The organism is Geodermatophilus sp. SYSU D00965 (genome assembly GCF_054050075.1).
Genome location: NZ_JBJGYQ010000030.1, coordinates 1 through 48,086 on the forward strand (window position 1 = coordinate 1; position 48,086 = coordinate 48,086).

Sequence of the window (48,086 nt, forward strand, 5' to 3'; positions counted from 1 at the left end):
GCACGCGGCCACCGTGCGCGCCACCTCGGCGGCCAGCCGGTTCTGCGCGCACAACAGCCCGCGCAGCCGCACCAGCAGCGCCGGCCCGAACAACGGCGCCAGCTCCTCCCCGCCCAGGGCGTCGAGGGCTGCGGTCAGCGCCCGCAGCGCCTCCGGCAGCTCGTCCACGACACCTCCCCAGCGGTTCGATCAGGCGTTCGAAGCCTACCGCCGCAAGGACCCCGCCGCAGACTGAATCCCCAGGTCAGACGGGTGTCCACAGATCCGCGGGCGCGCTTGACAGGGCACGGCCTCCGCCGCTGTGCGAGTTCGCCAGGGCAGAGGGCCACCTCCCCTCACGGTTCACAGCCCCTCACAGTCCACAGCGCGAGCGAGGCTCGTGCCCCGGTTGATGACGTGGATCCCGACGAGGACCCGGGTCAGTGGTGGCCGATCTCCACCGCGAACTGGACGGCCGGATGGATCGTGTGCGTGGCCTGGACGGCCATCGCGTGCAGGCCGAGCGAGACGTCCCGACGGCCGTCGGACCAGGTCGTCCACACCGGGTCGGTCTCGCGACGTGGTGCAGCTGGCCGCGGACGACCCGCGCCTCGATCCGCTCGGTGACCTGCTTCAGCAGCACGTGCGCCGCGGTGTCCGTCGCGACGTTCGCGATCAGGCCGATGAAGGCTCCGCCTCCCGATGTGCCGGTGTGGACCCGGCTCATGCCCTGACCGTCCTCGTGCTCCCACTGGGAGTCGAGGACGCTGCCGTCTCCGTCAACGGGGGTACTGAGCCAACCGCCGTCTCGAAGCGCCCGGGCGACGGAGTCCATGTCGTCGATCGACGGCTCGTGCAGGGCGAGGTCGACGACCGCGAGGAGCGTGCCCGGGTCCACGGGGGCGGCCTGACATCTCCGGAGGGAACACGTCAGCCGACCGGACCCACCTCGGTCCCGAGCCTGTGGACGGTGACTCCGCGGCACCGACCTCGCCGTGTGGTCGCCGGACCCGCGCCACACCGCGCGGTCGGCGGCCACACCGCGCGCTCGGCGCCCACCGCGAGCCCCGCGCCCCACGCCGCACCGCGCGATCCCGGCGCCCCGACGGGTCCGGCGCCGACGGCTCAGTCGGTCCCGGCGGTGCGGTCGATCAGCGGGGCCATCCGGTGGTCGACCAGCCGGCGCAGGGCCAGGGCGGTGTCGGTCCGCTGGACGCCGGGGATGGTCAGCACGTGCTCGGTGATCCGCCACAGGTCGTCGGCGTCGGTGGCCACGACGCGGACCAGCAGGTCGGCGACGCCGGACAGCGCGGTGACCTCGAGCACCTCGGGGATCTGCGCCAGCGCCTCGCCGACGTCGGCCAGGCTCCGCTGCACCACCTGCACGGTCACGTAGGCCCCGAGCCGGTAGCCGAGCGCCTCCGGCTGCACCCGCGCGTCGAAGGGCGCCAGCACCCCGCTGCTCTCCAGCCGGGCCAGCCGCGCCTGCACGGTGTTGCGCGCCAGGCCGAGCCGCTGCGACAGCGCCATGACCGTCGCGCGGGGGTCCTCGGTCAGGGCCCGGAGCAGGCGGGCGTCGGTGGCATCGAGGGCCGGCACGTTGCTCAGTCTGACATGCGAGGACGTCCTACTACCGAGCATTCTGCGCACCAGGTGGGACAGGGCTTGCGCAGACCGGCGGAGCGGTGATCTTCTCGCCGGGGCCCGGGACGTGTCACGATGTGTGAGTGGCGCCACACCCCGGTGCCGCGAGACGTCCAGCTCCGCCAGCGCCGGCGACCCCGGCCGCTGCGGCCGACGGCGAGGAGATGCCCGTGAGCCTGTCGAGCGCGGCCACCGAGGTGGTCGACCCGGTACCCGGGGCCGGGGCGCCCCACCTGCCGCAGCAGCCGGACCTGGTGCAGCTGCTGACCCCGGAGGGCGAGCGGGTCGAGCACCCCGACTACTCCATCGACGTCTCCGACGAGGAGCTCCGCGGCCTCTACCGCGACCTGGTGCTGGTCCGCCGGTGGGACGTCGAGGCGACCGCCCTGCAGCGCCAGGGCGAGCTGGGCATCTGGGCCTCGCTGCTGGGTCAGGAGGCAGCCCAGATCGGCGCCGGCCGCGCGCTGCACCCGGAGGACATGGCCTTCCCGACCTACCGCGAGCACGGGGTGGCGTGGACGCGCGACGTCGACCCGCTGCACGTCATCAGCCTGTTCCGCGGCGTCGACAACGGCGGCTGGGACCCCGTCGCCACCCGCTTCAACCTCTACACCGTCGTCATCGGCGCGCAGTGCCTGCACGCCACCGGCTACGCGATGGGCCTGCAGCGCGACGGCGCGGAGGCCGCCGCGCTGGCCTTCCTCGGCGACGGCGCGACCAGCCAGGGCGAGGTCAACGAGGCGATGATCTGGGCGGCGAGCTTCTCCGCGCCGGTCGTCTTCTTCTGCCAGAACAACCAGTACGCGATCAGCGTCCCGCTGGAGCGCCAGTCGCGGGTGCCGCTCTACCAGCGGGCCGCGGGCTTCGGCTTCCCGGGCGTCCGGGTCGACGGCAACGACGTCCTCGCCGTCCTGGCGGTCACCCGCGCGGCGCTGCAGGCCGCTCGCGAGGGGCAGGGGCCGACGTTCATCGAGGCGTTCACCTACCGGATGGGCGCGCACACCACCTCCGACGACCCGACGCGCTACCGGCTGGCCAGCGAGCTGGAGGAGTGGAAGCTGCGCGACCCCATCGCCCGGCTCAAGGCGCACCTCTCCCGCAGCGGCGTCGCCGACCACGACTTCTTCGAGGCCGTCGAGGCCGAGGCCGACGAGCTGGCCAAGCGCATTCGCAGCGGGACCGTCGAGATGCCCGACCCGCCGGGCACGGCGATGTTCGACCAGGTCTACGCCGAGCAGACGCCGCACCTGGCCGCGCAGCAGGCGGAGTTCGAGGCGTACCAGGCCTCGTTCGAGGGAGGCGAGCACTGATGGGCGTGCAGACCCTCACCATCGGCAAGGCGCTCAACCTGGGCCTGCGCCGGGCCATGGAGGACGACGCCAAGGTCGTGCTCATGGGCGAGGACATCGGCCGGCTCGGCGGCGTCTTCCGGATCACCGACGGCCTGCAGAAAGACTTCGGCGAGGACCGCGTCGTCGACACGCCGCTGGCCGAGGCCGGCATCCTCGGCACCGCCGTCGGCCTGGCCATGCGCGGCTACCGGCCGGTCTGCGAGATCCAGTTCGACGGGTTCGTCTTCCCCGCCTACAACCAGATCGTCACCCAGGTCGCCAAGATCCACGCGCGCTCCCGCGGGAAGCTGGCGATGCCGATCGTCATCCGCATCCCCTTCGGCGGCGGCATCGGCGCGGTCGAGCACCACAGCGAGAGCCCCGAGGCCTACTTCGCGCACACCCCCGGCCTCAAGGTCGTGGCGGTCAGCAACCCGGTCGACGCCTACTGGGGCATCCAGCAGGCCATCGCGCACCCCGACCCGGTCGTCTTCCTCGAGCCCAAGCGCCGGTACTGGGAGAAGGCCGAGGTGGACACCGACGCGACCCCCGAGCCGCTGTTCGCCTCCCGTGTCGTCCGCGGCGGTGACGACGTCACCGTCTGCGCCTACGGCCCGATGGTGAAGACGGCGCTGCAGGCGGCCGAGGCGGCGGCGGAGGAGGGCCGCTCGCTCGAGGTGGTCGACCTGCGCACGCTGTCCCCGCTCGACCTCGACCCGGTGTTCGACTCGGTGCGGCGGACCGGCCGCTGCGTCGTCGTCCACGAGGCGCCGGTGACCCTCGGCCTGGGCGCGGAGATCGCCGCCCGGGTGACCGAGACCTGCTTCCACTCGCTGGAGGCGCCGGTGCTGCGGGTCGGCGGCTACGACACCCCGTACCCGCCGTCGAAGCTGGAGGAGGAGTACCTCCCCGACCTCGACCGGGTGCTCGACGCCGTCGACCGCGCGATGGGGTTCTGAGGCCATGGCGCTGCGTCAGTTCAAGCTCCCCGACGTCGGCGAGGGGCTCACCGAGGGCGAGATCCTGCAGTGGCTGGTCGCCGTCGGCGACACGGTCACGATCAACCAGCCGCTGTGCGAGGTGGAGACGGCCAAGGCCGCCGTCGAGCTGCCCTCGCCGTACGCCGGCACGGTGACCCAGCTGCTGCACGAGGCCGGGACGACGGTCGACGTCGGCACGCCGATCATCACCATCGACACCGGTGGGGACGCCGAGCCGGGGCCGGCACCCGCCGCGCCGGCCACCGAGCAGCCGGCCACCGGGCAGCCGGCCACCGGGCAGCCGGCCACCGGGCAGCCGGCCTCCGGCCAGCCCGCGGCGGACCAGCCCGCCGCCGGGCTCATCGGCGGTGCGGCCCCCGGTGGGCGGACCGCCGTCCTGGTCGGCTACGGCCCGCGCACCACCGAGGCGCGCCGGCGGCCGCGTCGCGCCGTCCACCACCACGGGGCGCCGACGCCGCTGGCCGGGTCCGCCGACGACGACTCCCGGTCGACACCGTTGCTGACCACCGCGCCCGACGCCCGCACCAAGCCCGTCCGGCACGGCGGGCTGGAGGTCGGCCGGGCCGCCGAGGCGCACGCCGCCGTCGAGGAGGCGGCGACCGCGCTGGTCGCCGCGCCGGGGCACGGGCGGCCGCGGCCGCTGGCCAAGCCGCCGGTGCGCAAACTGGCCAAGGACCTCGGGGTCGACCTGACCACGCTGACCGGCACCGGCGACGGCGGCGTGATCACCCGCGCCGACGTGCAGGCCGCCGCGTCGACGGGACAGGCACCGACGCCGGCACCGGTCCCGGCGGCCACGGCCGGGGACCAGCGGATCCCGATCAAGGGGGTGCGCAAGCACACCGCCGCCGCGATGGTGGCCAGCGCGTTCACAGCGCCGCACGTCACCGAGTTCCTCACCGTCGACGTCACCCGGATGATGAAGCTGCGCACCCGGCTGGCGGCGCGCCCGGAGTTCGCCGGGGTCAAGGTCAGCCCGCTGCTGTTCGTCGCCAAAGCGCTGCTGCTGGCCGCGCGCCGGCACCCGATGGTCAACAGCTCCTGGGACGAGGCGGCGCAGGAGATCGTCGTCCACGGCCAGGTGAACCTCGGGATCGCGGCGGCCACGCCGCGGGGACTGGTCGTGCCCAACATCAAGGACGCCGGCCGGCTCTCCCTGACCGAGCTGGCCGCCGCCCTGGGCGAGCTGACCGAGACCGCGCGGGCCGGGCGCACCGCCCCCGCGGACATGACCGGCGGCACGATCACGATCACCAACGTCGGGGTGTTCGGCGTCGACACCGGGACGCCGATCCTCAACCCCGGCGAGTCGGCGATCCTGGCCTTCGGCGCCGTCCGCGAGATGCCGTGGGTGCACAAGGGGAAGGTCCGGCCGCGGCAGGTGACCCAGCTGGCGCTGTCGTTCGACCACCGGATCATCGACGGGGAGCTGGGCAGCCGGTTCCTCGCCGACGTGGGGGCGCTGCTGTCCGACCCCGGCACGGCGCTGGCCTTCTGACCGGGGAACGGCCGAGACTGCACCCGTGGAACGCCTTCGTCTCGCGCTGCCGCTGCTCGGGCTGTTCGTCGCGCTGACCGTGCTGGCCACGCTGTTCTCCGGCAGCCGCCCGGCCACCGAGCCGGGGGTCCTGCCGTCGGCGCTGCAGATCGCCGGCTACCTGGGCGCGGTCACCGGGGGCGTGCTGCTGCTCACCGTCCCGGGGCCGGGCGTCCACCGACGGGCCGGCCTCGTGGTGCTGGGCGCGGTGGTCGTGCTGGCGCTGCTCGACGCGTGGACGCAGGACGACGCCGGCGCGAACATCGGTGGCGGGCTCGTGCGGCTGGTGTGCCTGGTCGCCGTCGTCGTGGCGACGGTGCGCGTCGGTGCGGAGGCCGTCTCCCGTGGCCGCCTGTCCTGAGGCGCCGTGCCACGCTCTCGTCCCGTGACCGACCTGCAGCGGCTCCTGGACCTCGCCGAGCGCTCCGCGGTCGACAGCGGCTTCGGCTACCTGGGCAGTGACGGCGCGGTCCTCGCCGACCGGCCGCTGGAGACGTGGATCGTCGCGCGGATGACGCACGTGTTCGGGCTCGCCTCCCTGCTGGGCCGGCCCGGGGCGGCCGACCTGCTCGCCCACGGCGTCCGGGCGCTGACCTCCGGGCCGTTGCGCGACAGCGAGCGCGGGGGCTGGTCCGCGGCGGTCGGCGACGACGCGAAGACCGCCTACGTGCACGCCTTCGTCGTCCTGGCCGGGGCGACGGCGACCGGAGCCGGGAACCCCGGCGGGCCGGCGCTGCTCGACGACGCGCTCGAGGTCTGGCAGGCCCGCTTCTGGGACGACGCCGCGGGGCTCGCGGTCGAGGAGTGGGACGCCGCCTGGACGACGCTGTCGGACTACCGCGGCGCCAACGCCAACATGCACGGCGTCGAGGCGTCGCTGGCCGCCGCCGACGCGCTGGGCGAGGACCCGCGGGCGACCCGGCTGCGGCGGCAGGCGCTGCGCGCGACGGAGCGGATCGTGCACGGGTTCGCGCGCGAGCGGGAGTGGCGGCTGCCGGAGCACTTCACCCCCGGCTGGACGCCGCTGCCCGACTACAACCGCGACCAGCCGGCGCACCCGTTCCGGCCCTACGGCGTGACGATCGGGCACCAGTTCGAGTGGGCCCGCCTGTGCCTGCACCTGCGCGCGGCGCTGCCGGACGCGCCCGCGTGGCTCCTGGACGACGCGGTCGGGCTGTTCGACGCCGCCGCGGACCGCGGGTGGGCCGCCGACGGGCACGACGGCTTCCCGTACACGCTGGACTGGGACGACCGGCCGGTCGTGGGCGCCCGCATGCACTGGGTGCTGTGCGAGGCGATCGCCGCGGCGAGCGTGCTGGGCGAGGTCACCGGCGAGGACCGCTACGGCGCGCTGGCCGACCGGTGGCGGGCGCACGGCGAGGCCCGGTTCGCCGACCCGGTGACCGGCAGCTGGCGCCACGAGCTGACGCCGTCCGGCGAGGTGGCCTCCGGGACGTGGGCGGGACAGCCCGACGCCTACCACCTGGCCCAGATGCTGCTGCTCTCCGAGGGCCGGCCGGTGCGGGGGAGCGTGGCGGCGAGCCTGGCTTGAGCGCGGGATCCGGACGTGTCCCGTCCGATCCCGAGGGGTACGTCGTGCACGACGGAGTCCCCGAGCAGAGGAGCAGGCAGTGGCCAGCGTGCAGGAAGCCATCGACGTCGACGTCCCCATCCGGGTCGCCTACGACCAGTGGACGCAGTTCGAGTCCTTCCCGCAGTTCATGGGCGGGGTGGAGCGGATCACCCAGCTCGACGACACGCACACCCACTGGGTCACCAGCATCGACGGCGTCAAGCGGGAGTTCGACGCCGAGATCACCGAGCAGCGCCCCGAGGAGCGGGTGGCGTGGACCAGCACCAGCGGTGAGGCCAAGCACGCCGGTGTCGTCACCTTCCACCGGCTGGACGACGCCAGGACCCGCGTGATGATCCAGATCGACTGGGAGCCCGAGGGCCTGGTGGAGAAGGCCGGCGCGGCGCTGGGCTTCGACGACCGGCAGGTCAAGGCCGACGCCAAGCGGTTCAAGGAGTTCATCGAGAGCCGCGGCACCGAGACCGGTGCCTGGCGCGGTGAGGTCTCCCGGCCCGACCAGCCGTAGGAGGACGCCCTCGCCCCCACCCTCACACGTTCGGGGCGGGACCCTGCGAGGGCGCCGTTCCAGCCAGCACCGCACGTGACGGCGCCCGCCCCCTTCTGCAGGGGACGGGCGCCGTCGTTCTAGGGGAGGGCCGGGCTCACTCGGCGTCGAGGTCCTGGGCGACCAGGCCGGCGATCTGCTCGAGCACGGCCGGGTCGTCGCTGGTGACGACGACCTCCGTCCCTTGCTTGGCCCCGAGCGTCATGATCATCAGCGGCGACCCGGCGTCCACCGCGTTGCCGCCCGCGGTGGCCAGCGTGACCGGGACCCCGGCCTTGCCGACGGCCTCGGCGATCAGGGCCGCCGGGCGGGCGTGCAGCCCGACGCGGGAACCGACGGTGACGACTTGACTGGGCATGGGGAGTCTCCCTGTGTGCTCGGGGCTGGGTGTCGGGGTTACAGCCTGGCGGCTCAGGCGCGAGCCGGCTGGGTGGCGGGGGCGACGGTGTGGGCGTGCTCGAGGTCGACGGCGTCCTCCGGCGCCTCCTCGGCGTCGGACCTGCCGATGCTCTTCGCGATCGTCACCGCGGCCGCGCCGACGACCGTGCCGACGATCAGGGCGACGACGAACATCAGCACGTTGCTCATCGCGAAGAACACGAAGATGCCGCCGTGCGGGGCGCGCAGTTCCACGCCGCTGGCCGCGATGATCGCGCCCGTCGTGGCACCGCCCAGCATCATCGAGGGGATGACCCGCAGCGGGTCGGCCGCGGCGAACGGGATGGCGCCCTCGGAGATGAACGAGGCGCCCAGCAGCCAGGCCGCCTTGCCGTTGTCCCGCTCGGCCGGGGTGTAGAGCTTCGGCCGCACGGCGGTGCTCAGCGCCATCGCCAGCGGCGGCACCATGCCGGCGCCCATGACCGTGGCCATGATGATCAGCGAGCCGCTGGTCTGCGAGGCGAGGCCCGCGGTGGCGAACAGGTAGGCCGCCTTGTTGACCGGACCGCCCAGGTCGAAGCACATCATCAGGCCGAGGATGATCCCGAGCAGCGCCGCCGAGGTGCCGGTCAGGCTGTTGAGCCAGTTGCCCAGGCCCTCGAGGGCGGCGGCCAGCGGTCGGCCGAGCACCGCGACCATGATCCCGCTGGAGATCAGCGTCGCGAGCAGCGGGATGATGACCACCGGCTGCAGCCCGCGGACGCCGGTCGGGAGCTTCCACCTGCTGATCCACAGCGCCACCAGGCCGGCGAGGATGCCGCCCACCAGGCCGCCGATGAAGCCGGCGCCGACGGTGAGGGAGACCGCGCCGATGACGAAGCCGGGGGCGATGCCCGGGCGGTCGGCGATGGCGTAGGCGATGTACCCGGCCAGTGCCGGCACCAGGAAGCCGAACGCCGCCTGGCCGAGGACGGTGCAGATCGCGCCGAGGTAGCCGAAGAAGCCGTCGTTGAGGCCCTCGAGCGGCGGCGCCGACGGCAGGTTGAGGAACGTGCTGTTGAGGACCCAGTTCAGCGCGAAGCTGTCGCCGCTCGCCGACGCCGGGTCGGGGTTGACGATCTGGTAGCCGCCGAAGAGGAAGCCCAGCGCGATGAGCAGGCCGCCCGCGGCGACGAACGGGATCATGTAGCTCACGCCGGTGAGCAGCCAGCGGCGGATCTCCGCGCCGGTGCTCGGCTTGCCGGCCGCCGCGGTGCCGGCGTCCGCGCCGGCCGCGGCGCCACCGGGCACCCGGCGGGCGTTCGGGTCGTCGGCGGCGGCCAGCGCCTCGCGGATCATCACCTCGGGCTCGTTGATGGCCCGCTTGGTGCCGGACTGCACCAGCGGCTTGCCGGCGAACCGGTCCCGGTCCTTCACGCCGACGTCGACGGCGAAGATGACCGCGTCGGCGCCGCGGATCACGTCCGAGGCGAGCGGCGTGGAGCCCGAGGAGCCCTGCGTCTCCACGTGGACGTCGACCCCGGCGGCCTGCCCCGCGGCGGTGAGCTTGTCGGCGGCCATGTAGGTGTGCGCGATGCCGGTCGGGCAGGCGCTGACCACCACGACACTGCGCCGGGCGCCGTCGGCGGGCGCAGCCGGCGCGGACGTCCCCGTGGCGGGAGCGGCGGCCGTGGGGGGCGCACCGGGGGCCGGCACGGCCGCCGCGGGGGACGCGGCGGGCGCGGGCTCGGGGGAGACGACCTCCTCCACCAACCGGACGATCTCGGCGTCGGAGCCTGCGGACCGCAGGGAGGCGACGAACTCCGGCCGCACCAGGGCCCGGGCCAGCGCGGTGAGCAGGGTGAGGTGGTCGGCGTCCCCGTGCGCCGGCGCGGCGATGAGGAAGGCCAGGTCGGCCGGGCCGTCGGGCGCGCCGAAGTCGACCTTCGGCGACAGCCGGGCGAAGGCCAGCGACGCCTCGGTCACCGCCTCGGACCGGCAGTGCGGGATGGCGATCCCGCCAGGCAGGCCGGTGGCGGCCTGCGCCTCGCGGGCCAGGGCGTCCTCGGCGAGCCCGTCGGCGCTGGAGGCCCGGCCGGCGCCGGCGACCAGCGCCGCGAGCCGGCGGACGACCGAGCTCTTGTCGGAACCCAGGTCGGCGTCGAGTGCGACCAGGTCGGGAGTGATCAGGGCGGGCATGGCTACCTCTCCGAGAGGCGTCAGCGGACGTCGCGGCCGGCGGCCGGGACGGTGGTGGTGCCGGGTGCGGTGGTGCCGGGTGCGGTGGTGCTGGCGGGAACGGACTCGGTGGCGACCTCGGCCGCGAGCCGGGCGGCCTGGCCGGGCGTGGGGACGGCGGACCCCGGCAGGGACGCGCTGGCCGCGCCGTGGGCGACCGCGCTGCGCAGCCGCTCGGCCGGGGCGGCCCCGGCGAGGTCGGCGAGGACCAGCCCGGCGAGGCTGCAGTCGCCGGCGCCCACCGTGCTGCGGACCGTGATCGGCGGCGGGGTCGCCGACCACACGCCGTCGGCGGCGGAGAGCAGCGCGCCGTCGGCGCCGAGGGTCAGCAGCACCTCGGCCACGCCGCGCTCGTGCAGCGTGGCGACGGCGGCCAGCAGCGCGCCGCGGTCGGCGGTCAGCTCCGCCTCCGGCACCCCGGTCAGCTGCGCGAGCTCCTCGGAGTTGGGCTTGAGCACGTCCGGGGCGGCGTCCGGCCCGGCGGCGAGCAGCGCGAGCAGCGGGGCCTCGGAGGTGTCGACGGCGATCCGCGCGCCGGTGTCGCGCAGCCCGCGGACCAGCTCGGCGTACCAGTCGGCCGGGGTGCCCGGCGGCAGGGAACCGGAGAGCACGACCCAGCGGGCACCCTCGGCGTGCCGGTGCAGCGCGGCGGCCAGGGCGGCGCGCGTGGCGTCGTCGAGGGAGGCGCCGGGCTCATTGAGCTTGGTCGTGGTGCCGTCGGGCTCGGCCAGCGTGTAGTTGGTGCGGACCGGCGCCGCGACGGGCACGGTGGCCATCGGCAGGCCGATCCGCCGCAGGGCCCCCACGATCGGGTCGTCGTCCCCGGCCGGGAGCACCGTCACGACGTCCCCGCCGGCGGCGGCGATCGCACGGGCCACGTTGACCCCCTTGCCGCCGGGCTCGGTGGAGCTCGGCGCGAGGCGGGCCACGCTCCCGCGCTGCAGGGGGCCGGGGAGGGAGAGCGTGCGGTCCAGGCTCGGGTTGGCGGTGAGGGTCACCACGCGACCGACGGGAGCGGCCGGCCCGGCGCTCACGCGACCACGACCTCGACGCCGGCGTCCTCGAGCCGGGCCACGTCGGCGGGGTCGGCGTCGGAGTCGGTGACCAGGACGTCGACGTCGGCCGGGGCGGCGAACCGGACCAGGTGCTCGCGGCCGAGCTTGCTGCTGTCGGCGAGCACGACCACCTTCTGGCCGGCCCGGGCCATGGCGCGCTTCACGGCGGCCTCCGCGTCGTCGGGGGTGGTGAACCCGTGGTCGGGGGTGACGCCGTTGGCGCCGAGGAAGGTGACGTCGACGCGGAGGTCGGCCAGCGTGGCCAGGACCGGGGAGCCGACCGCGCACTGGGTGATGCCGCGGACCCGCCCGCCCAGCACCTGCAGGTCGATGCCGGGGGCCCCGGCGAGCCGGGCGGCGATCGGCACGGAGTTGGTGGCGACGAACAGGCGGCGGTCGCCCGGCAGGAGCTCGGCGAGGGCGGCGGTGGAGCTGCCGCCGTCGAGCACCAGGCTGCCGTCGGCGCCGGGCACGAGGTCGAGCGCGGCGGCGGCGACCTTGCGCTTCTGCTCGCTGCGGGTGCCGTGCCGCTCGCCCAGCGCCGTCTCCACGTAGGTGAGGGCGCCGGCGGGGACCGCGCCGCCGTGCACCCGCCGCACCGTGCCGGACCGCTCGAGGACGGCGAGGTCGCGCCGCACGGTCTCGGTGGTGACGCCGAACTGCTCGGCCAGGGCGGTCACCGACACCCGCCCCCGGTCGGCCACCAGCCCGGCGATCGCGTGCTGCCGCTCTTCGGGGTACACGGGCGCCACCCCCTTCCATGCCCGGTCATGTTGGTTTGGCGTTGTGATGGTGTTGTTCTACGTCCGATCCGTTGACAAGTCAACACTTTTTCGTGACGCTGGTCACCGACGGCGTCCCGCTCCCCCTATCCGAGGCGAGGTACCCATGTCCACCACCGCACCCGGAACCACCGCCCTGCCGCAGACCGGTGGGCCCGTGGTCCTGCCCGGCACCCCGGTCGTCCCCGGCGTGGTGCTGGGCCCGGTGGTCCGCCCGTCCGGCGCGGTGCAGCTGCCCGCCGACGAGGGGGCCGTCGTGCCGGAGGACCGCCGCGCAGGGGAGAAGGAGCGCTTCGTCGCCGCGGCGGGCGCCGTCGCCGACCGGCTCACCGAGCGGGCCGCCGGCGCGACAGGGGTCAGCGCCGAGGTGCTGGCCACCACCGCGGGGCTGGCCCGCGACCGCGGCCTGCTCTCGGCCGTGGAGCAGCGGATCGACGCCGGCACGCCGGCCGCCGTCGCCACCGTGGGCGCCGCGCAGCAGTTCGTGGACCTGTTCACCTCGCTCGGCGGGCTGATGGCCGAGCGGGTCACCGACGTGCGCGACGTCCGCGACCGGATCGTCGCCGAGCTCACCGGGCAGGGGGAGCCCGGCGTGCCCCGGCCCGAGGTGCCGTCGGTACTGCTGGCCGAGGACCTCGCGCCGGCCGACACCGCCGGTCTCGACCCGGCCCGCGTGATCGGCCTGGCCACCCGGCTGGGCGGGACCACCAGCCACACCGCGATCATCGCCCGCCAGCTCGGGCTGCCCTGCGTCGTCGCTGTGGGCGGCCTCGACGACGTCCCGGTGGGCGCGACGGTGCTCCTGGACGGCGAGCGGGGCAGCGTCACCGTCGACCCCGACCTCGCCGAGGCCGCCGCCCGCGTGGAGAGCTCCCGCGCCGCCGCCGCGGCGCTGGCCGGCTACCGCGGACCGGGGCGCACCAGGGACGGCGTCGAGGTGAAGGTCCTGGCCAACGTGCAGGACGGCGCGGGCGCACGGGGCGCGGCAGCGAAGTACGCCGAGGGGGTCGGCCTGCTGCGCACCGAGCTGGCCTTCCTCAGCCGGGCGGAGGAGCCCTCGGTGGAGGAGCAGGCCGCGGGCTACGCCGAGGTGTTCGAGGCGTTCCCGGGACGCCGCGTCGTCGTCCGCACGCTGGACGCCGGGTCGGACAAGCCGCTGGCGTTCGCCACGATGCCGGACGAGGAGAACCCGGCGCTCGGCGTCCGCGGCCTCCGTGTCGCCCGCCGGGACCCCGGGCTGCTGGAGCGGCAGCTGGACGCCATCGCGGAGGCCGCCCGGCGGACCGGTGAGGAGCCGTGGGTGATGGCGCCGATGGTGGCGACCGTCCCGGAGGCGGCCGAGTTCGGTCGGCTGGTGCGCGACCGCGGCCTCGTCCCCGGCGTGATGATCGAGGTGCCATCCGCGGCGCTGCACGCCGACCGGCTGCTCCAGCACGTCGACTTCCTGTCGATCGGCACCAACGACCTGTCGCAGTACACCCTCGCCGCCGACCGGCTCTCCGCCGACCTCGCCGACCTCACCGACCCGTGGCAGCCGGCGCTGCTGGCCCTGGTGCGGCTGACCGCCGAGGCCGGCCTCCGTGCGGGCAAGCCGGTCGGCGTCTGCGGGGAGGCCGCCGCCGACCCGCTGCTCGCCTGCGTGCTCGTGGGCCTGGGGGTGACCTCGCTGTCGTGCGCGGCCTCGTCCATCGCCGGGGTCGGCGCGCGGCTGGCCACGGTGGACACCGACACCTGCCGCCGGGCCGCCGAGGCCGCCCTGGCCGCCGACGACCCGCGCAGCGCCCGTGCGGCGGTGCGGGCCGTGCTCGGCGTCGACTGAGGCCGAACTCACCCCGCTGGGTGAACAACCATCGCCGTGTCGCGCTGTTGACCTCTCTTCCTTCGGAATTATCGAGCTCGCACCTTGCTTGCTACGGATGCACCCCTCGACGACACCGGAAGAAGGCATCGAACGATGAACAGCGTGACCTCCAGCTGGCGGCAGCGTCGGCAGGCGGCGCGGACGCGCCGGGCGATCGACCGCGCCCTCGCGCGCACCAGCAGCCCGGCGATGCGTGACGAGCTGCTGACGATGGCGAACGGCAGCGGCCCGCTCTTCCGCTGAGGCGCCGACGCGCCGAGAACACTGCACGACCCCGGCCTCCCTGCGGGAGACCGGGGTCGTCTGCTGTCCGCGGCCCTCGGTGCAGGCCGTGGACGACGGGGTCCTCTCAGTGCAGGCCGTGGACGACGGCGTGGCCCCGGCCGCGGCTGATCATCCAGCGGTTCACCGGCAGGGTGACGACGAAGGCGACGGCGAGCGAGCCGGCCAGCGCCAGCCAGAAGAGCGCGCTGCCGATGCCGGTCTCCATGGCGCCGGGCACCGAGAGCATCACGGCGTTGTCGACCACCTCCATGACCGCGATCGACACGGTGTCCGCCGCCAGGGCCACCGTCAGCGCCCGCCGGAACGGCAGGCCGGCGCGCAGCACCCCGCGCATGGTGAGGGCGTAGCCGAAGACGAAGGCCAGCGCGACGGCCAGGGCGACGGTGGCCCAGTCGTGCAGCCCCAGCGAGGTGCCGATGACCATGCCGAGGACCTCGCCGATGGCGCAGCCGGTCAGGCAGTGCAGCGTCGCCGAGGCGGCCGTCGCCCACGGGACCCGGCCGGCCCCAGGGGCGTGGCCCGCGTGCCCGGCGTCCTGGTGGTGGTTCACGGCTGTGTCCACGGTGGCTCCTCCGTCCGTTGTACCTATACCCCCTAGGGGTACAACGCCGTTCTACTCCGCGGCGGGCCCCGGCGCAAGGGGCGGACCGCCGGGAGGCCGACGTCCCCCCTTCGGGGCGTTTCCCTCAACCCGGTCGCCAGGAGCGCCGATCGAGCAGTCGTGAGGACACCGGGCCGGACCTGCCCACCACGACGTCGCCGGACACGAGGGCACGCGCGGTGACCGCGTCCGTGCCCGAGCCGCGGGAGACCTCCGGGGCCACCACCGGCCTCGTCCTCGGCTACGTGCGTCGCCAGGCCGGGGACGCCGCCGTCGCGGAGGTCCTGCGCCGCGCCGGGGTGACCGCCCCCGCAGAGGAACTGAGCAGCCCCTCGCACTGGTCGAGCTACGACACCCGCATCCGGCTGTTCGCGGCCGCCACCGACGTGCTCGGCGACCCGGGGACGATGCTCCGCGTCGGCAGCGAGGCGCTGGCCCACGGGCTGAACCCGGGGCTGGTCCTGCTGATCCGGGCGATGGGGTCGCCGGCCCAGGTGTACCGGCAGCTGCCGCGGGCGGTGGCCAAGTTCTCGACCACCTCCACGATGGAGGTCCTGGAGGCAGGCGCCCGTCACGCGACCATCCGGTTCACGCTCCACCCCGGTTACCCGCACTCCCGCCTGGACTGCGACTACGCCCGGGGCCTGATCGGCATGGTGCCGGTCGTCTTCGGGCTGCCCCCGGCCGAGGTCCTGCACAGCGAGTGCGAGTCCGACGGGCACCCGGCCTGCGTCTACCACCTCACCTGGGAGCACCGCCGCCGCTGGCGCCGCTCCCGGGCCGCCGCGGACGACGCCCGACCGGAGCTGGCGGCGCTGCGGGAGCAGCTGCGGGTCCTGCAGTCCGCGGCCACCGACCTGGTGGCCAGCGACGACCTGGACACCGTGCTGCGGCGGATCGTGGCGCGGGCCGCCGAGGCGGTGCTGGCCCCGGCGTACGTCCTCGCCGTAGCCGCCCCCGACGGCGGGCGGCCACTGGTGCACGGGGCCGGACTGCCTGCCGAGACCGTCGACGCGCTGGCGGCGACGCTGCTCGCCGGCGCCGACCCCGGCCCCCACGTCGTGGCCGTCGACGTCGCCTCGGCCCGCCGCGCGTACGGCCGGCTCGCGGCGGTCTACCGGCCCGGCGACGGCGCGCTGGGACACGAACGCGAGATGCTCGCCGCGTACGCCGGGCACGCCGCGGCGACGCTGGACCTCCTCATGGCCCTCGACAGTGCCCGGCAGGAGGCCCACCGGGCCGGTGCGCTCCTCACGCTGGCGCACGAGCTGGCGCAGGCGGCGGACGCCGCGGCGGTCTGCTCGGTGGTGGCCGACGCACTGCCGCGGATCGTCGGGTCCGACAGCGGGACGATGCTGCTCTGGGAGCCCGCCGACGGCTCCCTGGTCACTGCAGCCGTCGCCGGGTACACCGGGCCCCGGCGCGACCTGATGCTCACCACCTCCCTGCGGGCCGAGGACACCCCCGAGCTGGTCGGCATGCTGACCGATCGCGAGCCCCGCCTCCTCGACGCGGGGACCTGCAGTGCCGGCCTGGCGCGGCTGCTCGCCAGTCTGGGCGTCACCCACGCGGTCGCCGTCCCGCTGCTGGCCGGCCGGACGTTCCTCGGCGTCGCGACGGCGAGCTGGACGGTCGGCCGGTCGCCCGCCCGGCTGGACGGCGAGGTGCTCGAACGCCTGCGCGGTCTGAGCGACCAGGCCTCGACGGCGCTGCAGAAGGCCCGGCTGCTGGAGACCGTCCGCCACCAGGCGACCCACGACGCGCTCACCGGGCTGCCCAACCGGGTGCTGTTCCTCGAGCGGCTCGCCGGTGCGCTGGCCGCTACCGGCCCGGAGCAGCACGTGGGCGTGCTGTTCTGCGACCTCGACCGGTTCAAGGCGGTCAACGACTCCCTCGGGCACGCCGCCGGGGACGAGCTGCTCCGCCAGGTCGCGGCCCGGTTGCGGGCGGCGGTGCGTCCCGGCGACACGGTGGGCCGGCTCAGCGGCGACGAGTTCGCCGTCCTGCTCCCCGCCCTGGCCCGCGCCGACGACGCCGACCGCGTCGTCGCCCGCGTCCTCGGCTGCTTCGACGAGACCTTCCGGCTCGAGGGCACCGCGGTGGCCGTCGGGACCAGCATCGGGGTCGCCGTCCACAGCGGGGAGTGGGGCGCCGCCGACGACCTGCTGCGCGCTGCCGACTCGGCCATGTACCGGCACAAGCACGCCGGTCGGGCCGGCGCGGACGCCCCCGAGGAGGGTTAGCCGCGCAGGCGGGCGCGCAGGGCCGCCTGCTCCTCGGCGCCGAAGCCGTGCTCGGTCAGCCAGCCCACCGGGCCGTCGTGCCGCTCGTCGAGCAGGGCCAGCAGGCGGTCCATCGTCTCCGCGCGCGGGGTGTGGCTGGCCACGCCGCGGGTGGTCATGTCCTCCGCGTAGGTGGGAGAGGCGGCGAGCTTGGCCACCAGCGCGTCGATCACCTCGGCGGTCAGCGCGTAGTCAGCGACGATCTCCTCGTGCGGGACGCCCGCGACCGCCAGGGAGAACATGACGACCACCCCGGTCCGGTCCTTCCCGGCCGCGCAGTGCACCACGGCCGCGCCGTCCGAGCCGGCGGCCAGGGCGCGCAGCGCACCGAGCACGTTGTCCGGGCGGTGGGCCAGGTAGCCCAGGTAGGAGCGCACCGCCGGCGGCTCCTCCTGGTCGCTCGCGGCCACCTGCCGCGGCAGGATCGACTCGGCCCAGTCGGCGGGCAGCTCCGGCAGGTCGGCCTCCTCGACGGCGAAGACGTCGGTGTGGTGGCCCCGCTCGGGCAGCAGGCTGAAGTGCCGGTGGGTCACCGCGGGCACCGCCCGCAGCGGGCCGCGGCCCTCCAGCAGCACCTCCGCCGTCGTGCGCAGGTCGATGACCTCGCGCAGCCCGACCTCGTCGACCAGCCGCCGGACGTCTGTGTCGCTGAGCGTCTGCAGGTTGTCGCTGCGCAGGATCCGGCCGGGCAGCGTCGTCCCGCCGTCGGCGGTGGGCAGCCCCCCGAGGTCGCGGGTGTTCGTCGTCCCGTCGAGCAGCAGCCAGCGGTCGGTGCGGGTGGAGGTCACCCTCCGACGGTACGTCCGGCCGGCGACGGGACGGGGTCGGCCGGGGGAGTGCCGAGCAACGCGCCGGTGACGGCGAGCAGGCGGGTGCGCAGGGCGGCGCCGCGGCCGGCGAACCCGCGCTGCAGCGCGGCGTACTCGGCCCGGCCCTCGGCGGTCTCGATGCGCACCGGCTCGCGCCCGGAGCTGCGCAGGTCGTAGGGGGAGGCGCGCATGTCCAGCTCGCGGACGTCCCGGGCCAGCTCGAAGCAGTCCAGCAGCAGCTCACCGGGCACGGCGGGACCGAGCTTGGTCGCCCACTTGTAGAGGTCCATGGTCGCGTGCAGGCAGCCGGGCTGCTCCAGGTCGGGCTGGCGGGCGCGGGTCGGCTGCAGGCTGTTCCGGCCGACCGCCGCGGGGGTGAAGAACCGGAAGGCGTCGAAGTGGCTGCACCGGATCGGGTGCGCCTCGACGACGGCGTCCGTGCCGGCCTGCCCCAACCGCAGCGGGAGCGGGTGCCGGCGCTCGTCGGCCCGGTAGACCATCGCCCACTCGTGCAGCCCGAAGCAGCCGGTGAAGGCCGGCCGGGCGGCGGTGGCGGCCATCAGCCGGTGCACGAAGCCGACGGTGTCGCCGCGGTCGGCGAGGAAGGCGGCGGGATCCAGCGCCACGGTGTCCCCGTCGTCCCGGTACCACCGCCACGCGGCGTGCGGTGCGGGGGACGCCAGGGCCGTGCCGGCGCCGGGGTGCCAGCGCCGCAGCACCGACGGGCGGGTCGAGTAGTACTCGTAGAGGAAGTCCTCGACCGGGTGCCGCTCGCCGGTGGCCCGGCGGGCCCGGTGCCCGGCGGTCAGCGCGTCGGCCCGCTCCGCGTGCGCCGCCGACCGCGCCGTCCAGACCTCGCGGGGGAGTCGGTCGGGCTGCACCGGTCCAGCGTAGGAGGGGCGCCGGGGACCTCCGTCCCGCGCTCGGCGGACCGGTGGTGTGCGGGCGTGGCACGTCCGGCCGCGGGAACGCGCCGGGGGTGCACACCGCCTCAGGGCCGGCCGGTCGGCGGCGCGGCGGTGCTCAGTGGGCGCTCCACCCGCCGTCCATGACCAGCGAGCTGCCGGTGACCGAGGCCGCCGCCGGCGAGCACAGGTAGGCCACCGCCTCGGCGACCTCCTCCGGCTCGATCAGCCGCTTGACCGCCGCGGGTGCCAGCATCACCTGCTCCACGACCTGGTCCTCCGACAGGCCGTGCGCCTTCGCCTGGTCGGCGATCTGCCCCTCGACCAGCGGCGTGCGCACGTAGGCGGGGTTGACGCAGTTGGAGGTGACCCCGTGCGGCGCCCCCTCCAGGGCGACCACCTTGGACAGCCCCTCGAGGCCGTGCTTGGCGGTGACGTAGGCGCTCTTGTAGGCCGAGGCGCGCAGCCCGTGGATGGAGCTGATGTTCACGATCCGCCCCCAGCCGCGCCCGTACATGTGCGGCAGCGCGCCCCGGATCAGGCGGAACGGGGCCTCCAGCATCAGCCGGAGGATCAGCGAGAACCGGTCCACGGGGAACTCGTGCACCGGTGCCACGTGCTGCAGCCCGGCGTTGTTGACCAGGACGTCGACGTCGAGGTCGAGGGCGTCGAGGCCGTCGAGGTCGGTGAGGTCGACCGCCAGCGCGGTGCCGCCCACCTCCGCGGCGACGGCCTTCGCCGCCTCGCCGTCCCGGTCGAGCACCACCACGGAGGCGCCGGCCGCCGCCAGCCGGGCCGCGCAGGCCCGCCCGATCCCCGAGGCGCCGCCGGTCACCAGCGCCCGCCGTCCCGCCAGCCCGCCTGCTGCGTCCATGGCCGTCACCGTAGGCCGGGAGCTCGCGGTGCTGCACGTCGTGCGGCCCACGCCCCCGGCCCTGCGCCGGGGAGGCCGCCGACACCGGACGGCAGAGGGCGATCGGGGCCCAACGACCGCCTCCTGAGGTGACGGCCTCCTTCGCCGGCCTTCCTCTCCTCATGGCCGGCGCCGGTCACCGGATCGAGAACGCCCGCAACTCGCCGATCCGCCGCAACCCCGGGATGCTGTGGCCGGAACCACGGCAGCGAGGGGGTGATCGTGGATCTGCGCAGTCGTCCCTGGGCCCTGCCGGCTGCAGCGCGGCGCCGAGCCGCGTACCGCCGACGGCCACCCGCACGCGGCCTCCTCGGGGGTCGCGCCCCGTGTCCTGGGGAGGGCCGCTGGCCTGTCGTCCGGTCGCCTCCCGCGCCGCCGCTGCACCAGTTGCGAACGCTGAGCCGGCCGCCCATGAGCTGCCGGCCTCTCGATCGCCGGGGGGCTCGCGCCCCCCGGCCGGAGACATCCAGAACCTGACCAGATCCTGCACGCGCAGAGGGGATGAGCATTGTCCAGGTCTCACCAGGAAGCCGCTGTCCCGCCGGGGTCACGCACGTCCATCGTCAAGGTCGTCGGCGCCAGCCTCGTCGGGACGACCGTGGAGTGGTACGACTTCTTCCTCTACGGCTCGGCTGCCGCGCTGGTCTTCAACAAGCTGTTCTTCCCCGACTTCGACCCGCTCGTCGGCACGCTGCTCGCGTTCGCGACGTACGCGGTGGGCTTCGCGGCCCGGCCGATCGGTGGGGTGATCTTCGGGCACTTCGGCGACAAGGTCGGGCGCAAGAAGATGCTGGTCATCACGCTGATGCTGATGGGCGGCGCGACCTTCCTCATCGGCCTGCTGCCGACCTACGGGGCGATCGGCGTCTGGGCGCCGATCCTGTTGATCCTGCTCCGACTGGTGCAGGGCTTCGCTCTGGGTGGGGAGTGGGGCGGGGCGGTGCTGATGGCCGCCGAGTACGGCACGCCGGAGCGACGCGGGTACTGGGCCTCCTGGCCGCAGGCCGGTGCGCCGGCGGGCAACCTCCTCGCCGTCGCCGTCCTCGCGCTGGTCTCGGCGGTGACCGACGCCCAGCAGTTCGAGTCCTGGGGCTGGCGCATCCCGTTCCTGCTCAGCGCCGTGCTGGTGGCCGTGGGCCTGTGGATCCGGGTCTCGATCGAGGAGTCGCCGGTCTTCCAGGCCGCCCGGGAGCAGACCGCCAAAGCGGAGGAAGCTCCCAAGCTGCCCGTGGTCCAGGTGCTGCGCCAGTACCCCCGGGAGATCATCCTGGCGATCGGCGCCCGCCTGGCGGAGAACATCGGCTACTACATCTTCACCGCGTTCGCGCTGGCCTATGCCACCGGTGAGGCGGGCGTACCGCGCGGCACGGCGCTGAACGCGGCGCTCGTCGCCTCCGCGATCCACTTCGGTGCCATCCCCGTGATGGGTGCGTTGTCCGACCGGTTCGGCCGCCGGCCGGTCTACCTGGCCGGCGCCGTGGGCGTCGGGGTGTGGGGCTTCGTCTTCTTCACCCTGTACGACTCGCAGTCGTTCCTGCTGCTCGCGATGGCCGGCACGATCGGCCTCGTCTTCCACGCAGCGATGTACGGGCCGCAGGCGTCCTTCTTCTCCGAGCTGTTCTCCACCCAGGTGCGCTACAGCGGCCTGTCGGTGGCGGGACAGGTGTCCTCGATCGTGGCCGGGAGCCTGGCGCCGATCATCGCGACCGCGCTGCTCATCGAGTACGGCAGGTCCCTCCCGATCTCGCTGTACCTCGCCGGTGCCGCGGTACTCACCGCGATCGCCGTCCTGCTCAGCCGGGAGACCGCGCGCAGCGACCTGACGCGGGATCCCGCCGCCGACCGGGCGGCGGTCGGCGCCGGCCGGCGCTGAGCCCCGCACACACACGGGCCGCCCACGACACGTCGTGGGCGGCCCGTCGTGGTGCTGGTCCGGGTCGTGCGCCTCCCTCAGTCGGGGACGTTGCCGGGGCGCACGATGCCGTCGTCGGTCTGGGCGTCGTCGTCGGTGGTGAGGGTGACGTCGCGCTCGCTGCCGTCCGAGCGGTCCTCGCCCGGGACGCCGTCGACCATGTTGGTGTTCGTGGGCCCGTTCGTGGTGTCGGGCGACTCGCGGTAGCCGGTGGGGTCGGACTCGCTCATCAGGTGTCTCAGCCTCCCGATCGTGGGGTGGGGTCCTGGACCTCGCCGGACGGGCCGGAGGTCCGGGCGCGGGCGACGTCGCTGTCGGCGCGGGCAGGCAGGTCGTCGTCGGAGGCGGCGTCCCGCTCGACCGCCTCGTCCCGGGTCAGCGGGACGTCCTCGAACGAGGACCCCGTGTCGCTGTTGTCACCGGTGCCGGACGCGGTGGGCACGCCCTGCTGGATGCGGTCGCTGCCCTGGGGGTCGGTCACGGGGGCCTCCTGTCGACGGCGCTGTCCTCCCGCCCATGCCCGGTGACCCGCCCCTGAAACGGCCGACGGCCGCCGCGGTGACGGATCAGAAGGCGGCCTCGTCGACCGCCATCAGCGCGTTGTCGGTGTGCTCGACGACGACCCGCTCGGCGGACAGGCGCGGCAGCACCTGGGTGCAGAAGAAGCGGGTGGCGGCCAGCTTGCCCTCGTAGAAGTGCCGGTCCCGCTCGCCGACCTCGCCGGCCAGCGCGGTGAGCGCGACCTCGGACTGGCGGACCAGCAGCCACGCGGTGACCAGGTCGCCGACGGCCAGCAGCAGCCGCGAGGTGTTCTGGCCGACCTTGTAGAGGCTGCTCGGGTCCTGCTGGGCGGCGGTGAGGTGGCCGAACATCGCCGTCAGCATCGCCTGGACCTCGCCGAGGGCGGTCCCGAGCAGGGCCCGCTCCTCCTTGAGCCGGCCGTTGCCGGCCTCGGCCTCGACCGTGGCCCGGATCTGCGTGGCCAGCCAGGTGAGCGCGACGCCGCCGTCCTTGACGACCTTCCGGAAGAAGAGGTCCTGACCCTGGATCGCGGTGGTGCCCTCGTAGAGGGTGTCGATCTTGGAGTCGCGGATGTACTGCTCGATCGGGTAGTCCTGCAGGTAGCCCGACCCGCCGAGGGTCTGCAGCGACTCGCTCGTGAGCAGCTGGGTGGCGCGCTCGGAGCCGAAGCCCTTCACGACCGGTAGCAGCAGGTCGTTGACCCGGGCGGCCAGTCGCGCGGTCTCGGTATCGCCCTCGGCCGCGGCCTGGATCGCCCGGTCGCGGGTGCTCGCGGTGTACAGGTACAGCGCGCGCATGCCCTCGACGTAGGACTTCTGCAGCATCAGCGAGCGGCGCACGTCGGGGTGGTGCGTGATGGTCACCCGCGGGGCGTCCTTGCTGGTGGCGGTCAGGTCCGCACCCTGGACGCGGGTCTTCGCGTAGTCCAGCGCCACCTGGTAGCCGGCCGAGAGGGTGGCGATGGCCTTGGTGCCGACGAACATCCGCGCGTACTCGATGATCCGGAACATCTGCGCGATGCCGTCGTGCACGTCGCCGACCAGCCAGCCCCTCGCCGGCACCGGGCCGTCGCCGAAGGTCAGCTCGCAGGTCGTGGAGACCTTCAGGCCCATCTTCTTCTCGACGTTGGTGACGTACACGCCGTTGCGCTCGCCGAGCGCGCCGGTCGCGAGGTCGACGTGGAACTTGGGGACGACGAACAGCGACAGCCCCTTGGTCCCCGGCCCGGCGCCCTCGGGGCGGGCCAGCACCAGGTGGACGATGTTGTCCGACAGGTCGTGCTCGGCCGAGGTGATGAACCGCTTCACGCCGGTGATGTGCCAGGAGCCGTCGGGCTGCGGCACGGCCCGGGTGCGCCCGGCGCCGACGTCGGAGCCGGCGTCGGGCTCGGTGAGCACCATCGTGGCGCCCCAGCGCTTCTCGACCACCAGCTCGGCCAGGCGCTTCTGGTCCGGGGTGCCCAGCTCGTACAGCGTCGCGCCGAACGTCGGGCCCGAGCCGTACATGAAGACGGCGGGGTTGGCCCCCAGGATCATCTCGTAGGCCGCCCAGCGCAGGGCGACGGGAGCGCCGAAGCCGCCGAGCTCGTCGGGCAGGTCCAGGCGGAACCACTCGCCGTCCTGCAGGGCCCGGAACGACCGCCGGAAGCTCTCCGGCAGGGTCACCGAGGAGGTGGCGGGGTCGAACACCGGCGGGTTGCGGTCGGCGTCCTCGAAGGAGGCGGCCAGCGGCCCCTCGGCCAGCCGGCGGATCTCGGCCAGCACGCCGCGCGCGGTCTCGGCGTCCATCTGCTCGAACGGGCCGGTGCCGAAGCGGTGCCTGGTGTCCAGGAACTCGAAGAGGTTGAACTCCAGGTCCCGCAGGTTCGCGGTGTAGTGGCTCATGGCGGATGGCTCCCGTGCTCCGTGCCGGCGCGTTCGTACTGGCTGGTAACAAACGCTATTACCGGCCGGTAACCGCGAGCAAGATCCTCCTCCGGTCGGGGTGTCCTGAGCCCGGTCGCGAGGTGGTTGACCCCCGTCTCCGGGCGGCAGGACACTGGCCGCCTCGTGGAGGGGGGACCTGCCATGGCATGGAACCTCAGGGGCGGCTACGCCGAGACCTGCTCGTGCGAGCTGATGTGCCCGTGCAACCTCTCGTTCGACCACGGCGCCACCTACGACTACTGCCGGGCGACCCTCGCCTTCGACATCCGCGAGGGCCAGATCGACGGCACCGACGTCCGGGGCCGCCGGGTCGTGACGATCATCGACACCCCCAAGGTCATGACCGAGGGCAACTGGCGGATCGGGATGTACGTCGACGACCAGGCCACCGACGAGCAGTTCGACAAGCTGGTCAAGGTCTTCGGGGGCCAGCTCGGCGGGCCGATGGCGGCGCTCGCCCCGCTCGTGGGCGAGATCGTCGGCGTGGAGCGGGCGGCGATCGACATGCGCGACGACGGTCTGCTGCACAGCGTGCGCGTCGGGGACGCCATCGACTTCGAGATCCAGGACATCGTCCCCTTCGGTGTCGAGACCGGTCAGCCGGTGCGCTTCGCCGGCGCGTTCCACCCGGTCGCCCCGGACCTGACGATGGCCGAGGCCCGGCGCTCGCGGATCGACGCCTTTGGCATCTCCTACGAGGGCAGGACCGGGGTGTCCCACGCCGACTTCGCCTGGTCCGCCTGACCCATGAGCGTCCGGGCGCAGGAGCGCGTACCGGACGGTGGCCTCGGGCCCGCCTTCGCCGCCGTCCGTGTCCGGCTCGGGCTCGTCGCCGCGCTGTTCGCGCTCGCCGCCGTGGGCTGGTGGTGGACGGCCCGGCAGATGCGGGGCATGGACGAGGGGCCGTGGAGCGCCCTGGGGACGCTGGGCTGGTTCCTCGGGGTCTGGGTCGTGATGATGGCCGCGATGATGTTCCCGTCGGTCGCCCCGACGGTCGCGCTGTACTCCCGCATGACCCGGCGGCGGTCGCCGGTCTCGCCCCTGCTGTTCGCAGCGGGCTACCTGGTCACCTGGACCGCCGCCGGACTGGTCGCCTTCGCGCTGGCGGCGACCGTGGACCTGCTGGCCGGGGACGTCCTCGCGTGGGACCGCGCGGGCCGGTGGGTCGCAGGGGCCACGCTCCTCGTGGCGGCGGTCTACGAGCTGACCCCGCTCAAGGACGTCTGCCTGGGCAAGTGCCGCAGCCCGCTCGGCTTCCTGCTCGGCTCCTGGCGGGAGGGCCGCCGGGGCGCGCTGCGGATGGGGGCGCAGAACGGCGCGTGGTGCGTCGGTTGCTGCTGGGCGCTGATGGCGTCGCTGTTCGCCCTGGGGGTCATGAGCGTCGTCTGGATGGCCGTGGTCGCCGGCCTGATCGCCGTGGAGAAGACGCTGCCGTGGCGCCGGGTGGCCACCTACGGGACGGCGGCGCTGCTGCTCGTCCTCGGCGTCCTGGTGCTGACCGCCCCCGACGCGATCCCGGCCCTCACCGTCCCCGGTGGGGACATGGCCGGCGAGATGCCGGTGATGGGCGGCTAGCTGCCCGGGTCAGCGGTTGCGGCGGCGGGCGCGCGTCACCAGGCCGGCCAGCCAGACGAGCAGCCCGCCCAGCGCGGCGGCGATGAGCAGCGCCAGGACGAGCGGGGCCTGCACGTTGCCGAACACGAGGCTGACGTCGACGGTCTGGGTGTTGAAGACGACGAACAGCACGAGGATCACCGTCACGAAGAGCAGCAGCGCCAGGGCCAGGGTGCGGCTGACCGCCCGGCCGGCGGACCGGGCCGGGGACGTCGTCCGTCCGGTCGTGGCCGGGGTCGGACCGGCCGGACCGGGGCCGGTCGCCGGGCCGGAGGAGGTCCCGGGGGCAGCCGGGGCGCGCAGCGGGTCGGGTCCAGGCGAGGTCACGGTTCGAGTCTGCGGGTCGGGGCCGCCGGGCGCGAGGTCAGCGCTGCGCGTCCGGCTCGGTTCCCGCGGGCGGGTAGCTCGGGCCGGCGACCCCGTCGGCGGGCCCCTCGCCGCCGCCCTGTGACTCCGGGTCGGCCGGCGGGGCCACGTCCCCACCGAGGGGGCGGACGTCGCGCTCGTCGTCGGGCGTCGGCATGGTCACGCCCCGAGTCTGCGACGGGAGGCGGAGGACCGCTAGCGGGCTCCCGCCGGCCGGATGCGCGGTTGCCCGGGCGGGGACGGCGTCCCCAGACTGCTGCCCACCACCGATCCCCCGGAGCTGCCCGTGACACCGCCCCCTCGTTCCTTCTCCGCCGAGGCGACCGCGCACGCCGCCCGCGCCGCCCGCCTGGACCTGGCCGCCGAGCGGCACGAGTCGGTCGGCGCCTTCCTCGGCGAGATGTACGCGCTGATCGACCGGCTCGACGACGTCCCGCTGGGGGAGACGCCGCCGGCCACCGCCTTCGACGCCCGCTGGGAGGCCTGACCCGTGCAGCCGTTCGAGCTGGACCTGACCACCGCCGCCGAGGAGATCGCGGCCGGCCGGCTCTCGCCGGTGGAGCTCACCGACTCGGTGCTGGCCCGCATCGAGGCCACCGAGCCGACGATCACCGCCTTCGCCCACGTCTGCGCCGACCTCGCCCGGGACCAGGCCGTCGCGGCGGAGAAGGAGATCGCCGAGGGCCGGTACCGGGGGCCGCTGCACGGCATCCCGCTGGGCGTGAAGGACCTGTACGACACCGCCGGCATCCCGTCGACGTCCAGCTCGCAGGTGCGCGCCGGCCACGTCCCGGACGCCGACGCGGTCGCCGTGGAGCGGCTGCTCGCGGCCGGGATGGTCATGGTCGGCAAGACCCACACCCACGAGTTCGCCTACGGCGGGCGGACGCACACCACCCGCAACCCGTGGGATCCCACCCGAATCCCCGGCGGGTCCAGCGGGGGCTCGGGCGCCGCCGTCGCGGCCGGCTCCTGCCTGGTCGCGCTGGGCACCGACACCGCCGGGTCGATCCGGATCCCGGCCAACCTCTGCGGCACGGTGGGGCTCAAGCCCACCTACGGGCGGACGTCGCGGCGCGGGGTGGCCTCGCTGTCCTGGTCGCTGGACCACGTCGGGCCGCTCTCCCGGAACGTGCGCGACAGCGCCCACGTGCTCGACGCCATCGCCGGGCACGACCCGCTCGACCCCGCCTCGGTCGACGTGCCGGTGCCGGGCTACGCGGCCGCGATCACCGGCGACGTGCGCGGGCTGCGGGTCGGCGTCCCCACGAACTACTTCTTCGACCACGTCACCGAGGACGTCGCGGCGTCGGTGCGGACGGCGGTGGGCGTGCTCGAGGGCCTCGGCGCGCAGCTGCGCGAGGTGACCATCCCCTACCCCGACCAGGTCATCGGCGCGGAGTGGGCGATCTCATGCCCGAGGCGGCGGCCTACCACCAGGACGCGCTGCGGGGCATCGCCGACCTCTACCGCCCGGAGACCCGCCTGCTGCTGGAGGCCGGCGAGCTGATCCTGGCCACCGACTACATCAAGGCGCTGCGGGTGCGGACGCTGATGAAGCAGGCCTGGGCGCAGCTGTTCGCCGACGTCGACGTCGTCGTCGCGCCCGTCCAGCCGTTCGTCGCCCCCGTCGTCGACCAGATGGACGTGACCTGGGCGGACGGGACGACCGAGGCGGTGGACCTGGCGATGGTGCGGCTCACCTCGCCGGCGAACCTGACCGGGCTGCCGGCCCTGGCACTGCCCACCGGCTTCGACCCGGCGGGGCTGCCGCTGGGGATGCAGCTGATCGGCCGGCCGTTCGACGAGGCCACGCTGCTCGACGTCGGCTGCGCCTACGAGGCCGCCACCGACGTCGTCGGCCGCATCGCCCCCGTGGGTTGAGGGTCCTGGCGTCCCGGTCGCGGGGCCCGGAGGGGCCCCGGCCGAGGCGCCGGTTCGGCTCAGCGCAGCAGGGGGACGGCACCCGGTGGTGGTGTCGGCCGGAGCCCGACGGTGTGTCCGCCCCGGGCCTCGTCAGTCGTCCAGGGCCGGGCCGGCCTCGTGGTGCGGGTGGCCCGCGGTGCGTTCCCGCTGCTTCATCCGGGCCTCGAAGACGTGCCGGTCACCGCCGGCCAGCTCGGTGCGGGCCCGCTCGTCGAAGGCGCGGAAGACCGACCAGTAGGTGGCGTCGTAGTCCTCGACGATCTGGAAGGTCCACCGGTCGGCGATGACGTTGCGGCCGACCAGGTCGCGGTCGAGGTCGTCGGCCAGCTCGGTGTGCCCCGCCTTGCGGAACAGCTCGACGGCGTCCTGCAGGAGCAGGTCGGCCTTCCCCGAGTGCTGGTGGAAGCCGTAGAGCTGGCCGCGGGCCTGCTCGATGGTCTCCAGGGCCTCGGAGAGCTTGCCGAGGCCCTCCACGGTCGTGTCGTCGAGGTCGGGCCGGCTGCGGTCGCTGCTCACCGGTCCATCCTGCGGTGGGCACGCCGGTCGCGCTGCACGACCGCGGAGGAGCGGGCCTCCGGGGCGGGGCGGCCGGGGCGGGGTCCCGCCCCCGCTCCCGCTCCCGCTCCCCGTTGATCACGGGGTTGTTGCCGGCGACACGGCGGGACACGCCGGGGGGACCCGCAACGTGCCCATGATCAACGCGGGGGTCGAAACGCAGGGGTCGAACGCGGGGGCCTCCAGCGGCGGCCGCCGCGTGCTCAGCGGCCGCCGGGTCCTCAGCGGCCGGCGATGGCGGCGTCGATGAGCCGCTCGGCGAGCTCGCGGCCGTGGGCGGCCGGGCCGTCGGGGCCCAGCAGGCCACCGGAGAGGTACATGCCGTCGATGATCAGGTGCACCTGGGCGGCGAGGTCGTCACCGCCGCCGGGCACGAGCTCGTCGGCCAGGCGCTCCAGGCGGCCGTGCAGCTCGAACTTGTAGTCCGCGGCCGCGCTGCGCGCCGGGTGCTGCGGGTCGTCGTACTCGCTGCTGACGTTGGTGAACGGGCACCCGCGGAAGCCGGTGCGGGTCACGTCCCGCTCGACGGCGTCCACGACCGAGAGCAGCGCGGCCCGCGGGTCTCCCTCGAGCCGGACGAGCTCGGCGTCGATGAAGGCCAGGACGGTGGCGGCCTTGCGGGCCAGGTAGGCGCCGACGAGGTCGTCCTTGCTCTTGAAGAGCCGGTAGACCGTCATCTTCCCCAGGCCGGTCTCGCGGACCAGCTCGTCCATCCCGACGCTGCGGGAGCTGCGGCCGGAGAACAACCGCTCGGCGGTGTCCAGGACGATGGCCTGCCGCTCGGCCCGGCTCCGGCGGACGGGAGCCGCGGCGTCGTCGGCGGCGAGGGGGAGGGCGGCTGCGGTCACGCGGGGGATGCTGCCCCAGCGCGTGACGGATCAGTTCGCGGCACGCCGCGCAGTGCGCACGAGTGGTTGCAGTGAGTGACGAGAGGCGTCCGGGCAAGCCGGGACCCGGGGGATCGGTGGGACTCGTGTGACGATGCGTGAAGGAGGACCCCCTGCCCCCGTCACTCGCGAGCTCGCGGCGGGACCCTGCCGGGGGGCCTGCGTCAGGCTCGGCGCACCCGGCGCGGGTTGGCCAGCAGTCGGGCCACCGGGACGGCCGAGGCCCGCTGGGCCTGCGACTCGTCGGCCTGACGCTCGGTCGGGGTCTCGTCGGCTACGTGCATGTCGCGCTGCGTGTCCTCCATGCCACCCAGCGTCCCCCGTGGGCGTGGCCCGGAAACAGACCCGGAACGGTGAATTGTAGCCGAAACGCTGAGATATCCGTCACTGCGCGTACACGCCGCGCCCTAGGAGAGGGCCGCGACGACGGGATCCCACGCACCCGGCCGGGTCGCCTCCACCGGCACGCTGAACCGGTCGACCAGCCCCTCGAACCGGGCCCGCACCGCGCGACCGACGTCGGCGGGACCGGCCACGACGGCGAACGCGTCCAGCACCTCGTCGTCGACCAGGTCGCGCATCGCCGTCCACCGGTCCTCGCTGCGCCCGACCGACAGGGCGTGCAACTCGTCGGCGAGCGCGCCCCAGCCGTGCAGTTCCAGCACCGGCCGGTAGGCGGGCGTGCTGCCGTAGAAGGCGATCCGGGCGCGGACGTCGTCGGCCGCGGCGGCCCGCTCCTCGTCGGTGGCGCCGGTGACGACGAACCCGGGCAGGCAGACGGTGAGCTGCTCCCGGGACCGGCCGGCCGCGGCCAGCCCCTCCTCGAGCGCCGGCAGGGTCCGCTCCCGCAGGTAGCGCGCCGTGGTGAAGGAGTGCGCGAACAGGCCGTCGGCCACCTCGCCGGCCAGCCGGGTCATCCCGGGGCCGACCGCGGCCAGGTACACCGGCGGTGCGCCCCACCGGTGCGGCTCCGGGCTGAACACCGGCGTCATGAGCGTGTGCCGGTAGCTCTCCCCGCGGAAGTGCAGGCGGGTGCCCTCCTGCCAGGCCGACCAGATGGCGTGCAGCGCGGCCACGTACTCCCGCATCCGCGGCACCGGTGCGCTCCACGGCATGGAGAACCGCCGCTCCACGTGGGCGCGGACCTGCGTGCCCAGGCCGAGCACGAACCGGCCGCCGGTGTAGCGCTGCAGGTCGTACGCCGTCCCGGCCACGGTCATCGGCGAGCGCGCGAAGGCGACCGCGATCGCCGTCCCGACCTGCAGCCGCGTGGTCGCGCGGCCGGCGACCAGCAGCGGCAGGAACGGGTCGTGAGCGGTCTCGGACGTCCAGACGCCGGCGAAGCCCCGCCGCTCGAGGTCCCGGGCGAGCTCCGGGACGGCGTCGAGGTCGGCGGTCAGCGTGGCGTCGAGCAGCACGGCCCCGGAGCCTCCCGCACGCCGGGGCCGGACCGCCAGCGCGGGCTCAGTCGCCGTCGGTGGAGGTGTCGGCTCCCTCGGCGGGCTCGTCGGGGTGGGGCGTGCGTCCGCTGGTGGGCTGCTCGCCCTCGGGGTCGCCCTCGGCGCGCTCGGCGCTGCGCGGCGGGCGGGCCGGGTCGGTCTGCGCGGGATCGGTCACGGGGTACCTCCTGGCGTCGGTGTCCTCCGGGCGTGTGCCCCGGCGCCCGGGCAGGAAACCGTCAGCCCGCCGCGGCGGCCACCGGGAGCCGCGCGCGCAGCGCCGCGACCTCGGCGGGGCCGGGCAGCGCGCCCCGGGCGCCGCGCGCGGTCGTCGACAGGGCGGCGGCGGTGACCGCGGCGGCGACCGCCTCGGCCGGGGCGGCACCCTCGGCCAGGGCGACGGCGAGGGCGCCGCAGAAGCAGTCGCCGGCCCCGGTGGTGTCGACGGCGCGGACCGGCGGAGGCGGCTGCAGCAGGGCGGGGCCGTCCGCGGCCACGAGCAGGGCGCCCCGCGCACCGAGGGTGACCACGACGGTCGCCGTCCCGAGGCCGCGGGCCAGCGCGGCCAGGTCGGCGGGGGACCGGTCGCCCGGCCCGGCGCCGGCCAACTGCAGCAGCTCGTGCTCGTTGGGCACCAGGACGTCGACCCGGGACAGCAGCTCCGGCGGCAGCGGCTGCGGCGGCGCGGGGGTGAGGACGACGGTGCCGCCGGCGACCGACGCCGCGGCCGTCACCGTGGCCAGCGGGACCTCCAGCTGGAGCAGCACCACCCGCGCCCGGCGGACCGGCGCCACGTCGACGTCCGCGGGCACCAGCTCGGCGTTGGCCCCGGGGACGACGACGATCAGGTTCTCCCCGCTGCCCTCCTCGACCGGGATCGTGGCGCTCCCGGTCGGTGCCTCGGGGGTGCGCCGCACGTGCCCCACGTCCACGCCCGCATCGGCCAGCGCGGCCAGCTGCCGGTCCCCGGCGGGGTCGGCGCCGACCCGGCCGACCATCACCACGCCCCCGTCGGCGGACAGCCGCCCCGCGGCCGCGGCCTGGTTGGCGCCCTTGCCGCCCGGCGCGAGCACGGTGCCCTGCCCCACGACGGTCTCGCCGCGGCCGGGCAGCCGGTGCACCCGCACCAGCACGTCCTCGTTGAGGCTGCCGACGACGGTCACGGACACGCGGTCAGCTCTACCAGACGCCGGCTCACTCCCGCGGCTGCCGGCGCTCGCGCAGGCGCAGGGGCAGGACGTACCAGGCCACCACCCCGACGGCCACGACGAACGCGCACCCGACGACCGCCGGCCAACGGCCGAGGACGACGTCGAGCACGAGCAGGACCGCGCTGGTGATGCCGAGGAACAGCAGGCCCAGCCCGATGCGCAGGGCGAGGTCGGCGAAGGCGACCAGCTCGGCCTTGCGCCTCTGCCGGAACAGCGTGCGGTGGAAGGACACGGGGGCGATCAGCACCAGGGTCGCGGTCGCCGTGCTCAGCAACGTGATCGTGTAGACGGTCGTGGCGAACGCGCCCTGCTCCTCGAACCGGCTGGTGAAGGCCAGGGTGAGCAGGAAGGCGAAGAGGATCTGCACGCCGGTGATCGCCACCCGCATCTCCTGCAGCAGCTCGGCGAGGTTGCGGTCGAGCACCTCGTCCGGCCGCTGCCCGCGGAGCAGGGCGGTCTGCTCCACGTCGGTCCGTTTCCACGCCACGCTGCTGCGGTACCGCGAGGGCGCCGCCCCAACCACCCGACCCGCGGAGGCCACGCATGAGCGAGGACCGGGACGCCGTCCGGCGCGAGTTCGGCGAGGCCGTGAACATGACCGCCACGGAGCTGGCCGACTGGCTGGACACCGAGGAGTCGCAGTCGGTCGGGCAGAAGGACGGCGGGTCGGAGTCCACCGGCCACGCCTCGGGACGGCGGATCGTCGAGCTGCTGCGGACCAAGAAGGACGACCTCACCGACGACGACCTCGCGCACATGCGCAAGGTGCACGGCTACGTGCAGCGGCACCTGGCCCAGGAGCCGAAGAAGGAGGACGTCGAGACCTCCACGTGGCGGTACTCGCTGATGAACTGGGGGCACGACCCGCTGAAGAAGGGGTAGAGCGTGCCTGTTCTGCGCCGGAACGACCCCGCCCAGTACGAGCAGCTCGCCGACCAGTGGTGGGAGGCCTCCGGCGGCTTCGCGATGCTGCACTGGCTGGCCGCCTCCCGCGCCGAGCACCTCCCGCCCGCGGCCTCCCCCGGCGCGGTCCTGGTCGACCTGGCCTGCGGCGGCGGGCTGATGGCGCCGCACGCCGCCCGGCTGGGCTACCGGCACGTCGGGGTCGACCTGGGCCTGGCCGGGCTGGCCGTCGCGCGGGAGCACGGCACGCTGCCGGTGCGCGGGTCGGTGCTGGCCGTCCCCCTGGTCGACGGCTGCGCGGACGTCGTCGTGGCCGGGGAGATCCTCGAGCACGTCGAGGACGACGTCGCGGTGCTCGCCGAGTGCGCCCGGCTGCTGCGCCCCGGCGGGACGCTGGTCATCGACGCCATCGCCGACACCCGGCTGGCCGAGCTGCTCGCCGTCCGGCTGGGCGAGCGGGTGCCCGGCGGGCCGCCGCCGGGCATCCACGACCCGCGGCTGTTCGTCGACCGCCGCCGGCTGCTCGCCGCCGCGGACCGGCTGGGCCTGGAGCTGCGCCTGGTCGGGCTGCGCCCGTCCCTGCGGGACACCGTGGCCTGGCGGCTGGGCCGGCGGGAGGGCGTCCGGATGCGGCCGCTGCCGACCACCGCCGTCCTCTTCGCCGGCTACGGCCGGAAGCGGTGATGCGGCGGGAAGCGCAGGTCGCCCGTACCGTCGGCCCATGACGCCGAGCCCGAGCGCCCCGGAGACGGCGCCGTGAGCACCGCGGTCGTCACCGGAGCGGGGGCCGCCCTGCCGACGACGATCGAGCAGGACGACGTCTGGGACGGGTTCTTCGCCGGCCACTACGCCGGCGTGCGGGCCGCCCGGCGGATCTTCGCCGCCTCGGGCGTTCGACGCCGGCACGCGGTGGCCAACCCGGTCGACGAGGACCTCAGCTCCTGGGGCACCGCCGCCCGCATGCAGCGATACGTGCAGGAGGCGCTGCCGCTGGGCAAGCAGGCGGTCGCCGCGGCGCTGGACGCCGCCGGGCTGCCGCCGGGCGACGTCGGCCTGTTCGCCGTCGCCACGTGCACCGGGTACGCCACCCCGGGCCTGGACATCCGGCTGGCCAGCGACCTGGGCATGCCGCCGGGGCTGCAGCGGCTGCTGGTCGGGCACATGGGCTGCTACGCGGCGATCCCGGGGCTGGCCGCGGTCGGCGACTTCGTGGCGGCCCGGTCCCGCCCGGCGGTGCTGCTGTGCTGCGAGCTGACCAGCCTGCACGTGCAGCCGGCGCAGGCCGACCTCGAGCAGGTGGTCGCGCACGCGCTGTTCTCCGACGCGGCGGCCGCGGTGGTCCTGGAGCCGGGCGCCGCCCGCGGACGCCGGCTGGCCGGGGTCGTCGCCCGCACCGACCCGTCGACGGCGGACCACATGACCTGGGACGTCACCGACCTGGGCTTCCGCATGGGCCTGTCGCCGCGGGTGCCCGACGTCCTGTCCCGCCACGTGGGCGACGTCGTCGACGAGCTGCTGACCGGCGCCGGCCTGCGCGTCGAGGACGTCGCGGGCTGGGCGGTGCACCCCGGCGGGCCGCGCATCCTCGACGTCGTCCGGGACGAGCTCGGCCTCGCGGAGCCGCAGCTGGCCGCCTCGCGCTCGGTGCTGGCCGAGCACGGGAACTGCTCCTCGGCGACGGTCCTCCTGGTGCTCGAGGCGCTGGCCGACGTCGACGGCCCGGTGGTGGCGATGGCGTTCGGGCCCGGGCTCACGTTGTACGCCGCGTTGCTGCTCCCGCAGGACCTGTTGCGGCGTGACGTCGTTCCCGGCAGCCCCTACGCTGTGTGACTCAGGTCACCCTTGGAGCGGGAGGCGGCCGGGTGGAGACGGGTCGAGTGGGCATCCGGGTCTTCCTGGTCGACGACCACGAGGTGGTCCGGCGGGGCGTGGCCGAGCTGCTCGAGGAGGACCCCGGGATCAACGTCGTCGGGGAGGCCGGGTCCGTCGCCGAGGCCCTGGCGCGGGTCCCGGCGGTCCGGCCCGACGTCGCCGTCGTCGACATGCGGCTGCCCGACGGGGACGGCGCGGAGGTCTGCCGCCGGCTGCGCGAGCGGGCGCCGGGCACGCGCAGCCTGGTGCTCACCAGCTACTCCGACGAGGACGCCGTGGCCGCCGCGATGGCCGCCGGCGCCGCCGGGTACCTGCTCAAGCAGGTGCGCGGCTCGGCGCTGGTCTCCGCCGTCCGGACGGTGGCGGCCGGGGGCACGCTGTTCGGCCAGGACGCCGCCTTCGCCGCAGCCGTGACCCGGAGCCGGCCTGCCGAGCGGGACCGCCGGCTGGCCGTCCTCACCGAGCAGGAGCGCACCGTGCTGCGGCTCATCGGCGAGGGGTTGACCAACCGCCAGATCGGGGCCCGGATGGGGCTGGCCGAGAAGACCGTGAAGAACTACACCAGCCACCTGCTGGCCAAGCTCGGCCTGGAGCGGCGCACGCAGGCCGCCATCCTCGCCACCGAGCTGCGCGACCGCTCCGGTCCCAACGGGGGTTGACCCCGCTCAGACCGGCTTGGGCAGCGGCACCACCCAGCGGATCTCCGTCCCGCGCGGCCCCGACGAGCTGGTCATGCGGCCGCCGTGCCGCTCGGCGCGGTCGGCCAGGTTGGTCAGCCCGCTGCGCACGGTCACCGAGGGCAGCCCGATCCCGTCGTCGGTGACCACGACCCGGATCTCCCCGTCCACGGTCACCGTCACCGTGACGCGGGTGGCCCGCGCGTGCTTGACCACGTTGGTGACCAGCTCCCGGATGACGGCGACCACGTCGGGGACCAGCACCCGCGGCAGGTCCTCGACGTCCCCCCGCACCCGCACGTCCGGGCGCACGCCCTGACCCCCGGTGATCGACCGGACGGTGTCCACGATGCGGCTGCGGATGGCGTCCGGGGAGGTGTCGTCGGACTCGTGCAGCTCGAAGATCGCCGACCGGATGCGGGCGATGGTGCCGTCGAGCTCGTCGACCCGCTCGGCGATGCGGGCCGCCGCGTCCGGGTGGCTGGACTCCAGCTGCCGGCTGATCCGGTCCAGCGCCAGGCCGGTGGCGAAGATCCGCTGGACGACGTGGTCGTGCAGGTCCCGGGCGATCCGGTCGCGGTCGGCCTCGACCTGCAGGCGCCGCTCTCGCTGCTGGCTGCGGGCCAGCTCTAGGGCGACCGTGGCCTGGGAGGCGAACGCCGCGGCCAGGTCGAGCGTGGACGGGTCGAACGGCTCCCGGCCGCGCAGCCGCATCGCGACCACGGTGCCCAGCGCGGGGCGGCCGCCCAGCGGGATGATCAGCGTCGGCCCGTAGTGCAGGGCCAGCTCGCCCAGCACCGGCGCGCGCCCGCCGCCGGCCGCGGAGCTGCTCGCGTCGACGAGCAGCCGCGGGATGCCCGAGCGGTGGGCGACACCGAGCTGGCTGTCGGCGAGGGGGATCCGCACCCCCTCGACGTCGTCGTCGGGGAGGCCGACCGAGACCACGACGGTCAGCACGTCGTCGTCCTCCTGGCTGGGCACCAGGACGCCGGCGGCGTCGGCCGAGCCCAGGTCGGCCACCCGTTGCGCGATCGAGCGCAGCACGCTGCCGGGGTCGGCGCCCGACAGCAGCGCCGTGGCGATCTCGCTGCCCGCCTGCGCCCACCCCCGGCGGCGCTCGGCCCACTCCACCCGCCGGGCGTTCTCGATCGCCAGCCCCGCTGTGGCGGCGAGCGCCTGCACGGCCGCCTCGTGGACGGCGGTGAACGTGCCGCCGCCGGGCTCGAGGGTCAGGAGGAGGTGGCCGAACACGGTGCCACCCACCAGCACCCGGACGCCGAGGAAGGCCTGCATCGGCGGGTGCCGGGGCGGGAAGCCGACCGCCTCCGGGTGCGTGCTGAGGTCGTCGAGCCGCACCGGGCCGGGGCGGTCGAAGAGCAGGCCGAGCACGCCCTCGCCGTTGGGGAGCTGCCCGATGCGCTCGCGGTCGGTGTCGTCCATGCCGACCACGAGGAAGCTCTCGATCCCGGCCTCGTCGGGCGTGAGCACGCCGAACGCGCCGTACGTGGCGCCGGTGCACTCCATCGCCGCCCGGACGACGGCGTGCAGCGTCGACTCGAGGCGATCGGTGCGGGCCGCTGCGCGGACGCCGGCAGACAGGCCCGGGACGGCGGTCGAGGGGGTCTCGGAGGCCTCGGCGGCGGGCGGGGTCACGGCCCGGCCGTCGGGCGGATCGAGGTGTGCGCGGGGATGCCGGCCTCCCGTCAGGCGCCGCGCGCCACGCGCCGCAGGTGCGGCCGGGGGACCGCGGGGCGCAGCAGGGTCTTCCCGTGCGCGCCGACCACGACCAGGTCGGCGCCGCGCGCGGCACCGGTGAGTGCCTCGAAGACGGGGCGCTCCAGCACCGCCGTCCGGGCGCGGCCGACCACACCGGTCTCCGCGATGGCGCGCAGCACCTGCGCCTCCAGCCGTTCCTCGGCCGCCGTCCACTCACGCCGGACCGGCCGGCGCAGCGGGTCCCCGTCGACGTCGTCGAGCACGCACACGGCCACGACCGTCGCCTCCCGGCGGGCGGCCTCGCGCAGCGCCCACACCAGGGCGCCGTACCCGCCGGCCGTGCCGTCGACGTCGACGACCAGCCACGGGTTCTGGCGCCGGGGCAGGAGCGGGGTGAGCCGGACCGGCTCGACGGGCCGGCGGTGCCCGCTGTCGTCGGGCACCGTGGCCAGGCGAGGGTCCTCGCCCCGCGGCTCGGTGGCGTGCTCCTCCGGCCCGCTGTTGGACCGGCGTGCATCCGTCATGGAGGGATCCTGAACGAGCCACGGAGGGGGCGGCAGGGACCAAGGGCCCGACGACTTCGCAGGTCGTGGCGTCCCGGAGTCGTTCCGTATTGCCCCCGAGCGCGTCACTGCGGAGCGTGAGGAGAGCAACACGGTCACGCGACACCTCCCCGGAGGTCGTCGTCCGGCACCCGGCCCACCACCACGGTGGCGTCGCGGTCGTCGTCCCGCGCCGGCTCCGCGCACAGCCCCGCCGCGGTGACGGCGGCCGCGGTGAGCGGGGCCTGGTCCCGGCTGGTCTCGACCAGCAGGACGCCCCCGGGCGCCAGCCACGGCCGCGCGCCGGCCGCCACCCGGCGGTGCAGGTCGACGCCGTCGGGGCCGCCGTCCAGGGCGGTCCGCGGCTCGTGGTCGCGCGCCTCCGGGGGCATCAGCGGGATCGCCGCGGTCGGGACGTACGGGGCGTTGGCGGTGATCACGTCGACGCGACCGCGCAGCGCCTCCGGCAGGGCGTCGTAGAGGTCGCCCTCGTGCACCCGGCCGTCGAGCGGCGCCAGGTTGCGGCGCGCGCAGCCGACCGCGACCGGGTCGACGTCGGCGGCGTGCACCTCGCCCCGGCCGAGGGCCGCCGCGACCGCGACCGCCACCGCCCCGGAGCCGCAGCACAGGTCCACGACCACCGGCGCCGGGACGCCGCGCAGCGACCGCAGCGCCAGGTCGACCAGCAGGCCGGTGCGACGGCGGGGGACGAAGACGCCCGGCTCGACGGCGATGCGGTGCCCGCAGAACTCCGCCGTGCCGAGCACCAGCTCCAGCGGCTCACCGGCCACCCGGCGGGCGACCAGCGCCTCCAGCTGCGCCGGGTCCCCGGCCGCGGAGAGCAGCAGGTCGGCCTCCTCCTCGGCGAAGACGCACCCGGCGGCGCGGAGCCTGCGGACGAGGGTCTCGGTCAGCACGATGCCGGCAGGCTACGGGAGGGAGGCGGCGCCGCTCGCCGGCGCGTCGCGGAGGGTGACCGGCGAGGGCCGGTCGGGAGAGCGGGTGACGAGAATCGAACTCGCACTGTCAGCTTGGGAAGCTGATGTTCTGCCATTGAACTACACCCGCGAGGTGCGTCCGGAAGTCTAACCGCAGTCGGCCCGGGGAGGGGAGCAGGGTCCCCCTCACGGGTCAGGCCGTGCGGATGACCACCGTCGTCCCGGCCGCGCTCGGCGTGGCGGTGATCTCGCCGACGGCGCTCATCAGCATCGAGCCGCGGCCGCGGTCCATGCTCGGCACCCGCTCGCGCCACCGGCCGTAGTCGCGCACGGCGATCTCCACGCGCCCGTCGGCCACCTCGGCCGCGACGTCGATGAACGGCTCGGTCGGCTCCTGCGCGTGCTCGACGGCGTTCGTGGCCGCCTCGCACGTCGCCAGCACCAGGTCGTAGGCGAGGTCCTCGTCGAGGCCGGCCTCGGCGAACACCGCCCGCAGGCGGCGGCGCAGCGCCGGGATCGACGAGGTGGTCGCCGGCAGCCGCCAGTGCTCCCGCACCAGTCGCCCCGACCCCGGCCGCCCCGGGGGGACGGCCGCCGGCGGCACCGTCTGCAGCGGCGGCCGCGGCCGGGGCGTGGAAGGCGGCGTGGACGGCGGCGCCGGGTCGGCCGGGGGTGGCGCGGAGACGGCCGGGACGCCGTCGCCCGCGGGCGCCGCGGCCCGCAGGAGCACCGCCCGCACCCGGCCGACGAGCTCGGCCGACCGGAACGGCTTGGCCAGGTAGTCGTCGACACCGGCGTCGAAGCCCTCGACGGCCGCCTCCTGGCCGGCCCGCGCGGTCAGCATGACCACCGGCAGCGCGCGGGTCGCCGGGTCGGCGCGCAGTGCCCGCAGCAGGCCGAACCCGTCGAGCCCCGGCATCATCACGTCGGTCACGACGACGTCGGGCCGGGCCGCCGCCACGCTCTCCAGCGCGGCGCGCCCGTCGGTCGCCGTCCGCACCGTCCAGTGCGGGGCGAGCAGCCGGGTCAGGTAGGCCCGCATGTCGGCGTTGTCGTCGACGACCAGCACGCTCTCGCCCGACGCGGCCGAGGTCTGCGGTGCCGACCGGGACGGGTCGTCGTCCCACGGGGCCACCACCGCCGCGCTCACGGTCGCCGACGGCGCGGCGAGGGTGTCGGGTGCGGCGTCCGGAGCGCCGAAGGGCACCGTGACGGTGAACGTGCTGCCGATCCCGGGCTCGCTGGACACCACGACCTCGCCGCCGTGCAGGTGGACCAGCTCGCGCACCAGCGCCAGCCCGAGGCCGGTCCCCTCCCGGCTGCGGGCCGCGGTGCCGCTGACGCGGTGGAACCGCTCGAACAGGTGCGGGAGCTCCTGGGCCGGGATGCCGACGCCGGTGTCGGCCACGCGCAGCACCAGGCGGTCGCCGTCGGCGCGCAGGGAGACGTCGATGCCGCCGACGAAGGTGTACTTCACCGCGTTGGCGACCAGGTTGAGGACGATCCGCTCCCACATCCGCGGGTCGACGTGGGCGGGGCGGCCCAGCGGCGGGCAGTCGACGGTGAGCCGCAGCCCGGCCCGCTCGGCGGCGGCGCGCAGGACGCCGGCCAGCTCGGCGGTGTACGCCGCGACGTCGGTGGCCACCCGCACCGCCGACGCCCGGCCGGCCTCGATGCTGGCGAACTCCAGCAGGTCGTTGACCAGCCGCTGCAGCCGCCGGCCGTTGCGCTCGGCGAGGGCCAGGTGCTCCCGGACGTCGGCCGGCAGCTGCGCCCCCGAGTCCTCCAGCACGTCGGCGAGCGGGCCCAGCAGCAGGGTCAGGGGGGTGCGCAGCTCGTGGCTGACGTCGGCGAAGAACGCCGTCTTGGCGCGGTCCAGCTCGGCGAGCGCCTCGGCACGCGCCCGCTGCTCGGTGTACGCCCGCGCGTTGGCCACGGCGCCGGCGAACTGGCCGGCCAGCAGCTCGTGGAAGGTCCGGTACTCGTCGTCCAGCGCGCAGTTGGGGTTCACCCCGGCCACCAGCGCGCCGACGGGCTCGGCGCCGGCCCCCGCGACCAGCGGCAGGACGACGGCGTCGCGGACCGGGTCGCCCCACGGGCCCCCGGTCACCCCGAGCGGCTCGGCGCCGTCCGGCAGCAGGGCCTCGATCCCCGCGACCTCGGCGGGCAGCAGGTCGGCGGCGCACCCGACGGTGGCCGCCCGCCGCAGCCGTCCCTGGCCGGGGGCCTGCAGGTACACGGCGGCGAAGGGCACGTCGAGCGGGTCGCCGGCGAGCGCGGCGGTCATCTCGGTCACCGTCGCCAGGTCGTCCCCGAGCCGTCCCGCCGACGTCGCGACGTCGTGCAGCAGCCGCTGCCGGCGCTCGGCCAGCACCTGCCGGGTGACCTCGGTGCAGACCGCGTGCATGCCCGCGACCTCGCCGTCGTCGCCGTAGGCCGGGGCGTGGGAGACGGTGAAGTAGGTCTCCTCCCGGTAGCCGGCCCGCTCGAGGAGCAGCAGCAGCTGGGGGATCCAGGAGGGCCGGCGGGCGGCCATGGCCTGCTCGACCGGCTCCTGCAGCGCCGCCCAGCCCTCGGCGAGGGTGACCCGCAGGTCATCGCCGATGGCGCCGGGGTGCTTGGCGCCGATCAGCGTGGCGTAGGCGTCGTTGTAGAACTGCGTGTACCCGGGGCCCCAGGCCAGGATCATCGGGAACCGCGAGGCCAGCACCGTGCGGACCGCGTGGCGCAGGCTCGCCGGCCATCCCCGGACCGGCCCCACCGGCGTGGTGGACCAGTCGAAGGCGGCCATCAGCCGGCCGTTCTCCCCGCCGTCGCGGAAGAGCTCCGCGTCCCCGGGGCCCGGGAGGTGGTCGGCCACGGTCACGCGCCGGCACACCTCCGTCCGCCCTGGATGGTCTGTCCGCGCGGCTGCTCCCGCGCGCCGGTCACCCGGCGCGGGCCGGGGGACCGGAGAGGAACGGTACCCCGGCCCGCGGTCAGCGCCGCATCTCGGCGAGGAAGCCGATCGCCTCCGAGCGCAGCCGCTCGGCCATCTGGGACAGGCCGGTCGTGTCGCCGTCCACCGAGCCCAGGGACGCCGAGCCGTCGACGGCCGCGGCGATCCCGTCGACCAGCCCGTTCATCTCGGTGACCGTCGTCCCCACCTCGTGCATGACCGCGGCGACCTCCTCGCAGGCCTGCTGGACCTGCTCGACCTGGGTGGTGACCTGCTCGGTGGCCCGGGCGGTCTGGTCGGCGAGGTCCTTGACCTCGGAGGCGACGACGGCGAAGCCCTTGCCCGCCTCGCCGGCGCGGGCCGCCTCGATGGTGGCGTTGAGCGCCAGCAGCCGGGTCTGCGCGGCGATGGCGTCGATGACCGCGACGACGTCCTTGATCTCGGCCGAGGAGCGGGTGAGCGAGCTCATCGTCCCCTGCGCGGTGCGGGTCTCCTCGCTCGCGGCCGAGGCGGCCCCGGTGAGGCCGGCGGCCGAGGCGCTCATCTCGGTGGAGGCGGTGGCCACCTGCTCGGACATGGCCAGGACGACGGCCTCGAACTCGTCGGCCAGCCGCAGCCGGGCCGCCGTGGCCTCGGTGACCCGCCCCGCGGTCTCCCGCATCGCGTCCCGCGCGGTGTTGATGTCGGTGGCGCCCTTGCGGTAGGCGCCCGCCAGCCCGGTGAGCAGCACCTGCCGGTGGAACCGGCCGTGCGCCGCGGAGGTCAGCGCGGCCGAGGACTCCCGGACGAAGGCGTCGGAGACGTCCAGCACGGCGTTGACCGCGTCGTTGAGCGCCTGGAGCTCGGGCACGGACTCCACGCCGGGCGTCGGGCGGCTGCGCACCTCGAGGTCACCGCGGGCGGCGGACTGGCAGGTGGCGGTCAGCCGGCGGACGAACTCCCGGTAGACGGCGAGCTCCTCGGCGTCGCTGCGCCGGCCCTCGGCGCGTGCACGGATGCCCATGGTCAGCTCTCCTCCTGGCTGATGACCGACCAGATGAACTCCTCGTAGGAGCCCGCCTGCGCGGTGACGAGCTCCTCCAGCAGCCGGGACGACGCCGCGACGGCGGCCTTGGCGTTCGGGTGGCGGCGCTCCTCGGCGAGCAGCTGCTGGTAGAGCGGGGTGATCCGCCGCACCGCGCCCGGGGCCGGCCGCCGTCGGTTGGAGTGGTAGCCGACCACGCGCCCGTCGGGTCCGTAGGACGGCGTGACGTGCGCCAGCACCCAGTAGTGCGCGCCGTCGGAGGCGAGGTTGTTGATGTAGGCGAACAGCTCGCGGCCCTCGGCCAGGGTGGACCACAGCAGGGCGAACACCGCGCGCGGCATCTCGGGGTGCCGGATGAGGTTGTGCGGCTGCCCGATCACCTCGTCGAGCTCGTAGCCGCTGATCCGCAGGAAGACGTCGTTGGCGTAGGTGATCACGCCGCGGGGGTCGGTCTTCGAGACGATCAGCTCGTCGAGGCGGAAGGTGCGCTCCTCGCCGGTGGGCCGGATGCCGCGAGCGGTCCCGCGGGGGCGGGGACGCACGTGGGTGTCGAGCAACAGTTCTCCCCGGTTCCGGACGACGACGTCCCTGTTCCATCGGCAGGGCCGCCCCCGGGTGAAGCCGGGCCGCCGCGGGCAGGACGAAGGTCCCGGACCGGTGCGGAGCCTCCCCGGCCGCGGGCGGTCGGGCGCGCGGCGGGCGGTCCCTAGACTCCGCGGCATGCTGCTGTCCGACCGCGACATCACGGCTGCCATCGCCGAGGGGCGGCTCGGCATCGAGCCCTACGACAAGGCGCTGATCCAGCCCTCGAGCATCGACGTCCGGCTGGACCGCTTCTTCCGGGTGTTCAACAACGCCCGGTACACCCACATCGACCCGGCGCAGCAGCAGGACGACCTGACCACGCTGGTCGAGCCCGACGGCGACGAGCCGTTCGTGCTGCACCCCGGGGAGTTCGTCCTCGGGTCCACGCTGGAGGTCGTCAGCATCCCCGACGACCTCGCCGCGCGGCTGGAGGGCAAGAGCTCGCTGGGCCGGCTCGGCCTGCTCACCCACTCCACGGCCGGGTTCGTCGACCCCGGCTTCTCCGGGCACATCACGCTGGAGCTGTCCAACGTCGCCAACCTGCCGATCACGCTGTGGCCGGGCATGAAGATCGGCCAGCTGTGCCTGTTCCGGCTGACCGGCCCGGCCGAGCACCCGTACGGGTCGGCGGTCTACGGCTCCCGCTACCAGGACCAGCGCGGCCCGACGCCGTCGCGGTCGTTCCGCAACTTCACGCGCGCGGAGACCCGGCGTCCGGCTCCCTGACGTGCACGGTGACCGGCGGCTCGGTGCCGGCCACCTCGATGACGTCGCCGTGGTGGGCGTCGCAGGCCCAGCCGGGCACCTCGTCGTCCACGTAACGCTGACGGGTGACCAGCCAGCCCGCGCCCAGCAGCACCGCGACGCCGACCAGGACGACGACGAACATGCCGGTGTAGCCGCCGGTGCTACCGCGCAGCACACCGACCAGCAGCGGACCGGTGCCGGCCAGCAGGTAGCCCCAGCCCTGGGTGACCGTGGACAGCGCCGCGGTGGTCTCCGCCGTCCGGGCGCGCAGCCCGATGAGGGTGAGCACCATGGCGAACGAGCCCATGCCGAGGGCGAGCAGGCCCATCCAGAGCCACGGCACGGTGGTCGGGGCCTGCAGCAGGCCGAGCCAGCCGGCGACGTAGCAGACCACGAAGCCCAGCAGCAGGGGCCGCTGCGCCCGCGGGCGGACGGTGAGCACCGGGACGACCGCGTTGAGCGGGATGACGACGACGGTGTTGACGCCCAGCAGCAGGCCGGCGGTCGCCGCGCTCAGCCCGGAGTCCCGCAGGTACTGCGCCCCCCAGCCGATCAGCACGTACGCCTGCATCGACTGCATCCCGAAGAAGACGGCCAGCGCGATCGCCATGGGACTGCGCACCAGCGAGCGCATCCGCACCGAGGTGCGCCCGGCGCGTGAGGCCCCCGGCCGGGCCGGCACCGCCAGCCACGGAAGCGCCGCCACCACCGCGCCCACCGCCCAGACGCCCAGCGCCCACCGCCAGCCCTCGGCGCCGGCCGCGTCGGCGAGCGGGGCCGCGGCGACCGCGGCGATCGCCCCACCGACGGCCATCGCCACGCTGTAGGCGCCGACCAGCAGCCCGGTCCGGGTCGGGAAGTGCCGCTTCACCAGGCTCGGCAGCAGGACGTTGCCGAGGGCCCCGCCGACCATCGCCAGCACCGTGCCGACCAGGAACAGCCAGAACGCCCCGGACGCCGACCGCAACACCAGCCCCGCCGCCATGGCCAGCAGCGCGCCGGCCAGCACGTGCCCGTCCCGGTAGCGGGCGGCCAGTGGCGGCCCGGCGAAGCCGATCGCGGCGAAGCAGAGCACGGGCATCGTCGTGAGCAGCCCGGCCATCCCGCTGGAGATGGCCAGCCCCCGCTCGATCTCCTCGAGCACCGGCCCGATGCTGTTCACCGCCGTGCGCAGGTTGAACCCGGTGAGCACGATCGCCGTCCCGATCAGCACCAGACCCCGCCGGTGGTCGTGCGCGGGCGGGGCGGCGAGCGGGGCGGGGACGGTGCGGGTCACCCGTTGATGGTCCCCCGCCACCGGCGGCGACCCGCCGCCGGGTGGTTAGCCCGTGCAACGACCTCCCGAGCGGGTGCCCGGCGAGGACGGTGACCCCGCAGACGACGACGGCGCGCGTCCCGTGACGGGATGCGCGCCGCCTCCGGTCCGGTCCCTCGCAGGGACCCGCCGCCGGCCCCGTCCAGAGGCTCGCCGCGAGCCTGCGAGCGGTGAGGAGGACGGGGTCCTTCTGCTACTGGGCGCCGTGCTCCGTGGCCGCGGAGCCGGTGCCGGCCACGTCGTCGGCTGCCGTGCCGACGTCCGGGCCCGAGCCGGTGCCGGGTGCGCCGACCGGTGCCAGCGACCGCAGCAGGATCTGGCTGACGTCGAGCACCTCGACGTGCTCACCGGCCTCGCCGTTCTGCTTCTTCGTCGTCAGCGCGTCCGACAGCATGGTGATGCAGAACGGGCACGCGGTGGAGATGACGTCGGGATCGAGGTCGAGCGCCTCCTCGGTGCGCTCCATGTTGATCCGCTTGCCGATCTTCTCCTCCATCCACATGCGGGCCCCACCGGCGCCGCAGCAGAAGCCGCGGTCCTTGCAGCGGTGCATCTCCTGCGTGGTCAGGCCCTTCACGGAGTCGAGGACCTCCCGCGGCGGCGTGTAGACCTTGTTGTGCCGGCCGAGGAAGCACGGGTCGTGGTAGGTGACCTTGCGGTCGACCGGCGTGACCGGGGTCAGCCGGCCCTCCTCGACCAGCCGGCCGAGCAGCTGCGTGTGGTGGACGACCTCGTAGTCGCCGCCGACCTGCGGGTACTCCCGGCCCAGCGAGTTGAAGCAGTGCGGGCAGGTGGTGACGATCTTGCGCATCCCCGGGACCCGGCCCTCGAAGACGCCGTCGAGGGTGGCGACGTTCTCCTGCGCGAGCATCTGGAAGAGGAACTCGTTGCCCATGCGGCGGGCCGGGTCGCCCGAGCAGGTCTCCCCGGAGCCCAGGACGGCGAACTCGACGCCCGCGGTGTGCAGCAGCTCGGCGACGGCCTTGGTGACCTTCTTGGCACGGTCGTCGATGGCGCCGGCGCAGCCGACCCAGAACAGGTACTCGACCTCGTAGGGCAGTGGCCCGTCGGCCATCCGCACCTCGAAGTCGACCTCCTTGATCCAGTCCTCGCGGGCACTGGGCTGCACGCCCCACGGGTTCCCGCGGTTCTCCAGGTTCTTCATCATCACGCCGGCCTCGGAGGGGAAGCTCGACTCGATGAGCACCTGGTAGCGGCGCATGTCCTGGATGTGGTCGACGTGCTCGATGTCGACCGGGCACTGCTCGACGCAGGCGCCGCAGTTGGTGCAGCTCCACAGCACGTCGGGGTCGATGACCCCGCCCTCCTCGAGGGTGCCGACCAGTGGGCGGTGCGCCTGCGCGTCGTTGGTGCCCTCGATGCGGGCGTACCCGGAGGCCCAGACCTGCTCGTCGCTGGGCTTGAGGACGTCGAAGTCCGGCGCGGTCTCGCTCGCCGTCTTCGCGCCGAGCAGGTACGGGGCCTTGGCGTAGAGGTGGTCCCGCAGGTCCATGATCACCATCTTGGGACTGAGCGGCTTGCCCGTGTTCCACGCCGGGCACTGGCTCTGGCACCGCCCGCACTCGGTGCAGGTGGTGAAGTCGAGCATCCCCTTCCAGGTGAAGTCCTCGATCTTGCTGCGGCCGAAGACCGCGTCCTCGTCGGGGTCCTCGAAGTCGATCGGCACCCCGCCGGAGGTCATCGGCTGCAGCGGGCCGAGCGCGGGGGCGCCGTCGGGCTCGCGCTTGAAGTAGATGTTGAAGAAGGCGCTGAACCGGTGCCAGGCCACGCCCATGTTCAGCAGCCGCGAGACGACGACCAGCCAGACCAGCGAGACGACGATCTTCACGAAGGCGACGACGCTGAGCAGGTCGGGGCTGTCCGGGAGCACGGTGGCCAGGAGGCCGGAGACCGGGTGCGACCAGGCGGGCGCGTCGGTGAGGCCGGAGGAGACCTTCAGCGCGCGGATCAGCAGGATGCACACGCCGACGACGAGGACGACGGCCTCGACGAAGTAGCCGCGACCCTCGTTGGAGCCGGCGAACCGGCTGGCCCGGCCCTGCCGCCGCGGGTGGTCCTTCTGGCGCCGGTAGATCAGGTAGAGGATGCCCAGGATCGTGCCGGTGCCGATGACGTCGGCGAACAGGTTCCACAGGCTCCACTCGCCGATCAGCGGCAGGTGGAACGCGGGGTTCCACACCTCGCCGAAGGCCTCGACCAGGGTGAGGAACAGCCCGTAGAACCCGACGAACACGAACCAGTGGGCCACGCCGATCGAGGACCACTTGAGCATCCGGGTGTGCCCGAGGGACTCGGTGACGAGCGTCTTCAGCCGCGGGCCGACGGGGCGGGACCGGGTGCCGTCGGGCTGGCCGGTCCGGATGATCCGCACCATCGCCCGCACCGCCCGGTAGGCGAACACGACCGCGACGGCCAGGAAGATGACGCTGATCGTCCCGAGGACGATCTGCAAGGGGCCCATCGAAATCCCTCCCGGACGCCGATCGACGTCCGTTGATCCCCGCCCGCCGGCGCGGCGGGAGGGCGCTCACCGCCGTCCGCACGATAGCTGTCGGAGGGGGAGGCTACTCGCCGGTAACCCACCCGGCCGAGCGCACCGACCGCGCGGTGGGGGGGGGGGGGGGGGGGGGGGGGGGGGGGGGGGGGGGGGGGGGGGGGGGGGGGGGGGGGGGGGGGGGGGGGGGGGGGGGGGGGGGGGGGGGGGGGGGGGGGGGGGGGGGGGGGGGGGGGGGG

At 75.0% G+C, this 48,086-nt stretch carries 50 protein-coding genes and 1 tRNA gene; 20 read left to right on the forward strand and 31 right to left on the reverse strand.

Annotated features, from left to right (window positions below; translation table 11 throughout):
- Positions 1 to 419: 419 nt before the first annotated feature.
- Both ACI789_RS22215 and ACI789_RS22220 read right to left on the reverse strand, forming a co-directional pair.
- A complete protein-coding gene (locus tag ACI789_RS22215) occupies positions 420 to 542 on the reverse strand; it encodes a hypothetical protein (protein ID WP_457011632.1) in 123 nt (40 codons plus the stop codon).
- A 562-nt stretch (positions 543 to 1,104) separates the two neighbouring features.
- Positions 1,105 to 1,578: an Lrp/AsnC family transcriptional regulator gene (locus tag ACI789_RS22220; RefSeq protein WP_457011633.1), complete on the reverse strand. Its 474-nt coding sequence runs from the start codon at positions 1,576 to 1,578 to the stop codon at positions 1,105 to 1,107.
- 215 nt (positions 1,579 to 1,793) lie between these two features.
- Here ACI789_RS22220 and pdhA point away from each other — a divergent pair, with 215 nt between their 5' ends.
- The 6 genes from pdhA (at position 1,794) to ACI789_RS22250 (ending at position 7,591) form a co-directional block, all read left to right on the forward strand.
- A complete protein-coding gene (gene pdhA, locus ACI789_RS22225; RefSeq protein ID WP_457011634.1) occupies positions 1,794 to 2,933 on the forward strand; it encodes a pyruvate dehydrogenase (acetyl-transferring) E1 component subunit alpha in 1,140 nt (379 codons plus the stop codon).
- On the forward strand, positions 2,933 to 3,913 hold the full coding sequence (locus ACI789_RS22230; protein WP_457011635.1) for an alpha-ketoacid dehydrogenase subunit beta: 981 nt from the start codon (positions 2,933 to 2,935) through the stop codon (positions 3,911 to 3,913). The genes pdhA and ACI789_RS22230 overlap by 1 nt, the downstream gene beginning before the upstream one ends.
- 4 nt (positions 3,914 to 3,917) lie before the next feature.
- Positions 3,918 to 5,453 (forward strand): dihydrolipoamide acetyltransferase family protein, encoded by a 1,536-nt coding sequence (locus tag ACI789_RS22235; RefSeq protein WP_457011636.1) that lies wholly within the window; start codon positions 3,918 to 3,920, stop codon positions 5,451 to 5,453.
- Between the two features lie 25 nt (positions 5,454 to 5,478).
- The gene (locus ACI789_RS22240) at positions 5,479 to 5,853 is read left to right on the forward strand and encodes a hypothetical protein (protein ID WP_457011637.1); all 375 of its coding nucleotides are present in this window, start codon (positions 5,479 to 5,481) and stop codon (positions 5,851 to 5,853) included.
- A gap of 24 nt (positions 5,854 to 5,877) precedes the next feature.
- A complete protein-coding gene (locus tag ACI789_RS22245; RefSeq protein ID WP_457011638.1) occupies positions 5,878 to 7,044 on the forward strand; it encodes an AGE family epimerase/isomerase in 1,167 nt (388 codons plus the stop codon).
- Positions 7,045 to 7,123: 79 nt separating this feature from the next.
- Positions 7,124 to 7,591 (forward strand): SRPBCC family protein, encoded by a 468-nt coding sequence (locus ACI789_RS22250; RefSeq protein ID WP_457011639.1) that lies wholly within the window; start codon positions 7,124 to 7,126, stop codon positions 7,589 to 7,591.
- Positions 7,592 to 7,727: 136 nt separating this feature from the next.
- Here the strand turns inward: ACI789_RS22250 and ACI789_RS22255 are convergent, their stop codons facing one another.
- From ACI789_RS22255 to ACI789_RS22270, 4 genes are read right to left on the reverse strand one after another with little or no spacing between them, the layout of a single operon-like run.
- On the reverse strand, positions 7,728 to 7,988 hold the full coding sequence (locus tag ACI789_RS22255) for an HPr family phosphocarrier protein (protein WP_457011640.1): 261 nt from the start codon (positions 7,986 to 7,988) through the stop codon (positions 7,728 to 7,730).
- Between the two features lie 53 nt (positions 7,989 to 8,041).
- A complete protein-coding gene (locus ACI789_RS22260) occupies positions 8,042 to 10,186 on the reverse strand; it encodes a PTS fructose transporter subunit IIABC (protein WP_457011642.1) in 2,145 nt (714 codons plus the stop codon).
- Positions 10,187 to 10,206: 20 nt separating this feature from the next.
- Complete coding sequence (locus tag ACI789_RS22265; protein ID WP_457011643.1) at positions 10,207 to 11,259, reverse strand: 1-phosphofructokinase family hexose kinase; 1,053 nt, start codon at positions 11,257 to 11,259, stop codon at positions 10,207 to 10,209.
- Positions 11,256 to 12,023, reverse strand: a complete 768-nt coding sequence (locus ACI789_RS22270) for a DeoR/GlpR family DNA-binding transcription regulator (RefSeq protein ID WP_457011644.1) — start codon at positions 12,021 to 12,023, stop codon at positions 11,256 to 11,258. The genes ACI789_RS22265 and ACI789_RS22270 overlap by 4 nt, the downstream gene beginning before the upstream one ends.
- Positions 12,024 to 12,168: 145 nt before the next feature.
- Between ACI789_RS22270 and ACI789_RS22275 the strand changes: the two genes are divergently transcribed.
- Entirely contained in the window at positions 12,169 to 13,881 is a 1,713-nt protein-coding gene (locus ACI789_RS22275) for a phosphoenolpyruvate--protein phosphotransferase (RefSeq protein WP_457011645.1), read from the forward strand.
- Between the two features lie 135 nt (positions 13,882 to 14,016).
- Positions 14,017 to 14,166 carry a hypothetical protein gene (locus tag ACI789_RS22280; RefSeq protein ID WP_456916484.1) on the forward strand — a complete coding sequence of 50 codons (150 nt, stop codon included), beginning with the start codon at positions 14,017 to 14,019 and terminating at the stop codon, positions 14,164 to 14,166.
- Positions 14,167 to 14,272: 106 nt separating this feature from the next.
- On the opposite strand, the gene ACI789_RS22285 is transcribed toward ACI789_RS22280, so the two are convergent.
- The gene (locus tag ACI789_RS22285; protein WP_457011647.1) at positions 14,273 to 14,770 is read right to left on the reverse strand and encodes a DUF4396 domain-containing protein; all 498 of its coding nucleotides are present in this window, start codon (positions 14,768 to 14,770) and stop codon (positions 14,273 to 14,275) included.
- Between the two features lie 218 nt (positions 14,771 to 14,988).
- Here ACI789_RS22285 and ACI789_RS22290 point away from each other — a divergent pair, with 218 nt between their 5' ends.
- Positions 14,989 to 17,052 carry a diguanylate cyclase domain-containing protein gene (locus ACI789_RS22290; RefSeq protein WP_457011648.1) on the forward strand — a complete coding sequence of 688 codons (2,064 nt, stop codon included), beginning with the start codon at positions 14,989 to 14,991 and terminating at the stop codon, positions 17,050 to 17,052.
- On the opposite strand, the gene ACI789_RS22295 is transcribed toward ACI789_RS22290, so the two are convergent.
- The 3 genes from ACI789_RS22295 to ACI789_RS22305 all read right to left on the reverse strand — a co-directional run bounded on the left by ACI789_RS22295 (position 17,049) and on the right by ACI789_RS22305 (position 19,679).
- Positions 17,049 to 17,879, reverse strand: coding sequence for a tyrosine-protein phosphatase (locus ACI789_RS22295; protein ID WP_457011649.1), 831 nt, complete (start codon positions 17,877 to 17,879; stop codon positions 17,049 to 17,051). The two genes, ACI789_RS22290 and ACI789_RS22295, sit on opposite strands and share 4 nt — an antisense overlap.
- Positions 17,876 to 18,781, reverse strand: a complete 906-nt coding sequence (locus ACI789_RS22300) for a 3-methyladenine DNA glycosylase (protein WP_457011651.1) — start codon at positions 18,779 to 18,781, stop codon at positions 17,876 to 17,878. Before ACI789_RS22300 ends, ACI789_RS22295 begins: the two co-directional genes overlap by 4 nt.
- Positions 18,782 to 18,923: 142 nt before the next feature.
- Positions 18,924 to 19,679, reverse strand: a complete 756-nt coding sequence (locus ACI789_RS22305; protein ID WP_457011652.1) for a 3-hydroxybutyrate dehydrogenase — start codon at positions 19,677 to 19,679, stop codon at positions 18,924 to 18,926.
- 547 nt (positions 19,680 to 20,226) lie between these two features.
- Here ACI789_RS22305 and ACI789_RS22310 point away from each other — a divergent pair.
- The gene (locus ACI789_RS22310; protein ID WP_457011653.1) at positions 20,227 to 21,591 is read left to right on the forward strand and encodes an MFS transporter; all 1,365 of its coding nucleotides are present in this window, start codon (positions 20,227 to 20,229) and stop codon (positions 21,589 to 21,591) included.
- Positions 21,592 to 21,668: 77 nt separating this feature from the next.
- Here ACI789_RS22310 and ACI789_RS22315 read toward each other — a convergent pair whose 3' ends face one another.
- The 3 genes from ACI789_RS22315 to ACI789_RS22325 all read right to left on the reverse strand — a co-directional run bounded on the left by ACI789_RS22315 (position 21,669) and on the right by ACI789_RS22325 (position 24,035).
- Positions 21,669 to 21,860 (reverse strand): hypothetical protein, encoded by a 192-nt coding sequence (locus ACI789_RS22315; protein WP_457011655.1) that lies wholly within the window; start codon positions 21,858 to 21,860, stop codon positions 21,669 to 21,671.
- Positions 21,861 to 21,868: 8 nt separating this feature from the next.
- On the reverse strand, positions 21,869 to 22,111 hold the full coding sequence (locus ACI789_RS22320; RefSeq protein ID WP_457011656.1) for a hypothetical protein: 243 nt from the start codon (positions 22,109 to 22,111) through the stop codon (positions 21,869 to 21,871).
- An 85-nt stretch (positions 22,112 to 22,196) separates the two neighbouring features.
- Positions 22,197 to 24,035 carry an acyl-CoA dehydrogenase gene (locus ACI789_RS22325; RefSeq protein WP_457011658.1) on the reverse strand — a complete coding sequence of 613 codons (1,839 nt, stop codon included), beginning with the start codon at positions 24,033 to 24,035 and terminating at the stop codon, positions 22,197 to 22,199.
- Positions 24,036 to 24,218: 183 nt separating this feature from the next.
- On the opposite strand from ACI789_RS22325, the gene ACI789_RS22330 reads away from it, so the two are divergent.
- On the forward strand, positions 24,219 to 24,821 hold the full coding sequence (locus tag ACI789_RS22330; RefSeq protein WP_457011659.1) for a DUF1326 domain-containing protein: 603 nt from the start codon (positions 24,219 to 24,221) through the stop codon (positions 24,819 to 24,821).
- Positions 24,822 to 24,824: 3 nt separating this feature from the next.
- Positions 24,825 to 25,652 carry a DUF2182 domain-containing protein gene (locus ACI789_RS22335; protein WP_457011660.1) on the forward strand — a complete coding sequence of 276 codons (828 nt, stop codon included), beginning with the start codon at positions 24,825 to 24,827 and terminating at the stop codon, positions 25,650 to 25,652.
- Between the two features lie 9 nt (positions 25,653 to 25,661).
- Here ACI789_RS22335 and ACI789_RS22340 read toward each other — a convergent pair whose 3' ends face one another.
- Complete coding sequence (locus ACI789_RS22340; RefSeq protein ID WP_457011661.1) at positions 25,662 to 26,018, reverse strand: lipopolysaccharide assembly protein LapA domain-containing protein; 357 nt, start codon at positions 26,016 to 26,018, stop codon at positions 25,662 to 25,664.
- Between the two features lie 37 nt (positions 26,019 to 26,055).
- A complete protein-coding gene (locus tag ACI789_RS22345) occupies positions 26,056 to 26,220 on the reverse strand; it encodes a hypothetical protein (protein ID WP_457011690.1) in 165 nt (54 codons plus the stop codon).
- A 123-nt stretch (positions 26,221 to 26,343) separates the two neighbouring features.
- On the opposite strand from ACI789_RS22345, the gene ACI789_RS22350 reads away from it, so the two are divergent.
- The 3 genes from ACI789_RS22350 to ACI789_RS22360 are packed head-to-tail and all read left to right on the forward strand — an operon-like array spanning position 26,344 to position 27,941.
- Positions 26,344 to 26,544 carry a hypothetical protein gene (locus tag ACI789_RS22350; protein ID WP_457011663.1) on the forward strand — a complete coding sequence of 67 codons (201 nt, stop codon included), beginning with the start codon at positions 26,344 to 26,346 and terminating at the stop codon, positions 26,542 to 26,544.
- A 3-nt stretch (positions 26,545 to 26,547) separates the two neighbouring features.
- Positions 26,548 to 27,567: an amidase gene (locus ACI789_RS22355; protein ID WP_457011665.1), complete on the forward strand. Its 1,020-nt coding sequence runs from the start codon at positions 26,548 to 26,550 to the stop codon at positions 27,565 to 27,567.
- Positions 27,471 to 27,941, forward strand: coding sequence for an amidase family protein (locus ACI789_RS22360; RefSeq protein WP_457011666.1), 471 nt, complete (start codon positions 27,471 to 27,473; stop codon positions 27,939 to 27,941). Before ACI789_RS22355 ends, ACI789_RS22360 begins: the two co-directional genes overlap by 97 nt.
- A gap of 132 nt (positions 27,942 to 28,073) precedes the next feature.
- Here ACI789_RS22360 and ACI789_RS22365 read toward each other — a convergent pair whose 3' ends face one another.
- The 7 genes from ACI789_RS22365 to ACI789_RS22395 all read right to left on the reverse strand — a co-directional run bounded on the left by ACI789_RS22365 (position 28,074) and on the right by ACI789_RS22395 (position 32,562).
- The gene (locus ACI789_RS22365; RefSeq protein WP_457011668.1) at positions 28,074 to 28,499 is read right to left on the reverse strand and encodes a hypothetical protein; all 426 of its coding nucleotides are present in this window, start codon (positions 28,497 to 28,499) and stop codon (positions 28,074 to 28,076) included.
- Positions 28,500 to 28,759: 260 nt separating this feature from the next.
- Entirely contained in the window at positions 28,760 to 29,386 is a 627-nt protein-coding gene (locus tag ACI789_RS22370) for a TetR/AcrR family transcriptional regulator (protein ID WP_457011670.1), read from the reverse strand.
- A 203-nt stretch (positions 29,387 to 29,589) separates the two neighbouring features.
- A complete protein-coding gene (locus ACI789_RS22375; protein ID WP_456916462.1) occupies positions 29,590 to 29,730 on the reverse strand; it encodes a hypothetical protein in 141 nt (46 codons plus the stop codon).
- 102 nt (positions 29,731 to 29,832) lie between these two features.
- Complete coding sequence (locus ACI789_RS22380; protein WP_457011671.1) at positions 29,833 to 30,843, reverse strand: TIGR03617 family F420-dependent LLM class oxidoreductase; 1,011 nt, start codon at positions 30,841 to 30,843, stop codon at positions 29,833 to 29,835.
- A gap of 46 nt (positions 30,844 to 30,889) precedes the next feature.
- Positions 30,890 to 31,042, reverse strand: coding sequence for a hypothetical protein (locus tag ACI789_RS22385; RefSeq protein ID WP_456916460.1), 153 nt, complete (start codon positions 31,040 to 31,042; stop codon positions 30,890 to 30,892).
- Between the two features lie 61 nt (positions 31,043 to 31,103).
- Positions 31,104 to 32,033, reverse strand: coding sequence for a ribokinase (locus ACI789_RS22390; protein ID WP_457011672.1), 930 nt, complete (start codon positions 32,031 to 32,033; stop codon positions 31,104 to 31,106).
- Positions 32,034 to 32,058: 25 nt separating this feature from the next.
- Positions 32,059 to 32,562, reverse strand: coding sequence for a DUF6328 family protein (locus ACI789_RS22395; RefSeq protein ID WP_457011673.1), 504 nt, complete (start codon positions 32,560 to 32,562; stop codon positions 32,059 to 32,061).
- A 56-nt stretch (positions 32,563 to 32,618) separates the two neighbouring features.
- Between ACI789_RS22395 and ACI789_RS22400 the strand changes: the two genes are divergently transcribed.
- The 4 genes from ACI789_RS22400 (at position 32,619) to ACI789_RS22415 (ending at position 35,509) form a co-directional block, all read left to right on the forward strand.
- Complete coding sequence (locus ACI789_RS22400; RefSeq protein ID WP_457011675.1) at positions 32,619 to 32,957, forward strand: DUF3140 domain-containing protein; 339 nt, start codon at positions 32,619 to 32,621, stop codon at positions 32,955 to 32,957.
- 3 nt (positions 32,958 to 32,960) lie between these two features.
- Positions 32,961 to 33,662 (forward strand): methyltransferase domain-containing protein, encoded by a 702-nt coding sequence (locus tag ACI789_RS22405; RefSeq protein WP_457011676.1) that lies wholly within the window; start codon positions 32,961 to 32,963, stop codon positions 33,660 to 33,662.
- 72 nt (positions 33,663 to 33,734) lie between these two features.
- Entirely contained in the window at positions 33,735 to 34,808 is a 1,074-nt protein-coding gene (locus tag ACI789_RS22410; RefSeq protein ID WP_457011677.1) for a type III polyketide synthase, read from the forward strand.
- Positions 34,809 to 34,840: 32 nt separating this feature from the next.
- A complete protein-coding gene (locus tag ACI789_RS22415; protein ID WP_457011679.1) occupies positions 34,841 to 35,509 on the forward strand; it encodes a response regulator in 669 nt (222 codons plus the stop codon).
- Positions 35,510 to 35,515: 6 nt separating this feature from the next.
- Here ACI789_RS22415 and ACI789_RS22420 read toward each other — a convergent pair whose 3' ends face one another.
- From ACI789_RS22420 to ACI789_RS22450, 7 genes are all read right to left on the reverse strand, one after another.
- The gene (locus ACI789_RS22420; protein WP_457011681.1) at positions 35,516 to 37,180 is read right to left on the reverse strand and encodes a GAF domain-containing protein; all 1,665 of its coding nucleotides are present in this window, start codon (positions 37,178 to 37,180) and stop codon (positions 35,516 to 35,518) included.
- Positions 37,181 to 37,230: 50 nt separating this feature from the next.
- Entirely contained in the window at positions 37,231 to 37,767 is a 537-nt protein-coding gene (locus tag ACI789_RS22425; RefSeq protein ID WP_457011682.1) for a universal stress protein, read from the reverse strand.
- Positions 37,768 to 37,901: 134 nt separating this feature from the next.
- Complete coding sequence (locus ACI789_RS22430; protein WP_457011683.1) at positions 37,902 to 38,702, reverse strand: putative protein N(5)-glutamine methyltransferase; 801 nt, start codon at positions 38,700 to 38,702, stop codon at positions 37,902 to 37,904.
- An 80-nt stretch (positions 38,703 to 38,782) separates the two neighbouring features.
- Positions 38,783 to 38,853: transfer RNA gene (locus tag ACI789_RS22435), tRNA-Gly, on the reverse strand.
- 63 nt (positions 38,854 to 38,916) lie between these two features.
- Complete coding sequence (locus tag ACI789_RS22440) at positions 38,917 to 41,589, reverse strand: ATP-binding protein (RefSeq protein WP_457011684.1); 2,673 nt, start codon at positions 41,587 to 41,589, stop codon at positions 38,917 to 38,919.
- A gap of 112 nt (positions 41,590 to 41,701) precedes the next feature.
- Positions 41,702 to 42,664: a methyl-accepting chemotaxis protein gene (locus tag ACI789_RS22445; RefSeq protein ID WP_457011685.1), complete on the reverse strand. Its 963-nt coding sequence runs from the start codon at positions 42,662 to 42,664 to the stop codon at positions 41,702 to 41,704.
- A 2-nt stretch (positions 42,665 to 42,666) separates the two neighbouring features.
- The gene (locus ACI789_RS22450) at positions 42,667 to 43,242 is read right to left on the reverse strand and encodes a PAS domain-containing protein (protein WP_457011686.1); all 576 of its coding nucleotides are present in this window, start codon (positions 43,240 to 43,242) and stop codon (positions 42,667 to 42,669) included.
- A gap of 163 nt (positions 43,243 to 43,405) precedes the next feature.
- On the opposite strand from ACI789_RS22450, the gene dcd reads away from it, so the two are divergent.
- Complete coding sequence (dcd, locus tag ACI789_RS22455; RefSeq protein ID WP_457011687.1) at positions 43,406 to 43,996, forward strand: dCTP deaminase; 591 nt, start codon at positions 43,406 to 43,408, stop codon at positions 43,994 to 43,996.
- Here the strand turns inward: dcd and ACI789_RS22460 are convergent.
- Complete coding sequence (locus ACI789_RS22460) at positions 43,962 to 45,293, reverse strand: MFS transporter (protein ID WP_457011688.1); 1,332 nt, start codon at positions 45,291 to 45,293, stop codon at positions 43,962 to 43,964. The two genes, dcd and ACI789_RS22460, sit on opposite strands and share 35 nt — an antisense overlap.
- Positions 45,294 to 45,525: 232 nt before the next feature.
- On the reverse strand, positions 45,526 to 47,814 hold the full coding sequence (locus ACI789_RS22465; protein WP_457011689.1) for a heterodisulfide reductase-related iron-sulfur binding cluster: 2,289 nt from the start codon (positions 47,812 to 47,814) through the stop codon (positions 45,526 to 45,528).
- Positions 47,815 to 48,086: the final 272 nt, after the last annotated feature.

Bases quoted from the DNA above. Each gene is read 5' to 3' on its own strand.
- ACI789_RS22305 (WP_457011652.1), bottom strand. From the start codon at position 19,679: ATGGACGCAGCAGGCGGGCTGGCGGGACGGCGGGCGCTGGTGACCGGC.
- ACI789_RS22315 (WP_457011655.1), bottom strand. From the start codon at position 21,860: ATGAGCGAGTCCGACCCCACCGGCTACCGCGAGTCGCCCGACACCACG.
- ACI789_RS22235 (WP_457011636.1), top strand. From the start codon at position 3,918: ATGGCGCTGCGTCAGTTCAAGCTCCCCGACGTCGGCGAGGGGCTCACC.
- ACI789_RS22325 (WP_457011658.1), bottom strand. From the start codon at position 24,035: ATGAGCCACTACACCGCGAACCTGCGGGACCTGGAGTTCAACCTCTTC.
- ACI789_RS22280 (WP_456916484.1), top strand. From the start codon at position 14,017: ATGAACAGCGTGACCTCCAGCTGGCGGCAGCGTCGGCAGGCGGCGCGG.
- ACI789_RS22260 (WP_457011642.1), bottom strand. From the start codon at position 10,186: ATGCCCGCCCTGATCACTCCCGACCTGGTCGCACTCGACGCCGACCTG.
- ACI789_RS22445 (WP_457011685.1), bottom strand. From the start codon at position 42,664: ATGGGCATCCGTGCACGCGCCGAGGGCCGGCGCAGCGACGCCGAGGAG.
- ACI789_RS22360 (WP_457011666.1), top strand. From the start codon at position 27,471: ATGCCCGAGGCGGCGGCCTACCACCAGGACGCGCTGCGGGGCATCGCC.
- ACI789_RS22255 (WP_457011640.1), bottom strand. From the start codon at position 7,988: ATGCCCAGTCAAGTCGTCACCGTCGGTTCCCGCGTCGGGCTGCACGCC.
- ACI789_RS22465 (WP_457011689.1), bottom strand. From the start codon at position 47,814: ATGGGCCCCTTGCAGATCGTCCTCGGGACGATCAGCGTCATCTTCCTG.
- dcd (WP_457011687.1), top strand. From the start codon at position 43,406: ATGCTGCTGTCCGACCGCGACATCACGGCTGCCATCGCCGAGGGGCGG.
- ACI789_RS22425 (WP_457011682.1), bottom strand. From the start codon at position 37,767: ATGACGGATGCACGCCGGTCCAACAGCGGGCCGGAGGAGCACGCCACC.
- ACI789_RS22275 (WP_457011645.1), top strand. From the start codon at position 12,169: ATGTCCACCACCGCACCCGGAACCACCGCCCTGCCGCAGACCGGTGGG.
- ACI789_RS22230 (WP_457011635.1), top strand. From the start codon at position 2,933: ATGGGCGTGCAGACCCTCACCATCGGCAAGGCGCTCAACCTGGGCCTG.
- ACI789_RS22335 (WP_457011660.1), top strand. From the start codon at position 24,825: ATGAGCGTCCGGGCGCAGGAGCGCGTACCGGACGGTGGCCTCGGGCCC.
- ACI789_RS22375 (WP_456916462.1), bottom strand. From the start codon at position 29,730: ATGGAGGACACGCAGCGCGACATGCACGTAGCCGACGAGACCCCGACC.
- ACI789_RS22400 (WP_457011675.1), top strand. From the start codon at position 32,619: ATGAGCGAGGACCGGGACGCCGTCCGGCGCGAGTTCGGCGAGGCCGTG.
- ACI789_RS22330 (WP_457011659.1), top strand. From the start codon at position 24,219: ATGGCATGGAACCTCAGGGGCGGCTACGCCGAGACCTGCTCGTGCGAG.